Genomic DNA, 56671 nt, shown 5'->3' on the forward strand with positions numbered 1-56671 from the left:
AGCGCGAAGAAGATCACCCCGGAGAGGAACACGGCGCCCAGGGCCACCTGCCAGGTGTGGCCCATGGTCAGCACCACGGTGTAGGTGAAGAAGGCGTTGAGGCCCATGCCCGGCGCCAGGGCGATCGGGTAATTGGCCACCAGGCCCATGACCGCCGAACCGATGGCCGCCGCCAGGCAGGTGGCGACGAACACCGCGCCATGGTCCATGCCGGTTTCGGCGAGGATGCTCGGGTTGACGAAGAGGATGTAGGCCATGGTCAGAAAGGTGGTGAGACCGGCGAGAACCTCGGTGCGGACCGTGGTCTGGTGCGCGTTGAGTTGGAACAGCTTTTCCAGCATGCGAAGCTCCCTGTGACGTCTGATGCGCCGTTAAAAGTGCAGAACGAAAGCAAAGCACAACCACTGGCGCGTGGATGATTTTGCTGGCGGTCTGGAAAAAGGCGCGCATCATATCAGCTAGGGTATGTTGCCGTTTCATTGCGAGCCGCGTTGCCGCGAGAAATGGCCCCCGATTAGGCGCAGGACGCAGGTAATGGTCATTCCCTTGCCAAGTCCTGCAACAACAGCGGGGGCCATTTCCCGCGCAACNCGTGCCTTGCCTCGCGCAAAAGCAGGCTACGGCGCGGCCGCGAATGAAACGGCAACAGACCCTAGGCCGTAACCGGTGAATTTATGACCGAACGGATCGTTTTCGTTCTGTAGTGTCGAGGAGGTCAGCATGACTACGCGCGCTGTTATTACCGTTGCCGATGGCGTCGAGGACATCGAATGCGTGACCCTGATCGATGTGCTGCGGCGCGCCGAAGTCGAGGTGGTAGTCGCCAGCATCGAAGGTCGGCGGATGATCACCTGCGCCCGCGGCACCCGCCTGACCGCCGATACCATGCTGGTCGACGTGCTGGCCCAGGACTTCGACCTGGTCGTGCTGCCCGGCGGCATGCCCGGCGCACAACGCCTGGCCGAGCATGAACCGCTGGCCGCGCGGGTACGCCAGCAGGCCAAGGCCGGCAAACTGTTCGCCGGCATCTGTGCGGCGCCGGCGGTGGCCTTGCAGCCATTCGGCGTGCTCAAGCAGCGGCGGATGACCTGTTACCCGAGCTTCAGCGAGCGTCTCAGCGGCTGCACCTTCGTCGATCAGCCGGTGGTGGTCGACGGCAACTGCATCACCAGCCAGGGCCCAGGCACCGCCCTGGAGTTTGCCCTGACCCTGGTCGAACACCTGCGCGGCAAGGGCACGCGCAAGCAGGTGGCCGAGGCCATGCTGGTCGGTTGAGCCGCGCCTGGTCTGCAGCCGCGCTGTGACCCTAAGCGCGCAGCGGGGCCGGGGTGCTGGTGAACTGTGCGGGCGAACTCTGCTTGAGCAGGGTCGCCAGATGGCTGTCGCGACGGGCAATGAACTGCCACAGGCGTTCGCGGTAATCCGCTGGCGCGGCGTTGCGCACCGAGGGACGCGTGGCCAGCGCCTGACGCCAGCGCTGCACCTTGCTCAAACCGGCAAAGATGCCGAAGTCGGCGATCCGTTCGAATACCTGCCAGTAGCGAAACACCGGGGCAAAGGCCGCATCCACCAGGCAGAAGTCCGCGTCGGCGAACCAGGGGCCGCTGTTGAGTTCGGCCTCCACCTGCTCGAAGCGGCGGCGTAAGGTCTGGCGCTGAGCCTCGAACGCGTCGGCGTCGGCGGCATTGTAGAAACGCGCGATATTGTTCAGGACGGCCGAGGCGAACTCGACCCAGGCCCGATGGCGGGCACGCTCGAAGGCATCCAGTGGGTGCAGGGGTGGGGCCAGGGTCTCGTCGAGGTACTCGGCGATCACCGCCGACTCGAACAGCACGCCACGCTCGCTGCGCAGCAGCGGCACCTTGCCGAGCGGTGAGAGGGCGAGGAACCATGCCGGTTTGTCGGCCAGGTCGATGTCGCGGCGGCTGAAGTCAACGCCCTTTTCCGCCAGGACGATGGCCGCGCGTTGCACATAGGGGCACAACGGATGGCTGATCAGTTCGAGGGCAGTGTTCATGAGGTGGCTCCTGCGGCCTTCAGGGCCAGCGGACCGTCGCCGAGCAGCGCGTGCACCAGTGTCATCACGGCGAGGAACAGGGGGTATTCCCAGCCACCGTCGGGATTGGAGAACACCCAGCCGTTGGGTGCATGGATCAGCAGCGCGCCGAGCAGGATCGGCAACAGGGCCAGCGACACCCAGCGGCCGTAGATGCCCAGCAGGATCAGCAGGCCGCCGACTGTTTCGGCGAGGATCAGCGGCAGGGCGAGGGCGGATGGCAGGCCGATAGCGGCCAGCCAGTTGCCGAGACCGACGACGCCGAAGGTGAGCAGTTTGAGAATCAGGCCGTGACTGATCCACATGCCGGCCAGGCCAATGCGCAGCAGCAGGCTGGCCGCGGCTGGGTTGCTGAGGAGGTTGAATGTACGCATGACAGAAGTCCTGTGTGCGGCGGGCAAGAGTGCCTGTGCTCAGAGTCTGGGCTTTGCAATTTGGCGGATAAATTAGCAATATCTGCGAAACGATTATGCGGATTTGCATAGATGGACTGGAGCGACCTGCAGTATTTCCTCGCCGTGGCCCAGGGCGGTTCGATCAGCCAGGCGGCGCGCGCCCTGCGGGTCAACCACAGCACCGTGCTGCGCCGCTTGCAGCGTCTGGAGGCGCAGCTCGGCGTGGCCCTGTTTCAGCGCCACGCCGCGGGCTATGTGCTGACCCAGGCGGGCGAGGAGCTGGCCGGTAGGCTCGGCGGAGTAGGTGAGCAGATCGACGGCGCCGGGCGGCAACTGCTGGGCCAGGACCAGCAGGTTCGTGGCAGCATCCGCCTGACGTCCACCGACACCCTGTTCAACAGCCTGCTGACGCCGTTGCTGGCCGAGTTCCAGCGTTTGCATCCGCAGGTGTCCCTGCAACTGGTGATCAACAACAGCTTCCTCAGCCTGACCCAGCGCGAGGCCGATATGGCCGTGCGTGGCAGCAATCGGCCGCCGGATAACCTGATCGGCCGCTGCGTCGGGCGGATCCAGACGGCGGTGTATGCCTCGCGTGCCTACCTGGCCGACAAACCGGCGCAGCTGCCGTGGGCGGAGCACCTGTGGGTGGGCGCGGATGAGTCCTTGGCACATCTCGAACAGAGTGCCTGGCTGGCCGCCCAGGTACCCGATGAGCGGGTGCTGACGCGCAGCGACAGCCTGGTCGGGATGCTCGAGTGCGTGCGCCAGGGCATGGGCGCCGGCCTGCTACTTTGCCCGCTGGCGCAGGCGCATGCCGAACTGGTGCGCCTGGCCGACGCCGAGCCGGCGCTGGACACCCAGGTCTGGCTGCTCAGTCATCCGGACCTGCGCAAGGTGGCGCGGATTCGTGCGCTGAGTGATTTTCTCTACCAGCGCCTGAGTGCCGACCCGCGCCTGGTGCACTGAGAGAGCGGCGCTAGCGCGGCGCCTCGGCGATCTCCTCGGGTTCCTGCAGCTGGTCGCGCCGGGCCAGGCTGGGAAACAGCTTGATCCAGGCACCGGTGACCAGCAGGGTGCCGACGCCGCCGAGCACCACCGCCGGGACCGTACCGAACCAGTGCGCGGTGAGGCCGGATTCGAATTCGCCGAGCTGGTTGGAGGCGCCGATGAACAGGCCGTTGACCGCGCTGACCCGGCCGCGCATCTCGTCCGGGGTGTGCAACTGCACGAAGGCGCCGCGAATCACCATGCTGATCATGTCCGCCGCGCCGAGAATCACCAGCACCGCCAGGCTGAACCAGAATGAGGTGGACAGGCCGAAGGCGATGGTCGCCACGCCGAACACCGCCACCGCAGTGAACATGATCCGCCCGACCTGACGATCGATGGGAAAGCGCGCCAGCCAGAACGACATCAGCAAGGCGCCGACCGCCGGCGCCGAACGCAGCAGACCGAGGCCCCAGGGCCCGGTGAGCAGGATGTCCTTGGCGAACACCGGCAGCAGGGCAGTGGCGCCGCCGAGTAACACGGCGAACAGGTCGAGGGAGATGGCGCCGAAGATATCCCGGCGGCTGCGGATATAGCGGATGCCGGCGAGCAGCGAGTGCAACGAGGCGCGCTCCTTGCGCAGCGCCGTTTGCCGCGCTGGCAGGCTGAGCATCAGGCTGCAGGCCAGCACATACAGCAGCGCGGTCGGCGCATACACCCACAAACTGCCGAAGGCATACAGGAAACCACCGAGCGCCGGCGCGGCGATAGTTGCGGTCTGCATGGCCGAAGCCGAGGCGGCTACCGCGGCGGGAAACAGCGCCTTGGGCACCAGACTGGGCAGCAGCGCCTGGGTCGCCGGCATCTCGAAGGCGCGGGCGCTGCCGAGCAGGAAGGCCAGGACGAATATCAGCTCGCGGGTCACCTCGCCGCTGCTGCTGCCCAGCACCAGGGCGATGGCGATCAGCGCCTGGCCGGCCTGGCACAGGGCGGCGATCTTGCGCCGGTCGTAGCGGTCGGCGACATGCCCGGTGTGCAGCATGAACAGCACGCGCGGGAGGAACTCGGCCAGGCCGACCAGGCCCAGGTCGAGCACGTTGCCGGTCAGCTGATACATGTGCCAGCCGATCGCCACGGTGAGCATCTGAAAGCCGCTGGCGGTGCACACGCGGGCCAGCCAGAAGGCGATAAAGGGGCGCTGATGACGCAGCAGCAGTTTGCCGTGGACGGACATGGTAAGTACTTAGCAGGCTAACTAACGGTGCGCTAGCTTAGCATGGCGGCCGGCCAGGCCAGCTGCCTCGCGCGACAAATAACCACAGCTTCAAGTGTGTGCAATGGCGTTACTCTTTTAGCATTGATTGATCCAGGTCAAGGCCCGTTTGCCTTGGCCTGGGGGCTGTTTGGCCCACCCGCCGTTTGCCTGCATGACAAGAACGATTGCGCCATATTGCGCTCCAACGTCTGGAGCTCGCACAAGGCTGTGCCCCGAATAACCTGACTGAGGAAGTTCTATGTTCGGCTTAGAGGCTCTAGATCTCGCCCGAATCCAGTTTGCCTTCACCATCTCCTTTCACATCATCTTCCCGGCCATCACCATTGGCCTGGCCAGTTACCTGGCGGTGCTGGAAGGGTTGTGGTTGAAGAGCGGACAAGAGGTGTACCGCGATCTGTACCACTTCTGGTCGAAGATCTTCGCCGTCAACTTCGGCATGGGCGTGGTCTCCGGGCTGGTCATGGCCTATCAGTTCGGCACCAACTGGAGCGCCTTCTCGGACTTCGCCGGCGCGGTCACCGGGCCGCTGCTGACTTATGAAGTACTCACCGCATTCTTCCTCGAGGCGGGCTTTCTCGGCGTCATGCTGTTCGGCTGGAACCGGGTGGGTCCGGGGCTGCACTTCTTTTCCACGGTGATGGTGGCGATTGGCACGCTGATCTCGACCTTCTGGATTCTTGCCTCCAACAGTTGGATGCACACCCCGCAGGGCTTCGAGATCATCGACGGGCGGGTGATTCCGGTGGACTGGCTGGCGGTGATATTCAACCCGTCCTTCCCCTATCGTCTGGCGCACATGGCCACGGCGGCCTTTCTCTCCACCGCGTTCTTCGTCGGCGCCTCGGCGGCCTGGCACTTGCTGCGCGGTCGGGACAACCCGGCGCTGCGCAAGATGCTCTCGATGGCCCTGTGGATGGCCCTGCTGGTGGCGCCGATCCAGGCAATGATTGGCGACTTGCACGGCCTCAATACCCTGAAGTACCAGCCAGCGAAAATCGCCGCGATCGAGGGCCACTGGGAAAATCACGGCGATGAGCCGACCCCGCTGATCCTCTTCGGCTGGCCGGACATGCAGCGCGAGGAGACCCGCTTCAAGCTGGAGATTCCCGCCCTCGGCAGTCTGATTCTGACTCACAGCCTGGACCAGCAGGTGCCGGCACTGAAGGAGTTCGCCCCCGAGGATCGCGCCAACTCGACGATAGTGTTCTGGACCTTCCGGGTGATGGTTGCCCTGGGCCTGCTGATGATTTTCACCGGCCTCTGGGGTTTGTGGCTGCGCAGTCGCGGCAAGTTGTTCGAGAACCGCGCGTTCCTGCATCTGGCGGTATGGATGGGGCCCTCGGGGATCATCGCCATGCTCGCCGGTTGGTACACCACCGAGATCGGTCGTCAGCCCTGGGTGATCCAGGGGTTGATGCGCACCGCCGATGCGTCTTCCGGGCACGGCCTGGTGCAGATGAGTGTGACCCTGACGTTGTTCGTGGTGGTGTATTTCGCCCTGTTCGGCGTGGGCCTAGGCTACATGATGCGCCTGGTGCGCAAGGGGCCGATCACCGGCGAAGGTCAGGAAGTCGTCGAGGGTGGTCCAGGGCAGCAACATACGCCATCGCGTCCGTTGTCCGCGGCCGAGGAAGATCTGCACGAGAATGGCAGCGATACACGGTCTGAGAGGAGCTGAATATGGGCATCGATCTTTCGTTGATCTGGGCCGTGATCATCGCCTTCGGGGTGATGATGTATGTAGTGATGGACGGTTTCGATCTGGGCATCGGTATCCTCTTTCCCTTCGTCAAGAGCGAGGGCGAGCGCGATGTGATGATGAACACCGTGGCGCCGGTGTGGGACGGCAACGAGACCTGGCTGGTGCTCGGCGGTGCGGCGCTGTTCGGCGCCTTTCCTCTGGCCTACGCGGTGGTCTTGAGTGCGCTGTACCTGCCGTTGATCTTCATGCTGCTGGGGCTGATCTTTCGCGGCGTGGCGTTCGAGTTCCGCTTCAAGGCCAAGGCTGCCAAACGCCACATCTGGGACAAGGCGTTTATCGGCGGTTCGCTGACCGCGACCTTCTTTCAGGGGGTGGCGCTGGGCGCCTATATCGACGGCTTCGAGGTGGTGGATCGGGCCTATGCCGGTGGTGCGCTTGACTGGCTGACGCCGTTCTCGTTGTTTTGCGGCCTGGCGCTGATCGCCGCCTACGCCTTGCTCGGCTGCACCTGGCTGATCATGAAGACCGAAGGCCGCCTGCAGCAGCAGATGCATGACCTGGCGCGACCGCTGGTGTTCGTCCTGTTGGTGGTCACCGGTATGGTTAGCCTGTGGACGCCGCTGGCGCATGCCGAGATTGCCGAGCGCTGGTTCAGTCTGCCTAACCTGTTCTGGTTCATGCCGGTGCCGCTGCTGGTGCTGCTGTGTACCTGGGCGCTTTTGCGTGCGGTGGCGCGCAACGCCAACTACGCACCGTTCCTGCTGACCCTGACGCTGATCTTCCTCGGCTACAGCGGCCTGGGCATAAGTCTTTGGCCGAATATCATCCCGCCGTCGGTGTCGATCTGGGACGCTGCCTCGCCGCCGCAAAGCCAGGGCTTCATCCTGGTCGGCGCGCTGTTCATCATTCCCTTCATCCTGATGTACACGGCCTGGAGCTATTACGTGTTCCGCGGCAAGGTGCGGGAAGAGGATGGCTACCATTGAGGCGCGGGGCGATGACTGAGCCGGGCGAGAAGAAGCCGCTGTGGCAGCGGTTGGGTTGGCTGGTGCTGATCTGGGCTGCCAGCGTGCTGGCCCTGGGCGTGGTGGCCGGGCTGCTGCGGCTGTTTATGACGGCGGCGGGACTGGGCACGCCCGGATAGCCCGTCGCTGCGCCTATTGTTCGCGGCCAAGGCCGCTCCCACAGTCGTTATTGCCCGTGGGAGCGGCCTTGGCCACGAATAGACTCAGCGCTACTTGATCGCCTTGAGCACCACGAACTTGGGTGTGGCCGCGACCTGCTCGACGCCGCGAAACAGCTTCTTGAGCTTGGCGTGGTAGCCCAGGTGGCGGTTACCGACTATCCACAGCTCGCCGCCTTTGACCAGGGCTGCGCGGGCTTGCTGGAACATGCGCCAGGCGAGAAAGTCGCCGACCACCTGCTGCTGGTGGAACGGCGGGTTGCACAGCACCAGGTCCAGTGAATCCGCCTCCTGCTCGGCCAGGCCATCGCCGGCGCGAATGGTCAGCGGGCGTTCGCCGAGTGCTGCGCGCCAGTTCTGCGCAGCCGACTGCACGGCCATATAGGACTCGTCGACCAGGGTCAGTTCCGCCTGTGGGCTGGCGAGGGCATAGGCGATGCCCAGCACGCCATTGCCGCAACCGAGATCGGCCACGCGGGTGCGCCTCTGGTGCTTGGGCAGGTGCGGTAGGAAGGCGCGGGTGCCGATGTCCAGACCTTCGCGGCAGAACACATTGGCATGGTTGAGCAGTTCCAGCTTCGGCTGCTCGAGGTGGTAACGGGTTGGGTAAGGCGATGTCGGCGCGGCTTTTGTCTCCGGCGTGGCCACCAGCAGGCGCGCCTTCTTCACCGCCAGCGAGGCCTGCACCGGGCCTATGTACTGCTCAAGCAGGTCGCCGGCGGCGCGCGGCAGGTGCTTGACCATGGCCGCGGCGATCACCTGGGCGCCCGGAGCCAGTTGACCGTGCAGGCGAATCAGTTGTTCTTCCAGCAGGGCCAGGGTCTTCGGCACGCGAATCAGCACCCGGTCGAACGGCCCCTGCGCAGTGGCACTGGCCGGCACGAAGGTCACCGCGTCAGCCGGCAGCTGGTTACGCCCCAGGTTGATCTGCAATCCCTGCTGGCCCAGGTAGGAGTCACCGCTGCTGGTCACCTGGGCATGACCGGCCAGGCTGGCTGCCAGGGCGCCGAAGTTGTCGTTGAGCACCAGCACCCGGGCTGTTGCCGGCAGGCCTTGCTCATGCACATGCTTGAGCAGGTACTCGTCGGCGGCATCGAAGGCCTGCAACGGCTCAGCCTGTTGCTCGGGTTGGCGGATCAGGTCGAGCTGGGCAAAAGGCGTAACGAATATAGGCATATAGACTGCTGGTGTTTGTGGGCGGCGCTTTGCGGGACACTATGGGTGTCTCGATAGACGATGGGAGCGAAGTATGACCGTCAGCGAAGAGAAGTTCACCCGGCAAACCCTGAGCGAGGTGCGGGTCTGGTCGCCGAGTCTGTTCAGCCTGCGCTGTTCGCGTGATCCCGGGTTTCGTTTTCGCGCCGGGCAATTCGCCCGCCTGGGCGTGCGCAAGGCGGATGGCTCGGTGGTCTGGCGCGCCTACTCGATGGTCTCGGCGCCGCACGACGAGTTTCTCGAGTTTTTTTCCATTGTCGTGCCCGGCGGCGAATTCACTTCCGAGCTGAGCCGGCTCAAGGTCGGCGATACCCTGCTGGTAGATAAACAGGCGTTTGGTTTCCTCACCCTCGAGCGTTTCGCCACGGGGCGTGACCTCTGGCTCTTGGCCAGCGGTACCGGTCTGGCGCCGTTCCTCTCGTTGTTGCAAGACTTCGAGGCCTGGCAGCGATTCGAGCGCATCGTCCTGATCTACAGCGCACGCACGGCCAGTGAGCTGGCCTATCAGTCGCTGATCCATGGGCTCAGCCAGTTGGAGCACCTGGCCGACTACGCCGACAAACTGACCTACTTGCCCTTGGTCACCCGTGAGCACGCGCCCGGCTGCCTGCATGGGCGCATCACCACCTTGCTGCAAAGTGGCGAACTGGAGCGCGCGGCCGGCCTGGCGCTGGAGCCCGAGCACTCGCGGCTGATGCTGTGCGGCAACCCGCAGATGATCGAAGACACCCGCATGCTGCTGAAACAGCGGGACTTGCAGTTGAGCCTGACTCGACGGCCAGGCCAGGTGGCGGTAGAGAATTACTGGTAGTTCGCTGTGCTGCGCACATAGAAACGGCGCCGATGTAGTGGCAGGGGCGACGCCTATTTCTCCTGCTGAGCCTTGAGCAGATCGCGGATTTCACTGAGTAGCTGCTGATCCTTGGTCGGTGCCGCTGGTTTGGCTGGGGCGGCGGCTTCTTCGCGCTTGAGTCTGTTGATCACCTTGACCCCCATGAAGATGGCGAAGGCGACGATGAGGAAGTCGAGGATGCTCTGCAGGAACTGTCCGTAATTCAGCGTCACCGCCTCAAGATCGCCCTCGGCGGCCTTGAGGACGACCACCAGATCGGCGAAGTCCACGCCACCGATCAGCAGGCCAATGGGCGGCATGATCATGTCCGCGACGAAGGAACTGACGATCTTGCCGAAGGCCGCACCGATGATGATGCCCACGGCCATGTCGACCACGTTACCTTTGACCGCGAAGGTTTTGAACTCACTCAAGACACTCATGGTTGGATATCCCCGATAAATGGTTGTCGGTGAGTGTAAACCACTCGCGCAGGCTCGCCAGTTGGGGCCTGCAAGGGCGTGGGTAGCCTTGGCCCGAGGCGAAACCCGCCCACCGAGTAGTGGTTTCAACCAGGGAGACCGGCGGGCCGCTGGGGCGGCGCTTTCGCCATTCGATGGGCTAGTCTGATAGAAGAAACCCTCAGGAGTCTCCGTCATGCCGCTCGAATATCACCCACTGTCCCGTGAGTTTCCCGATCAGCAAAACGCTCTGCGCAGCCTGATGCAGAGTAATGCGCATTTCTCCCGGCTGGCCGAGGAGTACCAGACGTTGGATAAGCGCATTTATGAGGCCGAGGATGGTCTGGCCAATATGGACGATTTGCAATTACAAGGTTTGAAATTGCAGCGCGTGGTGCTCAAAGACGAAATCGCCGGGCTGCTCAAAACTGCTGACAGCTGATCTGGTTGACCCGGATCAAGGGCTGGCCGATTAGGAGGGGGGTAAGCTGCGGGTATTCTTACTCTGGAGTGTCAGCATGCATATCGAACATCACCCCCTGGTCCATGAGTTCCCCGAACTGCGTGCCGAGTTGCATGCTTTGCGTCAATCCGATCCGGCTTTCGCCCGCCTGGCCGATGAATATGAGGTACTCGACCAGCGCATCTGCGGGATGGAGGACGGCGTCGAGGTGTTGGCCGACGACGCCCTGAATGCCTTGAAGCACCAGCGAGGCGTGCTCAAGGATCAGGTCGCCAGTCGGCTCAAGCCTGCGGCCAGTTGCTGCGGTTGCTGCCAGGGCTGATCCACTCCCGTTGCACTGTTTGGAAAGGCTATGATGCGGGCTTTCGTCTGACGGAGTCCGCTCGATGGCCAAGGCCAAGCGATTGTATGGCTGCACCGAGTGTGGTGCGACGTTTCCCAAGTGGGCCGGCCAGTGCGCTGAGTGCGGTGCCTGGAACACCCTGGTGGAAACGCTGCTGGAGGCCAATACGGCGACGCCGAGTGGCCGCACCGGTTGGACCGGCCAGCAAGCGCAGGTCAAGACCCTGGCAGAAGTCAGTGTCGAGCAAGTGCCGCGCTTTTCCACCGCCTCCGGCGAGCTGGACCGGGTGCTGGGTGGTGGCCTGGTGGACGGCTCGGTGGTGCTGATTGGTGGCGATCCGGGCATCGGCAAGTCGACCATCCTGCTGCAGACCCTGTGCAATATTGCCACGCGCATGCCGGCGCTGTACGTCACCGGCGAGGAGTCGCAACAGCAGGTTGCGATGCGCGCCCGACGCCTGGGGCTGCCGGAAGACCAGCTGAAGGTGATGACCGAGACCAACATCGAAACCATCATCGCCACGGCGCGCCTGGAAAAACCCAAGGTGATGGTGATCGATTCGATCCAGACGATCTTTACCGAACAGTTGCAGTCGGCTCCCGGTGGCGTGGCCCAGGTGCGCGAGAGCGCGGCACTGTTGGTGCGCTTCGCCAAGCAGAGTGGCACGGCGATCTTCCTGGTCGGCCATGTCACCAAGGAAGGCGCCCTGGCGGGCCCGCGGGTGCTCGAACATATGGTCGACACCGTGCTGTATTTCGAGGGTGAGTCCGACGGCCGCCTGCGCCTGCTGCGCGCGGTGAAAAACCGCTTCGGTGCGATCAACGAGTTGGGCGTGTTCGGCATGACCGACAAAGGCCTCAAGGAGGTCACCAACCCCTCGGCGATCTTCCTCACTCGTGCCCAGGAAGAGGTGCCGGGCAGCGTGGTCATGGCCACCTGGGAAGGCACCCGGCCGATGCTGGTGGAAGTGCAAGCCCTGGTCGACACCAGCCACATGGGCAACCCGCGCCGGGTCACCCTGGGCTTGGACCAGAATCGGCTGGCCATGCTGCTGGCTGTGCTGCATCGCCACGGCGGCATTCCCACCTACGACCAGGATGTGTTCCTTAACGTGGTCGGTGGGGTCAAGGTACTGGAAACCGCCTCCGACCTGGCCTTGATGGCGGCTGTCATCTCCAGTCTGCGCAACCGGCCGCTGCCGCATGATCTACTGGTCTTTGGCGAGGTCGGCCTGTCCGGTGAGATTCGCCCGGTGCCGAGCGGCCAGGAGCGCCTAAAGGAAGCGGCCAAGCATGGTTTCAAGCGCGCCATCGTGCCCAAGGGCAATGCGCCCAAGGAGGCGCCGGCCGGGCTGCAAATCATTGCGGTGACGCGCCTGGAACAGGCGCTGGATGCGTTGTTCGAGTAGCTCCGCCCTGGGGTTTTGTTGGGCGCGCGCAGAGATCTCGTTCCTCGATCCAGTCGGCGGGCGCTGCCCGGCAGGCGGCTCAGCGATTGAGCTAAGGGCTGGCGGCACTCGGCGTGCCGGCCTGCCCAGGGGATGTTTCCAGGGGCTGAACTCAGCCTTCTTCGCTGAGCGCTGCCAGATCGCGCTCGAGCAGCTGTTCGTCACCGAGATTGAGCTCGACCAAACGACGCAAATGACTGATCGAATCGAGGTCGATATGCGTGCAGACGAAGCCCAGCAGTTGGTCCTGAATGCGCGTCAGCACCATTTCCATGCGCACCTGGGTCTCACCGCCCAGCGCGATGCAGGCCTGGAAAGGCTGGTGCGGCGCGCCGTCCCAGTCCTCCGGTCGTTTGATCAGCAAGCCCTTGAGTGACACGTCGAGCAGCTCGACGCTCCAGCTTTGCGTGTCCTGTACTATTTCGGTGGGAGCGTCGAAGGCGATGCGGTGAAAGCGTCGGCGCTCGTTAGATGGTTCACTCATGGGAAAACTCCTGGGCGATTCTACCCACTATAGCGGGGCTGGCGGTGGCGGCAAACACGCTGTCTGCAACCGACCATGATCGGGCACGTGATAACCAGCCGGCTGGTTCTCAGGTTGGCGCCTGCATGGTTGGCTAGGTCTGGCCCGGTTTACTCGTGGGGTGTAGCTGCCCTAAAAGAGCGGGGCGCCAAAATGCTGCATATAGGGCTGATGAGCAAGTCCTGCGCGCATGCGTGGCGTTGTTTCGGCGCCGTGCCGCTCGGCTCAGTAACATTGGGGTTGCGACTGACTTTCGCCGCTTACGAAAAAGCCCGCCGATTGGCGGGCTTCGCATTTCAGGTGTTAGATCAGACGCCGTAAACAGGGAATTTGGCGCACAGCGCCTTGACCTGTTCGCGCACGCTGTCGACCACCGACTCGTCACCCATGTTAGCCAGGACTTCGCAGATCCAGCCGGCCAGCTGGCGGCACTCGCTTTCCTTGAAGCCGCGGGTGGTCACGGCCGGGGTACCGATGCGCAGACCGGAGGTGACGAACGGCGAACGCGGGTCGTTGGGCACCGAGTTTTTGTTCACGGTGATAAAGGCACGACCCAGGGCGGCGTCGGCGTCTTTACCGGTGATTTCCTGCTTGATCAGGCTGAGCAGGAACAGGTGGTTCTCGGTGCCGCCGGAAACCACGTCGTAGCCGTTCTCGATGAACACCTTGGCCATGGTCTGGGCGTTCTTCACCACCTGCTGCTGGTAAGCCTTGAATTCGGGCTGCAGGGCTTCCTTGAAGCACACCGCCTTGGCCGCGATCACATGCTCCAGCGGACCACCCTGGCCACCTGGGAACACGGCGGAGTTGAATTTCTTCTCCAACTCTTCGTTCTTGCGCGCGATGATCAGACCGCCGCGTGGGCCGCGCAGGGTCTTGTGGGTGGTGGTGGTGACCACGTCGGCAAACGGCACCGGGTTCGGGTACACGCCAGCGGCAACCAGGCCGGCGACGTGGGCCATGTCGACGAACAGGTAGGCGCCAACCCTGTCGGCGATTTCGCGGAAGCGCGGGAAGTCGAGGATCTGGGAGTAGGCCGAGAAGCCGGCGATGATCATCTTCGGCTTGTGCTCGATCGCCAGGCGCTCGACTTCGGCGTAGTCGATCAGGCCATTGCCGTCGATGCCGTACTGTACGGCGTTATACAGCTTGCCGGAGAAGCTCACGCTGGCGCCGTGGGTCAGGTGGCCACCGTGGGCCAGGCTCATGCCCAGTACGGTGTCGCCAGCGTTGAGCAGGGCCATGTACACGGCGGCGTTGGCCTGGCTGCCAGAGTGCGGCTGAACGTTGGCGTAATCGGCGCCGAACAGCTGCTTGGCTCTGTCTATTGCAAGCTGCTCGACCACGTCGACGTACTCGCAGCCGCCGTAGTAACGCTTGCCCGGATAGCCTTCGGCGTACTTGTTGGTCAGCACCGAACCCTGGGCTTCCATGACCGCCGGGCTGGTGTAGTTTTCCGAGGCGATCAGCTCGATGTGTTCTTCCTGGCGCTGGGCTTCCTGCTCCATCACGGCAGACAATTCGGCGTCGAAACGGGCAAGGTTCAAATCACGGCTGAACATAGGTAATCCCCTGAGGAAAGTCAGTTGGGCGGTTGAAAGAGGGAGCGAATTCTAACGCATCCGCCGTCAGTGGGCATATGAAGCTTGGTCATGTGGCGGGTAAGCGCAACTCATTCTGTCGGGTTGAGCCTGCGACAATGGTGATGGCAGGGTGGCTGCTCAGCCAAGGCCGTTGGCCCTAGCTGAGCATGAACAACGCAGCACCACTGAACTGGGCGGCGAACCGACGGGCGGACATGGGGTGGCCGAGCAGGTAACCCTGCACTTCGTCGCAACCGTGTATGCGGAGGAAATCCAGCTGCGCCTGGGTCTCCACGCCTTCGGCGATCACTGTCAGGTTCAGGCTGTGAGCCATGGCGATGATGGCGCAGGCGATCTGCCCGTCCTGTTCGCCCTGCGGCAGACCGTCGACGAAGCTGCGGTCGATCTTCAGTACGTCGATGGGGAACTGCTTGAGGTAGTTCAGCGACGAATAGCCGGTGCCGAAATCGTCGATGGCGATGCACAGCCCCAGGCGCTTGAGGTCGGCGAGGGTTTGCATGGCGCTGGCCACGTCCTGCATCAGCGTGCTCTCGGTCAACTCCAGTTCCAGACAGGCAGGCGGAATACCGCTGTGTTCGAGAATCGCGGCGATACGCGAGTCCAGATCACCTTCGGTGAACTGCCGGGCTGAGAGGTTGACCGAGATCTTCGGCACACGGACCTTGGCCGCGTGCCAGCTTTTCAGTTGGCGACAGGCTTCGGCCAATACCCAGTCACCGACCTGCACCACCAGCCCCAATTCTTCCAGCACCGGAATGAAGTCGTCTGGCGGCACCAGTCCGCGTCTCGGGTGCTGCCAGCGCAGCAGGGCCTCGACGCCGGTCAGGCGTTTGCCGTCGCCGGAAAACTGCGGCTGGTAATGCAGGATGAATTCGTCTTGTTCCAGGGCATGGCGCAGGTCGCTTTCCAGTTCCAGGCGCTCCAGGGCGCTGGCGTTCATGTCCGCCTGATAGAACTGGAAGTTGTTCTTGCCGCGCTCCTTGGCGTGGTACATCGCCGTGTCGGCATTTTTCATCAGGTGACTGAGCTCATTGCCATCCTGTGGGCTCAAGGCGATGCCGATACTGGCCGTGACGAAAAATTCGCGGCCCTCGAGGATGAACGGCTGAGCCAGGCTGGCGAGTATCTGTTCGGCGACATGAATGGCCCGGTTCAGTGCGCCCTCGCGGGTGGAATGCGACTGCAGCAGCACGGTGAACTCATCGCCACCCATGCGCGCGACGGTGTCGTCATCGTCGACTCCGGCGGCGAGGCGAATGGCCACATCCTTGAGCATGCGGTCGCCGGCAGCGTGGCCGAGTGAGTCATTGATCGGCTTGAAGCGGTCGAGATCGAGGAACATCAGTACCACCCACTCCTGATGCCGCTCGGCGTGCAGCAGGGCAGTGTGCAGGCGATCCTGAAACAGCGTGCGGTTGGGCAGCAGGGTCAGGGCATCGTAGTAGGCCAGGCGGTGAATCCGCTGTTCGCTGGCTTTGCGCTCGCTCATGTCGCTGAAGAAGCACACGTAACTGACCAGGTCGCCTTCCTCGTCCTGTACCGCGGTAATACCGACCCAGGCCGGGAAGCTCTCGCCGTTGCGCCGCTTCAGCCACACTTCGCCCTCCCAGCTACCGCGCTGGTTGAGCTGGCCGAGGATGTAGTGCAGGTGGCTGGCCTGTTGGTGGTCGGCGGTGAGCATGCCGGGCAACTGGTCGAGCACCTGCGCCGAGGAGTAGCCGCAGACCCGGCTGAAGGCTTTGTTGACCTGGACGATATAGCCAGCCGGGTCGGTGACCAGGATCGCCGCGGTGGAGTGTTCGAACACCGTGGCCGCCATACGCAGGTCTTTGTCTGCGCGGCGTTGCTGGCTGATGTCGCGGCCGACCCCGAGCAAGCCCTCGAAGCGGCCATGAGCGTCCCACATGGGCACCACGCGCAGTTCCACGGGAATCTTGTGGCCGTCGGCGCGCAGGCAGTCGAAGACCAGTAGCTGCGGCTGGAACTGCTGGCGCAGTTCGAACATCCGTTGCGGGTCGCCGAGGGCGCAGCGTAAGCGTTCCAGTAGCCGAAAGAGGCCGGTCAGTTGCTGCGGATTGGTGGTCATGCCCTGGAAGTTGTTGGCGAGCACCCATTCGGTCGTATAGCCGAGCACCGACTCGACCGATGGGCTGACGTAGCTGAGCTGCAGGCTATCGTCGGTGGAGAAGATCACATCGCTGATGCTCTCCGCCAACAGCCGGGAACGCTGCTCGCTGTCACGCAGCGACTCGCTGCTTTCGATCTGTTCGGTGATGTCCTTGACCACGCCGAGCAGACGGCTGACGCGACCTGAGGCGTCCCGGGCGAGGGCCTGCTCGCGCACGCTGAACCAGCGCCAACTACCGTTTCTATGGCGCCAGCGCAGCTGAGATTCGAGCAGTAAACCGTTGCCTACTACCTGCTGCATGCTGCGGATGCGCCAGTAGTAGTCGCTATCGTCCGGGTGCAGGATGTGCTCCCAGAAGCGCTCGCCAAGGTCCTTCAGTTCGCCTGTGCTGTAACCCAGCTGGAGGCCCAGGTGGTGATTGCTGAACAGTACGCGTTTGTTCGACATGTCATGCACGTACAGGGTATCCGGCACGGCGCGAACCACATCCGACCAGAAACGCTCGCGCTCGACCAGGGACAGCTCGATGCGTTTACGACTGGTGATATCGCTGATGCTCAGGGTCACCGCCTGCAGATCTTGTGGATTCTCCGGGAGACGTAGCACCAGCCACAGGTGGCGCTCCAGGCCCTGGGGGGTAGTGATTTTTCTTTCCAGCTCGAGCTGGCCGGCACGCTCGAGCAGGGCTCTGATCAATTGCACGCGGAAACCGTCGGGGCGCAGCGGGCCGCTGTCGATCAGGTATTCCCAGGCCTGCTCAGCTGAGCCGACTCCGAGCAGGCGCTGGGCCAGCTGATTGGTTTCGGTAAAGCGCAGGTGCTTGAGCAATTCGCCATGTCGTTGCGGGTGTTTGTGCAGCCAGCGAGTCAGGCCGCAGCTGTCCCGTAACTGCTGATCCTGCAGGTAAACCTGCAGCCCTGCCAGGTCGAGTACGCAGAGTGCGGTGCCGACGCCTTCGAAGATGTCCTGGTAGCGACGTTGGGCTTCCTGCACCACGCGCATGGCGTGTCGTTCTTCGGTGACGTCGCGCAGTACCCAGACGAACCCCAGGCGCTGTGCCGCGTCCCCGAGATCGCTGCGGGAAATGTCGAAGAGTCGGGGCACGCCTTCCTCGGATATCTCCACCAGGTCTGGGCCACGGTCGCTGTGAAAGGCGGTGTCGTGCAGTAGCAGGGGGTCCAGGTTGGGTAGCAGCTCGAGCAGGTGCCGGTTCTGAGCGTCATGGCTGCTGAGGCCGAGCAGGGTTTCAGCCTGGGGGTTGAGGTAGCTGAGCAGGCCGTTGCTGTCAGTCACCAGCACCCGCTCCTCGATGGCGCTCAGTGCGCTGGCGGCCTGTTTCAGCGAGCGCCGAGAGGCGACGTTGAGCGCATGCAGGCCACGCTGTTCACGTAGCAGTTGATACAGCGCGAGCAGGGTCAGCAGGGAGCACAGGGTAAACAGCAGGAATTTTTCGGCCAGCTTCGGCAATAGCTGAGCGCGCACCTTACGTTCGTTGAATAGGGCGCGAAGTTGCCAGTCGCTGCCGTGCAGAGGGGCGAGCAGAATGCTCTGCGCCAGGTTCTCGGCGGTCACCAGTGGAAATACTGCGGGGTTCGAGGGTGGCTGGTCATGTTGGCGGGTGATCACCCGTTGCGCCAGGCGGTCTTCCAGCAGCCACTGGTGTGTGCTTTGGTGGTGCTCGTTGAGCCAATTGCGCAGGGTCAAGGCACTCAAGCGTAGAACCCAGTACCCGCTCGTGGCGTTGGCCTCTGTTTGACGTAACAACAGGTGAATTCGCCCGCCGTTACTGGTGCTGAACGCATAGTGATAAGGCTCACCGCTGTTGCGCTGAAACAGGTTGGCCAGGTAGCGCGCATCACCCGTCTGAGGGCTGCTGTCGGCGAGGATACCGCCGCGCGGCCCAAGCCAGGCCAGGCTGTGCAGGCTGGGGAAGACGGCCCGGATATTTTTTAGTAAAGCCTCACGCTGCTCGGTCGAGTCGGCTGGCCAGGTGTTTTGGCGCAATATTGCCAAGCCAGCGCGGGCTTTCAGCTCCATGCTCAGGCTCAGGTGGTTGGCCAGCTGTGCGCTGAACTCGTGGCTGAGTTGCCGCTGGTTGTCCTGCAGCTGGCGTGACTCCAACTGCAGTTGCCACAACAGCAGAGCCAGCATGCCCAGCACCAACGCCACCAAGCCGGTCCTGAATGCGCCGTGCATGGGCGCCGCCAGCAGCTCGCCTGGTGCGCGGGGTAACCTAGGTGGTGAGGCTGTTGACACTGACAAAAATCCTGCGGCTACGACTTGGTGAAGCAGGCGGTGTATGGTGCTTAACAATTCGTTAAAAAAACTAACGAGCTCAGGCTAAAACTGCCCGCTGTGAAAAATGCTCAGCGCATTTTGCTGATCTTTCCCTGCCTTGGGATCGCCTGCGGGTAACGGTATTTTTTATGTTCATGTCGGCCCTAAGGCAAAATCAACCAACATAGCGACGCGCATTGTACGGGTTGCACGCGAGCTTGTTAGGCGGATTTCAACGTGACATGACCTGGCGCAGTGGTTTTTCAGCGGCCGGTTAAACGAGTACGGGGCCATTAGGGGCGGCTAGAATGCCACAACTGTGGCGAAGTGCCAGCGCAGCCGACGAGCGTGGTTTGCCCTGCACCGCGCATTCCGGTAATTTTGCCGCACGCGCGCGGGAGCTGTTTGTCCGTTCTTGCGGCAGGCGGGCGTCTGCTGTTGCGAGCGAAGCGCCGGTCTGGTGCCGCCGGGCGAAGTCACTCGCCCCAACCAGGCCAGGCTGCGCAACAACCTCTGGCCCGTCTCCATTCTCCTGTCATAGAACCAAGGTTATCCATGGCCCAATACGTTTACACCATGCATCGGCTGAGCAAGGTAGTGCCGCCGAAGCGGGAAATCCTCAAGAACATCTCTCTGTCCTTCTTCCCCGGCGCCAAGATCGGCGTGCTCGGCCTCAACGGCTCGGGCAAATCCACCCTGTTGAAGATCATGGCTGGCGTCGACACCGAGTTCGACGGCGAAGCACGGCCGATGCCCGAGCTGAATGTCGGTTACCTGCCGCAGGAGCCGCAGCTCGATCCTAGCAAGACCGTACGCGAAGTGGTGGAAGAGGCCGTCAGCCAGATCAAGGACGCCCAGGCGCGTCTGGATCAGGTCTACGCCGCCTATGCCGAACCGGATGCCGACTTCGACAAGCTGGCCGCCGAGCAGGCCAAGCTGGAGGCCATCTTGCAGACCTCCGATGGCCACAACCTTGAGCGCCAACTGGAAGTCGCCGCCGATGCCCTGCGTCTGCCGCCTTGGGATGCCAAGGTCGCGGTGTTGTCTGGCGGCGAAAAGCGCCGGGTAGCGCTGTGCCGCCTGTTGCTGTCCGCCCCGGACATGCTGCTGTTGGACGAACCGACCAACCACCTGGACGCCGACTCGGTCGCCTGGCTGGAGCACTTCCTGCACGACTTCCCCGGTACCGTGGTGGCGATCACCCACGACCGTTACTTCCTGGATAACGTCGCCGGCTGGATTCTCGAACTCGACCGTGGCGCCGGTATTCCCTACGAGGGCAATTACTCCGGCTGGCTGGAAACCAAGTCCGATCGTCTGGCCCAGGAGTCCAAGCAGCAGTCGGCCCATGAGAAGGCCATGAAGGACGAGCTGGAGTGGGTGCGCAAGGGCGCCAAGGCGCGGCAGTCGAAGTCCAAGGCGCGCCTGCAGCGCTTCGAGGAAATGCAGTCGCAGGAGTTCCAGAAGCGCAGCGAAACCAACGAGATCTACATTCCGGTTGGCCCGCGCCTGGGCGACAAGGTTATCGACTTCGTCAACGTCAGCAAGGGCTATGGCGACCGCGCGCTGATCGACAACCTGTCGTTCAGTATGCCGAAGGGCGCCATAGTCGGGGTCATCGGCGGTAACGGCGCCGGTAAGTCGACCCTGTTCCGCATGCTGATGGGCAAGGAACAGCCGGACTCGGGCAGCATCGAGCTCGGTGAAACCGTGCAGTTGGCCTGCGTCGACCAGAGCCGCGACGACCTCGACGGCAGCAAGAGTGTGTGGGAAGCGGTATCCGGCGGCTCCGACATGATCCGCATCGGCAATTACGAGGTGCCGTCGCGTACCTACGTGGGGCGCTTCAACTTCAAGGGCGGCGACCAGCAGAAGTTCGTCAAGGACCTCTCCGGTGGTGAACGTGGCCGCCTGCATCTGGCCCTGACCCTCAAGGAAGGTGCCAACGTACTGCTGCTCGACGAACCGTCCAACGACCTTGACGTGGAAACCCTGCGTTCGCTGGAGGAAGCGCTGCTCGACTTCCCTGGCGCGGCCATCGTCATCTCCCACGATCGCTGGTTCCTCGACCGCGTCGCCACGCACATCCTGGCGTACGAGGACGACTCGCACATCGAGTTCTTCGAAGGCAACTACACCGAGTACGAAGCCGACCGCAAGAAACGCCTCGGCGAGGCGGCGGCGCAGCCGCACCGCGTACGCTACAAGAAGCTGGCGCAGTAAGCATTCGCTAGACCCGTCAAAACGGAGCCCCTGGGCTCCGTTTTTTTATCCTGGGTTCAGGGCGTGTGCATGGCCTTGCCCCAGGCCCGGTCCTTTTCACGCTGCCAGGCCTCCTCGTGTTCGTCTTGCCGCTCTTCGTGCCATGCCTGGCGCTCGCTGCTTTCCTGCATGGCCTGGCATTGACGAAAACCATCGTCCCAGCCGGTGGCGTACTGGGTTTCGCGCAAGTAGCGTGGCACGTCTTTGTGGAAGTTGCCGCTGATCGCTCCAGCCGCCTGATGGCCACTGTTGCAGCCGTGCTGGTAGCCATCGGCAAAGGCCGGCGGATAGCCTTGGGCGATCAGGTAGTCGTGGGTGCTGGCGCAGCCGGCGATTGCGCCAGCCGCCAGCGCGACGGCAACCAGGGTGGCATAAGGCAACGCCATAGAGGATTCCTCCTGCGCCTGGACGCGGGCGCGTGCATCGATGAAGTAGTCCTGTGCTGCCAGGAACCTGTCGTGGGTGAAGTCTAGGCCTGGTGATGTGATGAATTCGTCAAGGCGCCGTGACGGCACTGTTAGGCGCTCGCCTTCAGCCCTTGACGCAGACCACCTGGCGCAGGGTATGCAACACTTCGACCAGCTCGCGCTGGGCCTGCATCACCGCGTCGATGTCCTTGTAGGCCATGGGGATTTCGTCGATCACCTCTTTGTCTTTGCGGCACTCGACGTGGGCGGTGGCGCGGATCTGGTCTGCCACGCCGAACAGTTTCTTCGCCTGCGTGCGGCTCATGCTGCGACCGGCGCCGTGGCTGCAGGAACAGAATGCCTCCTGGTTGCCCAGGCCGCGGACGATAAAACTCTTCGCACCCATCGAACCGGGGATGATGCCCAGCTCGCCGCGCTGCGCGGATAACGCGCCCTTGCGGGTGACCAGCACGTCCTGGCCGAAATGGCGCTCCTGCTGCACGTAGTTGTGGTGGCAGTTTACCGCCTCCAGGTGGGCCTCGAAGGGCTTGCCGATCACTCGGCGCGCCGTTGCGATCACCGCCTGCATCATCAGCGCGCGGTTCTGCTGGGCATAGTCCTGCGCCCAGCCCACCGCCTCGAGGTAGTCGGCGAAGTGCCGGCCGCCCTCCTCGAAGTAAGCCAGATCCCTGTCCGGCAGGTTGGCCAAGTGTTGGCGCATGTCGGTCTTGGCCAACTCGATGAACAGGCTGCCGATGGCGTTGCCGACCCCGCGTGAGCCGCTGTGTAGCATGAACCAAACACGATTCGTCTCGTCCAGGCAGACCTCGATGAAGTGGTTGCCGCCGCCCAGCGTACCCAGGTGCTGGCGGTTGTTGGTCTTTTCCAGCCGCGGGTATTTGTTGGTGATCGCCTCGAAGCGCCCGGCCAGTGCACGCCAGGCCTGATCCGCGGCTTTTGGCACGTCCGCCCAAGCGCCCTGGTCGTGCTTGCCGAAGGTCTTGCCGTGGGGTACGGCCTGCTCGATGGCGCTGCGCAGACCGTGCAGGTTGTCCGGCAGGTCGCCGGCCAGCAATGAGGTGCGTACGGCAATCATGCCGCAGCCAATGTCCACGCCCACCGCGGCTGGAATAACGGCGCCGACTGTAGGTATGACGCTGCCGATGGTCGAACCTTTGCCCAGGTGTACGTCCGGCATCACCGCCAGGTGCTTGAAGATGAACGGCATCTGCGCCGTGTTGAGCAGTTGCTGGCGCGCCTCTGGTTCGACCGGCACGCCCTGGGTCCAGAGCTTGATCGGTTTGCCCGTGGCGATTTGGAGAATCTGTGGTGTGGTGCGTTTCATGGGCTTTAAACGGGTTTTGAGGACAGCCGTCAGGTAACTCGGCGCTGCCCCAGCTGCATAGAGGCTGCTGCCCCGATCAGGGACTTGCCAGTGTGAACAAAGTACTGCGTTGAGGGAAAGCGTACACCTAGTCGAGTCGCCGTGGGCCTGTGCGGGCTTAATAGCTATCCATCTTCAGCTCCAGCAACAGGGGTGTCCTTGGGCCGGCCACCTGGTTGAGTTCACGCGCGCGCCCGCGCGCAGCGCTACGGTGTTCGGGCCTGCTAAAGGCAAAACCCATTTGGGGTGTTGTTCTGGTTACGGCACCGCTGGGAGGTGACGAGGGCATCGGTCAGGTCTGCTCGGGCCGCATCGGCGCACAAGTTTGCGCCAGCGATTATGCAGACTCTGTGGCAGCGTCCACACTTAGTAGAGCGTTGGAAAACTACTTTGGTGCGACGCTGAAGCGTTCAGTGTGGCACTTTTGTGTGGCTGCTTTTGACGCTGCGTAGCCTCGCGCCGTAGTTTGCTTTCCCCACTTTAGCGATGTGATCACCGAGGAGTATTTCCATGCCTGCCTTCGATCCTCATGCGGCCCTGGATGCGCTGCTCGCCGAGTACAGCGCGCGGGCTAATGCGATTCGCCGGGATCTGGCGCGTAGCCATTCGCCAGACTTTGCCGAGCAAGCGCTGCAGCGACAAAACGATGAGGTGCTGGAGGCCTTGCAGGCCGAGGCCGAAGCAGGCATGCGCAAAGTAGGCTTGGCCAAACTGCGCCTGGCCGAAGGCACCTACGGCGACTGCCTGCGTTGCGGCGAGCCGATCGAGCCGGCACGCCTGCAGGTGCTGCCGGCCTGTGAATATTGTTTGCGCTGTGCCGAACAGGCCAGTGAAGCCGGCCACTAGCGGGCGGACATGTCCCCGAGTAGGCGTCGGGCGGCAGATTCCGCAGCATCGGTATAGGGGCGTAGCACGCTGGCGGCACCAGCGTGATGGAAGGCTTCGGCATCGCCTTCATGGAAGGCGCTGAGGGTGATCTGCCCCCGGAACGACAAGCCACGCACGGCCCTAAGTAGCAGCGCATTGGTCTCGCGCTGGGGAATGGTGCTGACCAGGGCGCGTGCCTGGTGCAGGGGCAAGTGGGCGAGGAAGTCGGCGTCTTCGGCGTCGCCATAGCAGACGCTGATCCCGTCCTTGCGCGCCAGGGCGAGGGCCTCTGGGTCGAAGTCCACGCCCAGCACGCGCATGCCGCCTTGCTCCAGCTGTTCGGCCAATTGCCGGCCATAACGGCCCATGCCATACAGGATGACGTCTGGAAGGCTGTCGTAGGGCGGGTTGTCCGCCACGTTCTCGCGGTGGGGGATCCGTCGCTCGAGCGCACCTAGCCACGGCGCGAGGCGTGCAAACAGCGGCTGGGCATAGAGAATCAGGTAGGTGGACAGGGTGATGGTAATCAGCCCAACCAGGGTGGTCAGGCCTAGGGCGGACTGACTCACCTGCTGCAGGCCCACGCCCACGGCGACGAAGATGATGGAAAATTCGCTGATCTGCGCCAGGGTCAGCCCGGTGACGAAGCTGGTGCGTTTGCGAAAACCCAATCCGCCCATGATCAGCATGACGATCAGCGGTTTTACCAGCAGCACGAACAGCGATAGCGCGGCGGCTTGCCAGAGCTGGCCCTGAATGTGGGTGAAGTCCAGTTGGATGCCCAAGTAGATGAAGAAGAACAGCAGGAGAAAGTCGCGCAGGCTGGTCAGGCGGCTGGCGATGGCTTCGCGCAATGGTGTGGAGGCCAGGGAGAAACCGGCGAGGAATGCCCCGAGTTCTTTGGACAGGCCCAGCGCTTCGGCGCCGCCGGCCAGCAGGGTGCCCCAGGCTACGGCGAAGAGCATGAGCAGTTCGGGGGAGCGCGACATTCCACGTAGCAGCCGCGGCAGGGCATAGCGCATCAACAGATACAGGCCCAGGCTACCTCCGGTCAGGAGGCTCACCAGGCCGAGCAGATTTGCCGTGTGGTGAGGGGCTGCGACGGGGTTGAGCAGGTTGAGCAGGAGCATCGCCAGCACCACGGCGATGTCCTGCACGATCAGGATGCCCATGGCCATACGCCCTTGCAGTGAGTCGATTTCGCCTTTGTCGGACAGCAGCTTGACGATGATGATAGTGCTGGAAAAGGCCAGGGCCACTGCCACGAAGACCGCCTCCACCACACTCAACCCGAGCAGCAGGCATAGTCCATAGCCGAGTATGACCGTGAACAGCAGTTGCCCCAGGCCAGCCACCAATGCCACGCGTCCGAGGGTCCGCACCAGGCGCATGTCGAGCTTCAGGCCGACCACGAAGAGCAGCACGGTAATGCCGATTTCCGCGAGCAAGGCAAGCAGTTCAATATCGCTGCTAAGGCCCAGTACGGTCGGGCCGGCGAGAATTCCCACGAAAATGTAGGCGATGAGCAATGGTTGGCGCAGTTTTACCGCCAAACCACCGAACAGGGCAGAAAGCGCGAGCAGTGCGGCCACTTCCTGAAAAAGACTCATGCGTTTGCTTCCGTATGGGCACGTTGTACTTTAGGCGCATCCGTTAATCACATGGCTGCGTTGTATCAAGCTTATGGCTTGTCGCCGACGTCTGATACGGCCATGATTTCTCTAGCCTGTGCCCTCCGTTCAAGGATTTCCAATGCCCGACTCCGTTGCTACCCATCTGCGGCTAGCGCCCGATGCACTAACCCGACCCTTTGCCCCGGAACAGTTCAACTTCGCCAATACCGATGATCTGGAGCCTTTTCGCGGCGTGCTGGGCCAGGAGCGCGCGGTAGAAGCCTTGCAGTTCGGTGTGGCGATGCCGCGTCCTGGATACAACGTGTTCGTTATGGGTGAGCCTGGCACCGGCCGGTTTTCCTTCGTTAAACGCTACCTCAAGGCCGAAGCCAAGCGCCTGGAAACCCCAGCCGATCAGGTTTATGTCAACCACTTCAATGAGCCGCGTGAGCCGCGAGCGCTAGAACTGCCTGCCGGCACGGCCAGTGATTTCATCGCCGACATCGGTCTGCTGATCGACAATCTGCTGGCAACCTTCCCGGCGGTGTTCGAGCACCCGTCCTACCAGCAGAAGAAGAGCGCGATCGACCGCGCCTTCAACAAACGCTACGACCAGGCGCTGGATGTGATCGAGCGTTTATCGTTGGAAAAAGGCGTCGCCCTGTACCGCGACAGCAGCAATATCGCCTTCACCCCGATGCTCGAGGGCAAGGCCCTGGATGAGGCAGAGTTCGCCCAGTTGCCGGAGGCCGAACGGGAGCGCTTCCATCTCGATATTGCCGCACTCGAGGAGCGCTTGAACGAGGAGCTGGCGAGCCTGCCGCAGTGGAAGCGTGAGTCGAGCAACCAGCTGCGTCAGTTGAATGAAGAAACCATCACCGTAGCCTTGCAGCCCTTGCTCGCACCCTTGTCGGAAAAATATGCCGAGAATGCCGGGGTCTGCGCCTATCTTCAGGCGGTCCAGGTCAACCTGCTGAAAACCGTGGTCGATCAACTGGTCGAGGTGGAGAAAGCCGACGCACAGACCCGCATGTTGCTGGAAGAGCAGTACTGCCCGAGTCTGGTGGTTGGCCACCATGCCGACGGCGGTGCGCCGGTGGTGTTCGAGTCGCACCCGACCTATGACAACCTGTTCGGTCGCATCGAATATAACGCTGACCAAGGGGCGCTCTACACCAGCTACCGCCAGCTTCGCCCCGGTGCGCTGCACCGGGCCAACGGCGGCTTCCTGATTCTCGAGGCCGAAAAGATGCTCGGCGAGCCCTTCGTCTGGGATGCGCTCAAGCGCGCCCTGCATTCGCGCCAGCTGAAGATGGAATCGCCGCTCGGCGACCTCGGCCGGATTGCCACCGTGACCCTCAATCCGCAGGTGATTCCGCTGCAGGTCAAGGTGATCATCATCGGCGCCCGCCAGCTGTATTACGCGTTGCAGGATCACGACCCGGATTTCCAGGAAATGTTTCGCGTGCTGGTCGACTTCGACGAGGACATTCCTCTGGCCAACGAGAGCCTGGAACAGTTCGCCCAGTTGATCAAAACCCGCACAACCGAAGAGGGCATGGCGCCACTGACCGCTGCCGCCGTGGCGCGGCTGGCAACCTACAGTGCACGCCTGGCCGAGCATCAGGGACGTCTGTCGGCGCGCATCGGTGATCTGTTTCAGTTGGTCAGCGAGGCAGACTTCATTCGCCAGTTGGCCAATGAAAAGGTCACCGAGGTTGGCCATATCGAGCGCGCGCTGAAAGCCAAGGCCACGCGTACCGGACGGGTCTCGGCGCGGATCATCGACGACATGCTGGCCGGTATCATCCTGATCGACACCGCCGGCGCCGCCGTCGGTAAATGCAATGGCCTGACCGTGCTGGAAGTCGGCGACTCGGCCTTCGGTGTGCCGGCGCGAATTTCCGCCACTGTCTATCCCGGCGGCTCGGGCATCGTCGACATCGAGCGTGAGGTCAACCTGGGACAGCCGATTCACTCCAAGGGGGTGATGATCCTCACCGGTTATCTTGGCAGTCGCTACGCCCAGGAGTTCCCGCTGGAAATCTCCGCGAGTATCGCCCTGGAGCAGTCCTACGGTTATGTCGACGGTGACAGCGCCTCGCTGGGCGAGGTGTGTACGTTGATCTCGGCTCTGTCGCGCAAACCCCTCAAGCAGTGCTTCGCCATCACCGGCTCGATCAATCAGTTTGGTGAGGTGCAAGCGGTCGGCGGAGTTAACGAAAAGATCGAAGGCTTCTTCCGGCTGTGCGAGGCACGTGGCCTGACGGGTGAGCAGGGCGCGATTATTCCGTACTCCAACGTCACCACGCTGATGCTCGATGAGCGAGTGTTACAGGCGGTGCGTGCCGGGCAGTTCCATGTCTATGCGGTGCGCCATGTGGACGAGGCCCTGAGCCTGCTGATCGGTGAGGAAGCGGGTAGCCCTAATGCCGAGGGCCAGTTCCCCGCAGGCAGTGTCAATGCGCGGGTGGTCGAGCGACTGCGCGAGATCGCCGAGATCGGCATGGGCGAGGATGACAAGGTCGAGGATAAAAAAGACGCGGACAAGACGACCGAGGGTAAGACGAGTGCGCCCGTTGCGGCCAAGGAGAAAAAATCGCGCCCGGAGAAGCCGGCAGGCTGAAGTGGCCGCCTGATGGTGGTGTGGCCTCGCCGAGTGATTGCCCCGTCACTCGGCGAGCGCTTTGCCGGGTAAGGCAGGCGAAGCGGGCAGATCTTTTTACGCTCATCCACAGAGTTATCCACAGCGATTCGAAATAACTGCCGACTTCCCTGAGTCGCCCGTACGGGTGTAGGCTGAAGACCTGATCTAGCGAGGGTCGCCGCCATGCCGCGTTGCCTCTGCCTCACTCGTCAATGTTTGGGCCTGGTCACCCGCATCGAATGCGTGGTGTTGCCACTGGCCGGTGAGAATGGACTCTGGACACTAATCTGCGCCGCCGGTATTTCTGGCGAGCAACCTTCCGCCATCAAGGCGCAAGGCCCGTTTTATGGGCCTGTTGTGGCAGAAGGAGTGCTGGCAGGGATCGCCGAAAGTCTGGCCACCCAAGGCTATGACGAATGCCGCGAATTGCCGATTTGGCGCTTGCACGTGCAAGCCGAACTGCGCCGCTTGAACGGCGAGCGCTGCCATCATATCGGTAATTATCAGTTCAACCCTGAAACCTGAGCGGCCGTTTGCTCAGCAGTTGTACCGTCGGCACCGGGGCTGGGGTAGGCGGGTGTGTGGGCGTTAATACTGGGGGGGCCAGATGATTGTCCACAGTTCGAGGGAGTCGTCCGAGCGGAGGGTTGTGCGTTTCCAGTCTTTGTCTGCTGGGTCGTGCTGGGTATACTCGCCGTCGGTTTTGAATCCCCCTGTGAGACCCCATGGAACGCTTTATCGAAAACACGATGTACGCCTCTCGTTGGCTGCTGGCGCCGATCTACTTCGGCTTGTCGCTCGGGTTGTTGGCATTGGCCGTGAAGTTCTTTCAAGAGATCTTTCATATCATCCCCAGCGTGTTCGCCATGGCCGAGGCGGATCTGATCCTGGTGATACTGTCGTTGATCGACATGGCGCTGGTCGGGGGGTTGCTGGTGATGGTGATGATTTCCGGCTACGAAAATTTCGTTTCACAATTGGACATCGACGAAGGCAAGGAAAAGCTCAACTGGCTGGGCAAGATGGATTCCGGCTCGCTGAAGATGAAAGTCGCCGCCTCCATTGTGGCGATCTCCTCGATCCACCTGCTCAAGGTGTTCATGGACGCGAAGAACATCCCCGATAACAAGTTGTTGTGGTACGTGATCATCCACATGACTTTCGTGGTCTCGGCCTTCGCCATGGGGTATCTGGACAAGTTGACCAAGCACGACCACAGCTGATCAACGCTATTTCCCTGATCTTGACCGCCCGCTCGTTGCGAAACGGACGGGCGGTCGGGTTTCTGCCTTGTGCTTCTGCGACCTACTGCAAACACTGTATCTGTATGGGGTTAGTACGAGTCGTTTGCGCGAGGTATTGCCATGAACCTGCACGACCTTTCCAGTCATGCCCGCGCAGGGCATGTCGACGAGTTGAATCTGATCTCCCTCGAGGGTGGTAACTACTACTTGTTGGAGGCGCGCGTGGGCGGCCGTCCCTTCACGCTTGAGGATGGGCGTGGGCATCTTCAGCACCTGCGCTCTTTGGAGCATGCCCGAGACCTGTTGCACTCGTTACCGCAGCTACCGCCGCTGCATTTGGTGCAGACGCAGGAGCACGATGAAATGTGCGGTATGCCTGAAGATCCGCGCATCAAGCACCCCGCCGGGTCGCACTGAGGCCCATTGTGGCAAAGGGCTAGACCGGGCGGCGGTAAACTTCGCTGCGAACAAATCAAGACCGCAGGTGTGGGCAATACAGGGCTTGGTACTGCGCCAGGCGCCGTCAGTGGGTAGGGCCGCTCAGGCAATTGTGCTAGTCTGGCCGGCCTTTTTTGCCCCTGCGGAGCAGTGTCATGTCCGAACTCAATCTCTCTACAGACGAAACCCGCGTCAGCTACGGCATTGGCCGTCAGCTGGGCGGTCAGCTGCGTGACAATCCACCGCCGGGCGTGAGCCTGGATGCAGTCCTGGCCGGCCTTTCCGATGCATTTTCTGGTCAGGCGAGCCGTGTCGACGAGGCTGAGCTATCGGCCAGTTTCAAGGTCATTCGTGACGTCATGCAGGCTGCCGCAGAGGCCAAGGCTGCAGAAGCTGCCAGCGCTGGTGTGGCTTTCCTGGGTGAAAACGCCACGCGTGAAGGCATTACCGTGCTGGCCTCTGGCCTGCAATACGAAGTGCTGACCGCTGGCGAAGGCGCCAAGCCATCGGCAGAAGACACCATCCGTGCGCATTATCACGGTACCCTGGTCGACGGCACTGTGTTCGACAGCTCCTACGAGCGTGGTCAGCCGGCAGAGTTTCCGGTTGGCGGGGTGATCGCTGGTTGGGTCGAGGCCCTGCAATTGATGAACACCGGTAGCAAGTGGCGCCTGTATGTGCCGAGCGAGCTGGCCTATGGCGCCCAGGGCGTCGGTAGCATCCCGCCACACAGTGTGCTGGTGTTTGATGTAGAGCTGCTGGAAATTCTCTAAGCGCTCACGGAAGGTCGGCCGGCTGGCGCAAAGCGCTATTCGGCCAGGCGCAACCTTGCGGCATCGCGGACATTGCTCGCGATGCCGTATTGGTAGCGGAAAGCCGCATCAAGGGCGCAATGCCCGGGCGTAGCAGTACAGAAACAGGTTGCGCACCAGCTCTTTGAGTACCAAGGGTTCGTTGGAACTCAGCTCATGCAAGTCCAGGTCGCCCTGACCGCGTAGCTCATCCAGAGCTGCTTCTTCCAGAACCGCACACACTTCACCTGTTTCGCGATCCAGAATGCGCAGGTAAGGCTGTGGCCGGTCCAGCCAGGCGTCGATCAGATAGGTCATGACTCATCTCCCTTTAAGTGGTTTGATGAGAATAATTCCTATTCAATTAATAGCAAGCCTCAATTACTGCCTTTCGTCGTGCAATAAAAAGCCCGTCATCGAGACGGGCTTTTTATTGCACGCGTCCTGTCAGTGAGTACGGGCGACGGCGAAGTGGCTTAACTCGATCAGTGCGTCGCGGTATTCGCTGGCGGGCAAGGTATCCAGGCAGGCGATGGCACGCTCGGCGAAGTCGCGGGCGAGTTGTGCGGTGTAATCCAGGGCGCCCGCCGCTTCCACTGCGTTGCGGATGCTTTCCAGGTTCTCGATGCCGCCTTTCTGGATCGCTTGGCGTACCAGCGCCGCTTGCTCGGCCGTGCCTTCGCGCATGGTGTAGATCAATGGCAGGGTCGGTTTGCCTTCGGCCAGATCGTCGCCGACATTCTTGCCGAGGGCCGCTGCGTCACCGCGGTAGTCGAGCAGGTCATCAACCAGCTGGAAGGCCACGCCCAGATGGTCGCCGAAGTTGCGCAGCGCTTCGGTCTGGTCGGCCGAGGCGCCGGCCAGGGCTGCGGCGCTATGGGTCGAGGCTTCGAAGAGCATCGCAGTCTTGCCGCGGATGACCTCCATATAGGTCTCTTCGCTGGTGCTGGCGTCGCGGATCTTCGACAGCTGCAGGACTTCGCCTTCGGCGATGACTCGAGTGGCCTTGGAGAGGATTTTCATCACTGGCATGGAGTCGAGTTCGACCATCATTTCGAAGGAGCGCGAATAGAGGAAGTCGCCGACCAGTACGCTGGGCGCGTTGCCCCACTGGGCGTTGGCAGTCGAGCGGCCGCGACGCATGTCGGACATGTCGACCACGTCATCATGCAGCAGGGTAGCGGTGTGCAGGAACTCGATGGTGGCAGCGAGCAGGCGTAGTTGCTCGTCGTCCCGGCCCAGCGCCTTGCCGCAGAGCAGAACCAGCAACGGCCGCAGGCGTTTGCCGCCAGCAGAGATAATGTAGTCGCCGATTTTTTCCACCAAGGGCACGCGCGACACTAGTTGCTGGCGGATGATGCCGTCGACAGCGGTGAAATCGTCCGCCACCACGCGGTAGAAAGCCTGGGGTTGCATCAGCGACAAGTGCTCCTGAATGATTGCGCGGCATGCTAGGGGGCAGGGTAGGGGCTGTCAAGGTGAGTGCCCTGGGTGCTTGCGCGCAGCGGGTGGCTTGCGTACAATCGCGCACCCTGAACTTCCCCCTGGGTATTTCCCTGCCTTACGCAATTGCAAGGGTGTCCTTCCGGCCCCAAGCAGCCATGCCAGCCGATTACTATCCCTATAAAGCGCTGGGTGAGCAGGATTAACGGAGATTTACCATGTACGCAGTAATTGTTACTGGTGGCAAGCAATACAAAGTCACCGAAGGCGAATTCCTCAAGGTCGAAAAACTCGAGCTGGGCACTGGCGAAGCCGTGACCTTTGATCGCGTTTTGTTGGTCGGCAATGGTGACGACGTAAAAATCGGCGCTCCGGTTGTTGACGGTGCCAAGGTTGTGGCTGAAGTGGTAGCTCAAGGCCGTCACGACAAGGTTACTATCATCAAGTTCCGTCGTCGTAAGCACCACATGAAGCGCCAGGGCCACCGTCAGTGGTACACCGAGATCAAAATCACCGGTATTCAGGCCTGATTCGTTTCGGCCTGATCCCTTTATAGGAGTATTGAACTCATGGCACACAAAAAAGCTGGCGGTAGTACCCGCAACGGTCGCGACTCAGAAGCCAAACGCCTTGGCGTGAAGATGTATGGCGGCCAGGTTATCAAGGCAGGCAACATCATCGTGCGTCAGCGCGGTACCCAGTTCCACGCCGGTTACGGCGTTGGCATGGGTAAAGATCACACTCTCTTCGCTAAAATCGAAGGCGTGATCAAGTTTGAAGTAAAGGGCGCGTTCAACCGCCGTTACGTGAGCGTCGTCGCGGCTTAATCGCGAGGCTGCTGGAGAAGCCCCGTCCTTGCGACGGGGCTTTTTTGTTTCTGTATTCTTGGGGTTCTTGCCAAACTGTCCTGGGTGTAGCGTTCTGTTAGGGCGCAGGTCAATTTTGCAAGAACCTGGTGTTTTACGTTTTAGATAACCCGTACTCGTTGCGGGAGGCGTACTCAATGAAATTCGTCGATGAAGTATCGATATTTGTAAAAGCGGGCGATGGCGGCAACGGCATGATGAGCTTCCGACGTGAGAAGTTCATCGAGAAGGGTGGGCCCAACGGTGGTGATGGGGGTGATGGTGGCTCGGTGTATATCGAGGCGGCCGAGAACTTCAATACTCTGGTGGACTATCGCTATACCCGCCGTTTTCAGGCTCAGAATGGCGAGAAGGGCGGCAGCACTGATTGCACCGGGAGTAAGGGTGAGGATTTGATCCTGCCGGTGCCGATTGGTACGACGGTGATCGATTCGGCAACCCAGGAGGTGATCGGCGATCTGACCAAGGCTGGTCAGCGTTTGCTGGTCGCGCAGGGTGGCTGGCATGGCCTGGGTAATACCCGCTTCAAGTCCAGTACCAATCGTGCGCCGCGGCAGACCACGCCAGGCAAGCCGGGCGACTCGCGTGACCTCAAGTTGGAGCTGAAGGTGTTGGCGGATGTCGGTCTGCTGGGCTTGCCCAATGCCGGCAAGAGCACCTTTATCCGCTCGGTCTCGGCTGCCAAGCCGAAAGTCGCCGACTATCCGTTTACCACGCTGATCCCGAATCTGGGTGTGGTGAGTGTCGAGCGCTACAAGAGTTTTGTGGTGGCCGATATTCCAGGTCTGATCGAGGGTGCTTCGGAAGGTGCGGGGCTGGGTATCCGCTTCCTCAAGCACTTGTCGCGAACTCGCTTGCTCCTGCATCTGGTGGATATGGCGCCGCTGGATCTGACTGACCCGATAGAGGCGGCGGCGGTGATCGTTGATGAGCTGACCAAGTTCAGTCCGGCGTTGGCTGAGCGTGATCGTTGGTTGGTGCTGAACAAGGCCGATCAGCTGCTCGAAGAAGAGCACGAGGCGCGGGTCGCAGAGATCGTCGCGCGGCTCGAGTGGAAGGGGCCGGTGTATGTTATCTCCGCCCTGGCTCGCGAGGGTACCGAGCGCTTGTGTCATGACATCATGCGTTATCTCGAAGAGCGTGCCATGAAGGTGGCCGAGAATCCGCAATTTGCCGCGGAGTTGGCTGAGTTGGATCAGCGTATCGAAGATGAGGCGCGTGCTCGCTTGCAGGAGCTGGACGATCAGCGTGCGTTGCGTCGGGCAGGGGTCAAGAGTGTTGATGATGTCGACGAAGATGACTTCGATGACGAAGATGACGATGACGGCCCGGAAATCATTTATGTCCGGGATTAAGTAGAATTTCAACGCCGCTTAATAGCGGCGTTGTTGTAATGGGTGCACAAGCGCTTTCTGGCTAAGGTTGGAAGATCATGCGTGACAAGGTAACCGGTGCGCGGCGCTGGGTAGTGAAGATTGGCAGTGCGTTGCTGACGGCTGATGGGCGAGGGCTGGATCGCGCGGCAATGGCGGTTTGGGTCAAGCAGATGGTGGCGCTGCGCGAGCAGGGGGTCGAGCTGGTGCTGGTGTCCTCTGGGGCGGTGGCGGCCGGGATGAGTCGGCTGGGCTGGGTGGCTCGGCCCAGTGCGATGCACGAGCTGCAGGCCGCGGCGGCCATTGGCCAGATGGTTCTGGTGCAGGCGTGGGAGTCGAGCTTTGCCGAGCATGGTCGGCACACGGCGCAGGTCCTGCTGACCCATGATGATCTGTCGGACCGCAAGCGCTACCTGAATGCGCGTAGCACGTTGCGCACCCTGGTCGAGCTGGATGTGATTCCGGTGATCAACGAGAACGACACGGTGGTCACCGATGAGATTCGCTTTGGGGACAACGATACCCTGGCGGCGCTGGTGGCTAATCTGGTCGAGGCCGATCTGTTGGTGATCCTGACTGATCGCGATGGGATGTATAACGCTGATCCGCGGCATAACCCCAATGCCCAGCTAATTTATGAGGCGCGCGCCGATGACTCGGCGCTCGATGCGGTGGCCGGGAGTGTGGGTGGCGCGCTGGGGCGTGGGGGTATGCAGACCAAGCTGCGTGCGGCGCGTCTGGCGGCGCGTTCAGGGGCGCACACGGTGATTGTTGGCGGGGCTATCGAGCAGGTCTTGGCGCGCCTCAAGAGTGGCGAGCGCTTGGGTACCTTGCTGGCACCGGAGCGCGGGTTGCTGGCGGCGCGTAAGCAATGGCTGGCAGGGCATCTGCAGACCCGTGGCACCTTGGTATTGGATGCTGGGGCGGTCAAGGCCCTGGAGACAGGTCGCAAGAGTCTGCTGCCGGTGGGTGTCAAGGCGCTGCAGGGCAGTTTCCGCCGTGGCGAGATGGTGGTCTGCGTGGCGGCGGATGGTCGTGAAGTTGCGCGAGGTCTGGTCAATTACAGCGCGATCGAGGCGCAGAAGATCATCGGCCGGTCGTCGGATGCCATTGAGAAGTGTCTGGGGTATGTCGACGAGCCAGAGCTGGTGCATCGCGATAACCTGATTCTGGTTTAGTCTGCCTCAGGTCTAAGAGGAACTCATGATGCGAAAAGCCAAAGGATTGCTGAATGCTTTACTGGTGTTACCGTTTCTGTTGCCTTCTGTAGTGGTTGCAGAGGAAATCGGTGAGGTGTCCACGGTATTCAAGTGGTTGGGGTCGAATGACAAGATCGTCGTCGAGGCCTTTGATGACCCTAAGGTGGAGGGGGTGACCTGTTATTTGTCGCGCGCCAAGACGGGTGGGGTGAAGGGTAGTCTGGGTTTGGCCGAGGATCGCGCCGAGGCGTCGATTGCCTGTCGCCAGGTAGGGCCGGTGCGCTTCAGGGATGAGCTGGAAGAGGGGGAGGAGGTATTTCGCGAGCGAACTTCGCTGGTGTTCAAAACCATGCAGGTGGTGCGGTTCTTCGATGAGAAACGCAACACCTTGGTGTACCTGGTGTACAGCGACCGGATAATCGAGGGCAGTCCGCAGAATGCGGTAACTGCGATCCCGATTCTGCCCTGGCCGGACCAGCGTTGAATAAAAAGCCCGAATCAGGTTCGGGCTTTTTAACGGCAATAAAAAAACCGGCCATCAGGCCGGTTTTTTAAGAACTAACAGCGAATAACTGGCAGCTTAGGCAGCTGCAGCTTCACTGAGGGCCTTGATGTGGCCATTCAGGCGGCTTTTATGGCGCGCTGCTTTGTTCTTGTGGATGATGCCTTTGTCGGCCATACGGTCGATTACCGGCACAGCCAGGGTGTAAGCGGTTTGCGCCTGCTCAAGTTCTTTGGCGTCGATAGCCTTGACTACGTTCTTGATGTAGGTGCGGACCATGGAGCGCAGGCTGGCGTTATGGCTACGACGCTTCTCAGCCTGTTTGGCGCGTTTTTTGGCAGAAGGTGTATTGGCCACCGTCAAACTCCTCGAAAACTGGGGGGGTTACAACAAATAAGGCCGCGAATCATGCCGACGCGCTTGATGGATGTCAAGCCTGTCGGCTAAGCGGTGATTGTTGTATGTGCTGTGCCGACCGGAAATCGGCGTGGTCTTACTTGCTCTACCCAGTATTCATGGCGGCCGGTAAACTCGGCGGCCTTTTCTAAGGGGTAGTGCATGTCCGAGCGAACCGGTAAGGGCGGCTTGTTGCGTTCCAGTGCGGTGGTCAGTGTGATGACCCTGCTGTCGCGCGTGCTGGGCATGGTACGCGATATGGTAGTGGCTGCCTATTTCGGTTCCAGCCCGGCAGCCGATGCGTTTTTTATTGCCTTCAAAATCCCCAACTTCTTGCGCCGCTTGTTTGCCGAGGGGGCGTTCGCCCAGGCTTTTGTTCCGGTGCTCTCGGAGTATCGTGCGCAGCGCAGTCTGGCCGAGGTCAAGCAGTTGGTCGACCGCACGGCGGGCTACCTCGGTTTGACCCTGACGGCGTTGACCGCTCTCGGTGTGGTTGCCTCGCCGTACCTGATCATGCTGTTTGCGCCAGGCTTTCGCGATGAGCCGGCCAAGCTCGCGCTGGCGGGCGAGTTGCTGCAAATCACCTTCCCTTATTTACTGCTGATCTCGCTAACGGCCTTCAGTGGCGGAATACTCAACACCTATGGGCGTTTTGCCGTGCCGTCGTTTACCCCGGTGCTGCTCAACGTCTGCATGATCGGTGCGGCGATCTACCTGACGCCGTATTTCCAGCAGCCGATCATGGCCCTGGCCTGGGGCGTGCTGATTGCGGGCTTTGCCCAACTGTTGTTTCAGTTGCCGTTTCTGGCGCGGATCAAGCTGCTGCCAACGCCCAGGGTGCATCGCGACGAGGGCGTCAGGCGCATCATGTTGCTGATGGTGCCGGCGCTGTTCGGTGTGTCGGTCAGCCAGATCAACCTGTTGTTGGACACCGTGCTGGCGTCCTTCCTGCAGACGGGCAGTATCTCCTGGCTGTATTACGCCGACCGTTTGTCCGAACTGCCGTTGGGAGCCTTTGGTATCGCAATAGGTACGGTGATTCTGCCGAGTCTGTCGCGGCTGCATGCCACCGATGATCCCAAGGCCTTTTCGGCGACTATCGACTGGGCGCTGCGCATGGTCTTGTTGGTCGGGGTGCCTGCGGCGCTTGCGCTGGCGATTCTTTCCGAGCCGCTGATCGCCAGCCTGTTCTACTACGGGGCAATGACCGAGCGTGACGTGCTGCAGTCGGCCAATGCGCTGGAGGCCTACTCACTAGGTGTGCTGGCGTTCATGCTGATCAAGGTGCTGGCGCCGGCGTTTTTCGCCCGTCAGGACCTGAAAACACCGGTGCGGATTGCGATCATCTGCATGGTGGCGAACATGGTGTTCAATCTGATCCTGATCTGGCCGTTGCAGCATGTTGGCTTGGCCTTGGCGACATCGTTGTCGTCGTTACTGAACACCGGGCTGCTGTTTTGGGGGCTGTACAAGATCGGCGTGTATCGCCCCGCGCCGGGCTGGTGGCTGTTCGCTCTGCGTTTGCTGGGCGCCTGCGCGGCGATGATCGCCCTGGTCTGGTGGCTGAACGTACCGTCGGCTGAATGGTTCGTCTGGGGTTGGCAGCAGCGTGTGCTGTGGCTGAGCCTGTTGGTCGGTGGCGGACTGCTGGCCTATGCGGGTGCGCTGCTGGCACTCGGTTTGCGCCTGCGTCATTTGCGTCATTGACGCCAGCGTTGTGAACCTTTGCGTCGGTCGCGCGCTTATGGCCTGTCGCCCGTCGCCGTTGTCTAGGTATAATCGGCCACTTTATGAGCAAGAAGCGCACTATGCAGCTGGTTCGAGGCCTACATAATCTGCGGCCCCAGCATCGGGGCTGCGTCGCCACCATCGGCAATTTCGACGGCGTCCATCGTGGCCATCAGGCCATCATGGCGCGTTTGCGTGAGCGTGCGGGCGAGTTGGGCGTGCCCAGCTGTGTGGTGATCTTCGAGCCGCAGCCACGTGAGTTTTTCTCACCGCAGACGGCGCCGGCACGCCTGACCCGTCTGCGTGACAAGCTCGCGTTATTGAGCGCCGAAGGGGTTGATCGAGTGCTTTGCCTGGCCTTCACTCGCCGCTTTCGCGAGTTGAGTGCCGCCGAGTTCGTGCAGAAAGTGCTGGTCGACGGCCTGGCTGTGCGTCATCTGGAGGTCGGCGATGACTTCCGTTTCGGTTGCGACCGGGCGGGGGATTTCGCGTTTTTGTCGCAAGCTGGCGCACGTGAAGGCTTCTCGGTCGAGGCGGCGAAGACGGTCGTGCTCGATGGGGTGCGCGTCAGTAGTACACGAGTACGTGAGGCGCTTGCCAGTGGCGACTTTGCCTTGGCAGAGCATTTGCTCGGGAGGCCTTTTCAGATTGCCGGGCGGGTGCTGCATGGGCAGAAGCTGGGGCGTCAGTTGGATGCGCCGACGGCCAATGTCCAGCTCAAGCGTTGCCATGTGCCGTTGACTGGGGTGTATCTGGTCAGTACCGAGATAGATGGCCGGGCCTGGCCCGGCGTCGCCAATATAGGTGTACGGCCGACGGTGGCCGGTGACGGTAGCGCCCATCTCGAGGTGCACCTGTTGGATTTTGCCGGTGATTTGTATGGCCGGCGTTTGACGGTGGCGTTCCACCACAAGCTGCGTGATGAGCAGCGTTTCGCCTCACTCGAGGCACTGAAGACGGCAATTGCTGCCGATATTGCCGCCGCCCGTGCCCATTGGCGCACTTAAAACACATAGTGCCAACCGCTTAGAAGAGCCTGAGATGACCGATTATAAAGCCACGCTAAACCTGCCTGATACCCAGTTTCCGATGAAGGCTGGTCTGCCGACCCGCGAGCCGCAAACGCTGCAGCGCTGGAACGAAATTGGCCTGTATCAGAAGCTGCGCGCGCAGGGCGAAGGCCGGCCGAAGTTCGTGCTGCACGATGGCCCGCCCTACGCCAACGGCAGTATTCACATCGGTCACGCGGTCAACAAGATCCTCAAGGACATCATCACCCGCTCGAAGACCCTGGCCGGCTTCGATGCACCGTACGTGCCGGGCTGGGATTGCCACGGTCTGCCGATCGAGCACAAGGTGGAAACTACCTTTGGCAAGAATCAGCCGGCCGATCAGACCCGCGAACGCTGCCGCACCTATGCCGCCGAGCAGATCGAAGGGCAGAAGACCGACTTCATCCGCCTCGGTGTGCTGGGTGACTGGGACAACCCGTACAAGACCATGGACTTTGCCAACGAGGCCGGCGAGATCCGCGCCCTGGCCGAGATGGTCAAGCAGGGCTATGTGTTCAAGGGCTTGAAGCCGGTCAACTGGTGTTTCGACTGCGGCTCGGCCCTGGCTGAGGCCGAGGTCGAGTATCAGGACAAGAAGTCCGAGGCGATCGATGTCGCGTTTGTCTGCGAAGACAGCGAAAAACTGGCCGCCGCCTTCGGCCTGAGTGAGCTGGCCAAGCCGGCCAGTATCGTGATCTGGACCACAACGCCTTGGACCATTCCGGCTAACCAGGCGCTCAACGTGCACCCGGAGTTCGATTACGTCCTGGTCGATACCGGCGACAAGCTGTTGCTGCTGGCCGACGAATTGGTGGAGAGCTGCCTGCAGCGTTACGGCCTGCAAGGCGAGGTGGTCGCTCGCGCCAAGGGCGAGGCGCTGGAGCTGATTCGTTTCCGCCACCCGTTCTACGAGCGTTTCGCACCGGTTTATCTGGCGGACTATGTCGCGCTGGATGCCGGTACCGGTATCGTTCACTCGGCCCCGGCCTATGGCGAGGACGACTTCCATTCATGCAAACGCTACGGCATGAGCAATGACGACATCCTCAGCCCGGTGCAGAGCCATGGCGTCTACGTCGAATCGTTGCCGTTCTTCGGTGGCCAGTTCATCTGGAAGGCCAACCCGGCCATCGTTGCCAAACTGGATGAAGTGGGCAGCCTGCTTAAGCATGAAACCATCAGCCACAGCTACATGCACTGCTGGCGCCACAAGACCCCGCTGATCTACCGCGCCACTGCGCAGTGGTTCGTCGGCATGGACAAACAACCGAATCAAGGCGACACCCTGCGTGAGCGGGCGATTGCCGGCATCGAGCAGACCGCGTTCGTCCCAGCCTGGGGCCAGGCGCGCCTGCACAGCATGATCGCCGGTCGCCCGGACTGGTGCATCTCGCGTCAGCGTAACTGGGGCGTGCCGATCCCGTTCTTCCTGCACAAGGAAAGTGGCGAGCTGCATCCACGCACCACCGAGCTGATGGAGCAGGTCGCCCAGCGCGTCGAGCAGCAGGGCATCGAGGCCTGGTTCAAGCTGGACGCCGCCGAACTGCTCGGCGACGAAGCTGCGCAGTACGACAAGATCAGCGATACCCTGGACGTCTGGTTCGACTCCGGCACCACCCACTGGCACGTGCTGCGCGGTTCCCATGCGCTGGGACACACTAGCGGTCCGCGTGCCGATCTCTATCTGGAAGGCTCCGATCAGCATCGCGGCTGGTTCCATTCCTCCTTGTTGACCGGCTGTGCCATCGACGGTCACGCTCCCTACCGTGAGCTGCTGACTCACGGTTTCGTGGTGGACGAGAACGGCCGCAAGATGTCCAAGTCCCTGGGCAACGTGGTGGCGCCGCAGGAAGTCAATGACAGCCTGGGCGCCGACATTCTGCGTCTGTGGGTGTCGTCGACCGATTACTCCGGCGAGATGGCGGTCTCCAAGGTCATTCTGCAGCGTAGCGCCGATGCCTATCGGCGCATCCGCAACACCGCGCGCTTCCTGCTTTCCAACCTCAGCGGCTTCGATCCGGCGCAACACCTGCTGCCTGAGACCGAGATGCTGGCACTGGACCGCTGGGCGGTGGATCGCGCCCTGCTGCTGCAGCGCGAGGTCGAGGAAGCCTACGACAGTTATCGTTTCTGGAACGTGTACCAGAAGGTGCATAACTTCTGCGTGCAGGAGTTGGGCGGCTTCTACCTCGACATCATCAAGGACCGCCAGTACACCACCGCCGCCGACAGCGTGGCGCGACGCTCCTGCCAGACCGCGCTGTTCCATATCTCCGAGGCTCTGGTGCGCTGGATCGCGCCAATCCTGGCCTTCACCGCCGATGAGCTGTGGCAGTACCTGCCGGGCGAGCGCAACGAGTCGGTGATGCTCAATGGCTGGTACCAGGGCCTGAGCGAGCTGCCGCAAGGCCTCGAGCTGAACCGTGAGTTCTGGGAGCGGGTCATGGCGGTCAAGGTTGCGGTGAACAAGGAGCTGGAAAACCTGCGTAAAGACAAGGCCATTGGCGGCAACCTGCAAGCCGAAGTGACCGTCTACGCCGAAGACAGTCTGATTGCCGACCTGAACAAGCTGGGTAACGAGCTACGCTTCGTGCTGATTACCTCGACCGCCAGCCTCGCCCCGCTGAGCAGTGCGCCAGCTGACGCTGTGACAACCGAAGTGGCCGGCCTCAAACTGAAAGTGGTCAAGTCCACGCACGCCAAGTGCGCCCGCTGCTGGCACCACCGCGAAGACGTCGGTGTGAATCCAGCGCACGCGGAAATCTGCGGTCGCTGTGTGGATAACATCGAAGGTGCTGGCGAGGTGCGTCACTATGCCTAAGGCCAGCCGTTACGGGCGTCTGGCCTGGCTGTGGCTGAGTCTGCTGGTGTTTGTGGTCGATCAGGCGAGCAAGTTCTATTTCGACAGCAGTTTGAGCATGTACCAGCAGATAGTGATCATTCCCGATTACTTCAGCTGGACCCTGGCTTACAACACCGGCGCGGCCTTCAGCTTTCTGGCGGGCGCCTCCGGCTGGCAGCGTTGGCTGTTCGCCGCGATCGCGATTGCCGTCAGCGCTGTGCTGGTGGTGTGGCTGAAGCGCCTGAAGCCGGAGGAGACCTGGCTGGCTGTGGCCTTGGCCCTGGTGCTCGGCGGGGCTTTGGGCAATCTGGTCGACCGGGTGTTGCTCGGTCATGTGGTCGATTTTATTCTGCTGCACTGGCAGAACCGCTGGTACTTCCCCGCGTTCAACTTTGCGGATGCCGCCATTACCCTCGGTGCCATCTTGCTGGCACTGGATATGTTCAAAAGCAACAAGTCCGGAGAAGTCGCACCATGACTGATGTACGTATCGGCCCGGACAAGGAAGTCACCCTGCACTTTGCCATCAAGCTGGAAAACGGCGATGTGGTGGATAGCACCTTCGACAAGCAGCCCGCCACTTTCAAAGTGGGTGATGGCAACCTGCTTCCAGGCTTCGAAGCCGCGCTGTTCGGTTTCAAAGCTGGCGATAAACGCACGGTGCAGGTACTGCCCGAGCAGGGTTTCGGTCAGCCCAATCCGCAGAACGTGCAGCATATGCCGCGGACCCAGTTCAAGGACATGGAGCTCTCCGAAGGCTTGTTGGTGATCTTCAATGACGCCGCCAATACCGAGCTGCCGGGTGTGGTCAAAGCCTTCGACGACTCCCAGGTGACCATCGATTTCAACCATCCATTGGCTGGCAAAGCGCTGAGCTTCGAGGTGGAGATCATCGGGGTCAAGCCACTCTGATGCTGTTGTTGCCTGTAGCCCGGATGAAATCCGGGAGCCCTTAGGCACTCCCCGGATTTTATCCGGTCTACGACCACAGAGCCGGGCGCAGTAGTTTTTCAAAGGCCCGCTAAAGGTCTCGCGTTACACTGCCCGTTCAAGCTTCGCGTACGAGAGTCACCATGCATATCAAACTCGCCAATCCCCGCGGCTTCTGCGCCGGCGTCGACCGCGCTATCGAGATCGTCAACCGCGCCCTGGAGGTCTTCGGCCCGCCGATCTACGTGCGCCATGAAGTGGTGCACAACAAGTTCGTGGTCGAGGATTTGCGCGCACGCGGCGCCGTATTCGTCGAGGAGCTGGACCAGGTGCCGGATGACGTCATCGTCATCTTCAGCGCTCATGGGGTGTCCCAGGCGGTGCGCAACGAGGCCGAGCAGCGTGGCTTGAAAGTCTTCGACGCCACCTGTCCGCTGGTGACCAAGGTGCATATGGAGGTGGTGCGTTACAGTCGCGAAAGTCGCGAGTGCATCCTGATCGGCCATGCCGGCCACCCGGAAGTCGAGGGCACCATGGGCCAGTACGATGCTGGCAACGGTGGTGCCATCTACCTGGTCGAAGACGAAGCCGATGTCGAGCGTCTCCAGGTGCGCAACCCCGAAGCCCTGGCGTTCGTCACCCAGACCACTCTGTCGATGGATGACACCAGCAAGGTCATCGATGCATTGCGCAGCAAGTACCCCGCTATCGGCGGCCCACGCAAAGACGACATCTGCTACGCCACACAGAACCGCCAGGATGCGGTCAAGCTGCTGGCGGGCGAGTGCGACGTGCTGCTGGTGGTCGGCAGCCCGAATAGCTCAAACTCCAATCGCCTGCGCGAGCTGGCCGAGCGCATGGGCACCCCGGCCTACCTGATCGACGGCGCCGAAGACCTCAAGCGTGAATGGTTCGATGGTGTTGCCGGAGTCGGCATCACTGCTGGTGCCTCGGCCCCGGAAGTGCTGGTGCGTGGAGTTGTAACCCAGCTGCAGACGTGGGGTGCGACGGGGGAGAGCGAGTTGGCCGGACGACCGGAGAATGTCACCTTTTCCATGCCCAAAGAGCTGCGGGTTAAAACGCTTTAAGTTGTGATCGCAGCTCAGTATGGGCACTGGCCGCTGCTTTGCCTCAGTCGTCCGCCAGCACTAAGCACCAGTTGGTATGCCTTAATCTGTCTTTGTTGATGGCACACCCAGAGGGTGCCTGCTTGGAAGCCGCCATTATTTAGGTATCCGCGTCCGTCGGGAAGGTAGCGAATATATTTGGCTACAGGGCTGTTGGCATAGAGTTCAACTTGAATATCCAGCTCCCCCTGAGCCTGAATAGTTGGCTCGTCATCGTCCTGACTACCATTGCTGTTAGTGTCGGCGAATATGCTCCAGCCGTTACTCCAGGCTCCGTCTCGATTGGCCAGCGTGATGGCTTGACCTCTCAGAATAGCCAGCTGGCGTGCTGCGGCGACGCTGCGGAGTAGTTTGTCTGAGGTGGCTTGCACTGCCGAGCTATTTCTCAAGCTGGATAGGCTAGGTGTAGCAAGTGTGAAGAGAATGCTGCATATACAGAGCGTAGTAAGCAGCTCCAAGAGACTATATCCCTGAGAATTGTTCATGGCGTCCTGCCGTGTCGAGTGGAACAAACAACCCTAGTTCAGCTGCCCAAGTCCTGCGTACTGCCGCTCGTCGCCAGTTTGCCCTCAGTAGTCTTCTGGAGCGTGACAGGGCGGCCACGAGTCCATAGTTTTGAAAACGTTAATCAAGGATGTTGATCAATGCGCGAGATTAAAGGCTTCACGTTGATAGAGCTAATGGTGACCTTGGCTGTGCTTGCCGTGTTGTTGAGCATTGCAGTACCCAGCTTTGCTGATTTTCTCAGGTCGAATCGCGCCGAGTCGCAGAGGACCGCCTTGGTAAACTCATTTGCTCTCGCGCGGAGTGAGGCGATCCGTCGCGGTACGCAGGTGCGCGTAAGTCCGATCAGCGGAACTAACTGGTCAAATGGATGGCGTGCCTGGGTTGATAGCAATTCCAATGGTATTTACGACAGTGGTGAGGCAATCAAGGAGTTCCCCGCGTTTACCGGTGGTAATACCTTGTCCTCATCCGTATCGCCGATCATTTTCAGTAGCCAGGGCTACCAGAGCAGCGTGGCTTTCGGGGCGGCGACGACTCTGCAATTTCGCGTTGGCGCCAGTTACTGCAGCTTGGAGCGCGACATCACAATTAACCACTTGGGTCGTGTATCTTCAAACCGGAGGACCTGCTCATGATTAATGCGCGTCAATCAGCAGGTTTTAGTCTGATAGAGGTGTTGGTGTCGTTTCTCGTGCTGAGCATTGGAGTGTTGGGGATGGCAGGCCTGCAACTCAATGCGTTGAAGTTCAATCAGACTGCCGCAGTGCGGTCACAGGCGACGTTTCTTGCCTACGACATCGCCGAGCGCATGCGTGCCAATCGCGTCAAAGCTCGCTCCGGTAATTACGATATCGCTCTTACGGCTGGCGCGCCTAGCGGCACCAGTATTGAAGCAACCGATCTGCAACAGTGGCGGGCCGCGTTGACCAGCCAGCTACCAGATGGCAAGGGGGCTGTTGCTCGTAATGCGTCGAAGGTAATTGTAACGGTGCAGTGGGATGAGTCTCGCGTCGGTGGGCAATCCAGTCAGCAGTTCGTCTACGAGACCCAGCTATGAATAGATATTCATTCAATCGGCGTCGTAACCATGGGCTCAGCCTTGTTGAGTTGATGATCGCTCTGTTGGTTGGGTTGTTGCTTAGTGCGGCAGTCTTGCAGATTTTCATATCCTCGAAAAATACTTACCGCATGCAGGAGTCTATGGCCCGCCTGCAGGAGAACGGCCGATTCGCCGTTAGCTATATGGCTAATGATATTCGTATGGCCGGCTATATGGGTTGCGGCAATATAGATCGTATCCCTGTAAATAACATTGGCCAAGCCGATGATGGCGGCCTTGCCGTGGCGAGCTTTGACAGCAACACGATTATTGTGGGTAGTGATAATGTAGTGAGTGGTAATGTTTGGGGGGCGGCGCCGGGTACTGATACGCTGGTCGTGCGTAAAGTGAACGGCGGTGGACTACGCTTGACCGGTAATTTGGCCACAAACAATGCGAATATTCAAATTGTCGATAACAGTCTGAATGTGCAGGCAGGGGATATTCTATTTATTACCGACTGTATTAATGCCGATATATTTCGCGCCACTAACGTCTCCACTGGCTCGGATGGGAAGGTGACTATTGCACACTCTGCTGCGAAAAATACCTCGGTCAATCTGAGCAAAATGTATGGTTCGGATGCTGAGGTAATGGTATTCGAGTCAGCGGCGTATTTTGTCAAGGAAACTGGCCGAACAACGCCAAATGGAGATGCCATTCGCGCGCTCTACGTGCAGCGCCAAGCTGGTAAAACTGCCGAGACGGCAACAGCTTATGAGTTGGTGGAAGGGGTGCAGGATATACAGTTGGAGTTTGGTGTGGATACGGGCAATGACTCTTTGGCCGACGTGTACCGCACCGCCAATAACGTAACGGACTGGGCTAAGGTTGTTAGCGCACGTTTCAGTCTGTTGATGCAGGGTGTCGAGGGCAAGGTCCTCAGCAGTTCCGGCAGTATGGCACAGAGTATTAATTACAATGGTGGCGCTGTTGCTGCTGACGGTCGAGTACGCCAAGTGTTCGGAAGCGTGGTTGCAGTACGTAACCGAGTACCTTGAGGAGACACTAATGCAATTGCAATTTTGGCGTCGACAGCAGGGATCAACGTTAATCATCTGTCTGGTGTTTCTGCTTATCCTTACCATGATAGGCATCAGTTCAATTCAGAGTTCCACTTTGCAAGAGCAAATGGCCGGTAGTGCGCGTGATTATAATTCGGCGTTCCAGGCGGCGGAGTATGCCTTGCGTGAGGGGGAGGTTTATCTTCAGCAAGCAACGTTAGGCAGTTTCACTGGCAGTGGGGGGCGCTATACCATCTGTGGCGATCCTGCCAGTACAGCAGCGGGGTGTGTGCCGCCTAGCTGGCGTAATAAATCCTCCACCGGTTGGGTGACCCAGTCAGGTGTGGGAAATGTCAACAGTCAGCCGCAGTATATTCTTGAAAAATATCCGCTTATTGTCGATGTGAATGCCCCCTTGGATGCCGATACCGTGCCACCAAAAATAGAGATGTACCGCATTACTGCTCGTGGTTATGGCGTTTCGGAAAACTCGATGATTGTGTTGCAAAGCGCGTTTCGCCGAGATTGATTGTGCGCCCCGGCTCGTTTGTATGCGAGCAGATGCTCACTGAGTGGACAGGCATGAGGATGTCAGGCTGATGAGATCTAAGTCAAAAGGCTTTACGCTGATCGAGTTGATGATAGTGGTCGCCATTATTGGAATACTAGCGGCTATTGCCTACCCTAGTTACACGGAGTATGTACAACGTGGCAAGCGATCTGAGGCGAAGGTGGCGCTACTTGAAGCAGTGCAGAATCTGGAGCGTTACTACTCGGCTAATGGCACTTATCTAAATGCAGGGGGCACGGCGCTGGCCTCAGTGTTTGGCACTGTCGTGCCGGCTAGTGGTGCTGCCAATTACAATATTGCAGTAAGTGGAACGCCAACTCGTAGTGCTTTCACTTTGCAGGCCAGTCGCACAGGTAGTATGGCCAGTGATGCGTGCGGCGAGTACCAAATTAATCAGGCTGGCAGTCGTACGCTTGCGAGTAATAGCAGAAGCTTAGCGGACTGTTGGTAGACTTACTTGATGCGCTAGCATATTTTCGCATGCGAACACTCGTTTCCGGCGGATGAAGGTTGTGTCCTGATAGTAGTGTTCCTCTCAGCAGTATAACCGCTTGTCCTGAAATTTTACCGCATTGATCGGTGACCGCTTTACCGATCGGTAACTGGCCTCTATACAGAAGTTGGAAGCGCTTGAGTCGACTGCGTCAAATGATTTTTGAAGTGGTCAGGTTGGCTTGCTGTCATTAACAGGCTTTAACTGAAGTGCCCGAAAGTATCCGCTGGCAAAGAAGGATCTTTGACTCGTGCTTGCACTGTCATGCAACCTGTTCACAAAAAATGTATTGATGCTTATGAGGTCGCTGAATCATGTTTGGTTTAACTAAGACTGCAAACACCATGCGTTATGCGCTAGCGACCTTGTCCTTTGTGCACACCATGGGTATCTCGCTGACAGCATCGGCGCTGACAATTGATCAGGCACCACTGTTTCTGAGTACCCAAGTAACGCCTAATGTAATCATGGCGATTGACGACTCGGGAAGTATGGACGCCGAATTATTACTGCCGACTAATGATGGTGCGGCATGGTGGCGTGTCAATTCCGATGCAACAAAAACTGGATTTTTCGGTTGGGGTACCAATGCCGACTATTCAGCCGATGCCTGGGTTGGTGGAGCTCAGATGAATTTCAACCAGGCGGGTGGCGCCGATGCTACTTGGAAGAAGTTTATCTACATATTCCCCAATGGCAGTGACTCTAGTAAAGGTGGGCGTGTCTATGGCGACTCTACAAACGATCACTTCGCCGTTCCACCGCTTCCAACTCTCGCGTATGTAAGGTCTGTAGCCTACAACAAAGCCTATTTTGATCCTCTGCAGACTTATGCGCCATGGCCTTCTTTAGGAGGGCAAAGCTTCAGTAACATGCCGGCAACAGCTGCGAAAGCCGATCCGGGGCGGAGTTCATCACTGACCCTCGACCTGACGGCTAATGTTGAACTGAAGGATAGTAACCAGACATTTCGGCTATTCAGTGGCATGCGTATCCCCTCAGGGACGAAGATTTATCTCAATAGCGCTTGGCAAACGCTGACTACCGCAGGCACCGTACCCTATACGCCGGTCTCGGGCGGTGGGCAGCTCAGTAATGATACGAGCTACGGCATTAGTTATTTTCCAGCCACTTTCTACGCTGAATCAGCGTCCGCGCTTCCTGTCGGCTATGGCTATACCGCTTCTCCTATGTTGTCAGGGTATTCGCCGGGTGCATCCTCACCAGATCTTTATCTTTATGAGATAAAGCCGGCAAATTTTAGTACGACTGCCCAGTACCAAATGGCGATTCAGAACTTCGCTAACTGGTTTAGTTATTATCGTAAGCGTCAACTGGCAACTCGAGGTGGGGTGGCAGCGTCCTTCAAGGACATGACAACGATTCGTGCTGCGACATACCGAATTAATAACCGCTCTACGTTGACCATGCGTAATCTATCTCTCGCAGCAGATCGGGATAGTTTCTTTCAGGATGTGATGGCGCCTACGGGTAGTGGTGGTACGCCGAATCGCGAGGCGCTTCTGCACGCAGGGGAGCAGTTGATGCGTACCGATGTCAATGCCCCGGTGCAGTATTCCTGTCAGAGTAACGCAGCCATTCTTTTTACCGATGGATTTAGTAATGCTTCTAGTGTTAGCCCGGCACCAGGTAATGCCGATGGCGATCAGGGCTCACCTTATGCAGACTCTGTGAGTGACACCATCGCAGATATTGCTATGAAGTATTACAAGACCCCGTTGCGCACGGGAACTGGTTTCCCTAGTGGGCGTGTGCCGGTAGTTGCCGCATGTAATACGGCCAACCCGCCGGCGGGAACGGACTGCAATCGTAACCTGCATATGCTGACCTATGGGGTGACTCTCGGCAGCAAGGGTATTTTGTTTGATCCGGATGTTGTTACCGATCCCTATGCTAACCCGCCAGCCTGGTGGAACAGCTTTTCAAATCGCAGCCCACGAGCCGTAGATGATCTGTGGCATGCAACCCTGAATGGTCGCGGTCAGATGCTTAATGCCAAGACCCCCACAGAAGTGGCCAAGGCGATAAAAATAGCATTGAGCAGCATCATCGCGCGGACGGGATCGGCTTCGGCTGTGGCAAGTAACTCCACTCGTCTGGATACCGATACCTTTGTGTATCAGGCCAAGTTCAACAGTGCCGACTGGTCAGGTGAATTGCTCGCTTATAGCATTGCAGCTAATGGCCAGATTTCCTCTCAAGCCTGGACTACAGATAACGGGATTCCATCTGCATCGGCCCGCAACATCGTCACTTGGAATGGTGCTCAAGGTATTGACTTTGTAGCCACAAACTGGCTCTCGTTAAGTCAGAGTCAGCGAGACGCATTGAATAATGGTGATGCACTCGGACTGGCGCGTTTGGAGTGGATTCGAGGCTCCAATACGTTGGAGCAGAATCAGGGAGGCGGGTTTCGCAATCGCACCAAGAAGCTTGGCGATATTGTGAATTCGGACCCTCTGTTCGTTAAAAGTCAGGATTATGGCTTCTCCGTGCTGGCTACCGAGGGCGCTAGTTATGCTAGCTATGTAGCAGGTAAGCAGAGCAGGACACCGATGTTATTTGTCGGAGCCAACGATGGAATGATGCATGGATTCAATGCAAGCACTGGGATGGAGTTGTTTGCGTTTATCCCCTCAGGGGTCTTTGGCAGTGTTGCGCAACCTAAGATTGCTGCTCTGACTGACCCAGGTTATACGCACCGCTACTTGGTTGATGGCCCTGCACGTTCTTCCGATGCCTATATCAACGGTGTGTGGAAAACCATGTTAGTTGGTTCTACTGGGGCAGGCGGCAAGTCGGTATTTGCCCTTGATATCAGTAATCCGAGTGGCTTAGGGGCTGGGAGTGTGACCTGGGAGAACAGTACTACGGGTACCGCCATGAGCCATCCGGTTATCGCTCGATTAGCTTCCGGGGACTGGGTGGCTATTTATGGCAATGGGTATGACAGTGGCGAGAACGTCAAGCTCAATATCGTCAGGTTGTCTGATGGTGTTCTGTTGAAATCAATCGATACAGGGGTTTCGGGTACAGGTAATGGCTTGGCCACACCTCTTCCGGTCGATACCAATAATGACCGAATTACCGATGCGGTCTATGCCGGGGATTTGCTTGGCAATATGTGGAAGTTTGATCTAAGCAGCGCTAATGCAAATCAATGGGGTGTAGCCTACAAACAGGGCTCTACGCCTAAGCCACTATTCACCGCCGTGAGTGGTTCAGGCCAGGCGATTACCGCGCGAGCAACAGCAGGACGGAATCCTGATGGCAATGGCGTCATGATCTATTTTGGTACCGGTAAGTATTTTGAATCCGGCGACAATGTAGTGGGAAGCTCTCCGCAGTTGCAACGATTTTATGGTGTCTATGACGACGGTTCGCAAGTAACCGCGTTGTCAAGCTTGGTGCAGCAGACTATTACCAATGAAGGTGCGATTTCCGGCTTTGGTGGTTATCGCGTTACATCGACCAATACTGTTGACTATGTGAGCAAGAAAGGCTGGTACTTGGACCTTAAGTCGCCCGGGGCGTCCAATGGTGCGGGTGAACGTGTGGTTAGTCAGGCTTTGCTCCGTGATGGACGGATTATCTTCACTACCCTTATTCCGTCCAGTGATGCTTGTGCCTATGGGGGGAAGAGTTGGCTTATGGAGTTGGATGCCATTAATGGGGGACGTTTAGCCTATTCAGTCTACGATGTTAATGGTGATGGTCAGGTTGATGAGAACGACTACGTGACTCTTTCCGATGGCAGTAAAGTCCCGGTTGGCGGCAAGGGATTTGATGAGATCATCAAGACTCCCGGCATCATTGGCGCAGGCGACTTGGAGTACAAATATACCTCCGGTTCGAGTGGGACTCTCAGTTCGACGGTCGAAGTCGGGAGCGGCAATATCAAGGGGCGCCAGTCTTGGCGTCAACTGCAGTAGGTATAAAAGACCGCGTGGTGGGCGAGCTTGTCTCGGAGACCGGACGAAAGTAAGGTTGGTTGCGGGTTGAATTGCCGAAAGTCAGTCTGTTGGCAAGTCGCTCAATTCACGTAATGAAATAATTCCGGTCGCAGGTGCCGGAATTTTTTTATTTATGAGTTTCTGAAGTAAGTATTGTTCTTACTACGCTACTAGTTTGAATTGGCACGGTATTTACACTAGGTTGTTCCAATCCAAAGTCTGGGGTCAACATATATGCGGCGTGACGGCGAATGTCGGCTTGCCGCGTTTAATGGCGGGCGAATCCCAATCACGAACCAACCCACGCATCACCACGTCGATCAACGCTGCCGTATCGCACAGCGGGTCGAACAGTTCCGGGTCGCGGGTCCAGTCGGTGAACAGGCCGACGACCTGGGCGTGCAGAGCGCGTGCGGCGAGGCGCGGGGTTACCTCGGGGTGCAGGCGGGCGTGACACTCGGGGCGATTGAGCAAGTCTTCCACCAGTTCGATGAACTGGTTGATGAAGTCGTTGTGCTGGCGTTCCGCTTCGCGCAGCTCGTCGGTGAACTCACAGCGGTGCAGGAGGATGGTGAAAATCCGCCGCTTCTGCGGGTCGCGGGCGAGGTTTTCGATGGCCTCGATGCAGAGGTTACGCAGCGACAATAAAGGGTCGATGCCATCGCAGCCGGACAAGCGTTCGGCCATCTGCTCGGGAGGCAGGCGCACCTGGCTGAGCATGGTGTGAAACAAGTGAGCCTTGTTCTCGAAGTGCCAGTACACCGCACCCCGGGTCACTCCAGCCTGCCGGGCGATGTGCTCCAGGCTGGTATGCGCCACGCCTTTTTCCAGGAACAGCACTTCGGCTGCTGCCAGGATGGTGTCGCGGGTGTGTTCGGCTTGTTCTTTGGTTCGGCGCATGGCGGCGGCTGTATTTCTGACTAGGCTCAGGTTTGGTGGAACAGAGTGTAATGATTTTGCGCACTATGTTCTATTTACAAACAGTGCTGTATGTAACTAGCATCGTCGCCCTCGTTTATGCGCCTCGCGTTGTCCCGGAGACACCTATGTCCTTTGTCCACCAACTCCCTCGTGTTCTTGGGGTTCTCGCCTTTGCTTCCCTGATGTCTGTGGCTCAGGCGGCTGATGCGCCTCCTGCGCCTGAGGTGCTGGTGGAGACAGCAAAGGTCGCGCCGTTGCCACTGGAGCTGGAGTACTCGGCACGCACCGCGGGCTTTCGCGAGGTGCAGGTGCGTGCCCAGGTCAGCGGTATTCTGCAGGAGCGCACTTACCTGGAGGGTAGTCAGGTCAAGCAGGGCCAGGTGATGTTCCGCATCGATCCGCGCACCTATCAGGCCGCCTTGGCTCGGGCCAAAGGTGCCCTGGCTCAGGAGCAGGCGCGTTACCGGCAGACCGAGCGCGACTTGCGGCGTATTCGCGAGTTGCAGAAGAAGGGGTTCGCCAGCGAGAGCGAGCTGGACAATGCCATCTCCAACTTCGAGCAGAGCAAGGCCAATATCCAGGCCGCCGAGGCCGAGGTGCAATCCAAACAGATCGATCTCGACTACACCACGGTGAAGGCGCCAATCTCCGGCATCACCAGCCGCGAAACCGTTTCCGAGGGCAGCCTCATGGTCGCGGGCGATCCGAACGCCAGCCTGCTGACCAACATCACCCAGCTCGACCCGATTTTCGTCAACTTCGCCGCCCCGGACACCGATGTGGCCGTGGTCCGCAGCGGCCTGAACAGTGGTGCGCTGACCTTGCCTGAAGACCAGCAGATGAGTGTCGAAATCAAGTTCGGCGATGGTTCGGTCTATCCATTGGCGGGCAAGGTGGACTTCACCGGTAGCCTGATCGACCGCAGCACCAGCACCGTCAGTGCCCGCGCCGTGGTGCCCAATCCGGAGCAGAAGCTGCTCCCCGGTCAGTTCGTGCGAGTCGTGGTCAAGGGCATTACCTTGCCCAGCGCCATTACCGTGCCGGAACGTGCGGTTGCACAAGGTCCGCGCGGCACCTTCGTGTATGTGGTCGACGAGGAGAGCATCGCGCGCATGCGCCAGGTCAGCACCGGACGCACCGCCCAAGGCCGCTGGGTGATCGAGTCCGGCATCAGCGCCGGTGACCGGGTGATCGTCGAGGGGCTGCCCAAGGTGCGCCCGGATACGCCGGTGAGGGTCGCCGAGCCCAGCGCCCCATCCGCCAAGCAATCCTAAGGAGCGTCCCCCGTGTTTTCACGCTTCTTTATCGACCGCCCGGTCTTTGCCGCAGTTATCTCCATTGTCATCGTCCTCGCCGGCTTGATGGCCATGCGCGCGCTGCCGATTGCCCAGTACCCGCAAATCCTGCCGCCGCAAGTGTCGGTCAGCGCCGGCTATTCCGGCGCCAGCGCACAGGTGATCGCCGAAACCGTGGCGGCGCCGCTGGAGCAGTCGATCAACGGTGTCGAGGGGATGATCTACCAGCAGTCCAACTCCGGCGGCAACGCCATGAGCCTGTCGGTGTACTTCCAGGTCGGCACCGATCCCGATCAGGCCACCATCGACGTCAACAACCGGGTACAGGCCGCCCTGGCCAAACTGCCGGAAGAGGTGCGCCGGCAAGGGGTCAAGGTGGAGAAGAAGTCCTCGGACATTCTCCAGGTGGTCACCCTGTTTTCCCCGGATGGCTCGCGCGATCCGGTGTATATCAGCAACTATGCGCTGATCAACGTGATCGACGAACTCAAGCGTTTGCCGGGGATCGGTGACGCCCGTCAGTTCGGCTCGAAAGACTACTCGATGCGCATCTGGCTGCGCCCGGACAAGCTGGCGCAGTACAACCTGACGCCGGCCGATGTGGTCAGCGCCATTCGCGAGCAGAACTCGCAGTTCGCCGCCGGCAGCTTCGGCCAGCAGCCGCTGCAACAGGAACAGGACTTCACCTATACGGTGACCACCCAGGGGCGTTTCACCGACCCGCAAGAGTTCGAGAGCGTAATCCTGCGCAGCGACGAGACCGGCGCCAGCCTGCTGTTGAAGGATGTTGCGCGGATCGAGTTGGGCGCCCAGGACTACTCGCTGATGACCTCGCTCAACGGTCAGCAGAACGCCGCCTTCGGTATCTACCTGCAACCGGGGGCCAACGCCCTGGACACTGCCCAGGCGGTGCGCGACACGCTGCAGCGCCTGTCGAAGAACTTCCCCGAGGGCATCACCTACAAGATTCCCTACGACACCACCAAGTTCGTCAAGGTGTCCATCGAGGAAGTGATCCACACCTTCTTCGAGGCCTTGGTGCTGGTGGTGCTGGTGGTGTTCATCTTCCTGCAGAACTGGCGTGCCACGCTGATCCCGCTGTTGGCCATCCCGGTGTCGCTGATCGGCACCTTCGCCGGCATGTATCTGCTCGGTTTCTCGATCAACTTGTTGACCCTGTTCGGCATGGTGCTGGCCATCGGCATCGTGGTGGATGACGCCATCGTGGTGATCGAGAACGTCGAACGGGTGATGAACGAAGACAAGATTGGCCCGCGCGAGGCGACCATCAAGGCCATGCAGGAGGTCACCGGCCCCATCGTTGCCATCGTCCTGGTGCTCTGTGCGGTGTTCGTGCCAGTGGGCTTTCTCGGCGGCCTGGCGGGTGAGATGTACAAGCAGTTCGCGATCACCATCGCCGTGTCGGTGGTGATCTCCGGCATCGTCGCGCTGACCCTGAGCCCGGCGTTGTGCGCGGTATTGCTCAAGCCAGGCCATCAGGAACCGGCCGCACCGTTCCGCGCCTTCAATCGCGTGTTCGACCGCCTCACCAACGGTTACACCGCTGGCGTGCGCTTCTTCCTCAAACGTTCGGCGATCGGCCTGCTGCTGTTCGGTGTGATGATCGCACTGATGCTGGTGCTGTTCAGCCGGGTGCCCAGCTCACTGGTGCCGGATGAGGATCAGGGTTATGTGATCAACGCCTACTTCCTGCCACCGGCGGCCTCGCTGACCCGCACCGAGAAGCTGACCAGCGCGGTCACCCAGCAGTTGATGGACCACCCGGCGGTTGCGGATGTGGTGACCTTCGCCGGTTTCGACATCCTCACCTTCGGTACGCGGAGTAACGCCGGGGTGTCGTTCGTGCCGCTGAAGGACTGGAGCGAGCGCACCACGCCGGAGCTGGACGCGCGCAACCTGACGAAAACCTTCATGGGCATGGGCGCGGCGCAGAAGGATGGCCTGGTGATGACCTTCAACCCGCCGCCGATTACCGGGATGAGCACTACCGGCGGTTTCGAGGGTTATATTCAGGACCGCAGTGGCGGCAGCACCGCGCAGCTGGCCAGCAAGGTCACGACTTTCCTCGAGGCCACGGCCAAGCGGCCGGAACTGGCCGGTGTGCGCACCACCTTCAGCGCCAACGTGCCGCAGTACTACATTGACCTCGATCGCACCAAGGCCCGCGCCCTGGGTGTGTCGATCAGCGATGTGTTCACCGCCATGCAGGCGACCTTCGGCAGTTACTACGTCAACGACTTCAGCCTGTATGGCCGCACCTTTCAGGTCAGCCTGCAATCGGAGTCGGAGTTCCGCCGCAAGCCGGAAGACCTGTCCCAGGTCTATGTGCGCTCGGCAAGCGCCGAACTGGTGCCACTGTCCAGTCTGGTCACGGTCGAGCGCATCCTTGGCCCGGACAGCTATGCGCGCTTCAACGTCTACCCGGCGGCGAAGATTCTCGGTGGTCCGGCGCCGGGTTACAGCTCCGGCCAGGCCCTGGCGGCGATTCAACAAGTGGCCGATGAGACGCTGGGCAGCGACTACAGCATCGGCTGGACCGGCTCGGCCTTTCAGGAGCAGGCCACCCAGGGTTCCGGCAGCACCGCGTTCGTTTTCGGCCTGATCATGGTGTTTCTGATTCTCGCCGCGCAGTACGAACGCTGGACCCTGCCTTTGGCGGTGGTTACTGCCGTACCGTTCGCGGTGTTCGGGGCGATTCTGGCGGTGTGGCTGCGTGGTATCGAGAACGACGTGTACTTCCAGGTCGGCCTGTTGACCCTGATCGGCCTGGCGTCGAAGAACGC

The 56671-nt window shown here is 60.5% G+C and carries 52 protein-coding genes (2 of these 52 cut by a window edge); 35 read left to right on the forward strand and 17 right to left on the reverse strand.

Features of this window, described 5'->3' with window-relative positions:
* Positions 1-341: the 5' portion of an NCS2 family permease gene (locus tag TMS3_RS06420; RefSeq protein WP_025164435.1), read on the reverse strand. Its footprint begins 952 nt before the window's first position; the window shows 341 of its 1293 coding nt (coding positions 1-341); it begins with the start codon at positions 339-341; its stop codon lies beyond the left edge, outside the window.
* Positions 342-720: 379 nt separating this feature from the next.
* On the opposite strand from TMS3_RS06420, the gene TMS3_RS06425 reads away from it, so the two are divergent.
* On the forward strand, positions 721-1275 hold the full coding sequence (locus TMS3_RS06425) for a DJ-1 family glyoxalase III (RefSeq protein WP_025164436.1): 555 nt from the start codon (positions 721-723) through the stop codon (positions 1273-1275).
* Positions 1276-1306: 31 nt separating this feature from the next.
* Here the strand turns inward: TMS3_RS06425 and TMS3_RS06430 are convergent, their stop codons facing one another.
* Complete coding sequence (locus TMS3_RS06430; RefSeq protein WP_025164437.1) at positions 1307-2017, reverse strand: glutathione S-transferase family protein; 711 nt, start codon at positions 2015-2017, stop codon at positions 1307-1309.
* Positions 2014-2430: a DoxX family protein gene (locus TMS3_RS06435; RefSeq protein ID WP_025164438.1), complete on the reverse strand. Its 417-nt coding sequence runs from the start codon at positions 2428-2430 to the stop codon at positions 2014-2016. Before TMS3_RS06435 ends, TMS3_RS06430 begins: the two co-directional genes overlap by 4 nt.
* Before the next feature lie 111 nt (positions 2431-2541).
* On the opposite strand from TMS3_RS06435, the gene TMS3_RS06440 reads away from it, so the two are divergent.
* On the forward strand, positions 2542-3417 hold the full coding sequence (locus tag TMS3_RS06440; RefSeq protein WP_025164439.1) for a LysR family transcriptional regulator: 876 nt from the start codon (positions 2542-2544) through the stop codon (positions 3415-3417).
* A 10-nt stretch (positions 3418-3427) separates the two neighbouring features.
* On the opposite strand, the gene TMS3_RS06445 is transcribed toward TMS3_RS06440, so the two are convergent.
* A complete protein-coding gene (locus TMS3_RS06445; RefSeq protein ID WP_025164440.1) occupies positions 3428-4672 on the reverse strand; it encodes an MFS transporter in 1245 nt (414 codons plus the stop codon).
* A 280-nt stretch (positions 4673-4952) separates the two neighbouring features.
* Here TMS3_RS06445 and TMS3_RS06450 point away from each other — a divergent pair, with 280 nt between their 5' ends.
* From TMS3_RS06450 to TMS3_RS06460, 3 genes are read left to right on the forward strand one after another with little or no spacing between them, the layout of a single operon-like run.
* Positions 4953-6392 (forward strand): cytochrome ubiquinol oxidase subunit I, encoded by a 1440-nt coding sequence (locus TMS3_RS06450; protein ID WP_025164441.1) that lies wholly within the window; start codon positions 4953-4955, stop codon positions 6390-6392.
* Between the two features lie 2 nt (positions 6393-6394).
* The gene (gene cydB, locus TMS3_RS06455; protein ID WP_025164442.1) at positions 6395-7402 is read left to right on the forward strand and encodes a cytochrome d ubiquinol oxidase subunit II; all 1008 of its coding nucleotides are present in this window, start codon (positions 6395-6397) and stop codon (positions 7400-7402) included.
* A gap of 11 nt (positions 7403-7413) precedes the next feature.
* Positions 7414-7560, forward strand: a complete 147-nt coding sequence (locus TMS3_RS06460; protein ID WP_043301776.1) for a DUF2474 domain-containing protein — start codon at positions 7414-7416, stop codon at positions 7558-7560.
* A gap of 90 nt (positions 7561-7650) precedes the next feature.
* Here TMS3_RS06460 and TMS3_RS06465 read toward each other — a convergent pair whose 3' ends face one another.
* Complete coding sequence (locus tag TMS3_RS06465; protein ID WP_025164443.1) at positions 7651-8775, reverse strand: methyltransferase; 1125 nt, start codon at positions 8773-8775, stop codon at positions 7651-7653.
* Positions 8776-8848: 73 nt separating this feature from the next.
* On the opposite strand from TMS3_RS06465, the gene TMS3_RS06470 reads away from it, so the two are divergent.
* A complete protein-coding gene (locus tag TMS3_RS06470) occupies positions 8849-9625 on the forward strand; it encodes a ferredoxin--NADP reductase (RefSeq protein WP_025164444.1) in 777 nt (258 codons plus the stop codon).
* Between the two features lie 53 nt (positions 9626-9678).
* Here the strand turns inward: TMS3_RS06470 and mscL are convergent, their stop codons facing one another.
* A complete protein-coding gene (mscL, locus tag TMS3_RS06475) occupies positions 9679-10089 on the reverse strand; it encodes a large-conductance mechanosensitive channel protein MscL (protein ID WP_025164445.1) in 411 nt (136 codons plus the stop codon).
* A 214-nt stretch (positions 10090-10303) separates the two neighbouring features.
* Here mscL and TMS3_RS06480 point away from each other — a divergent pair, with 214 nt between their 5' ends.
* From TMS3_RS06480 to radA, 3 genes are all read left to right on the forward strand, one after another.
* Positions 10304-10549 carry a YdcH family protein gene (locus tag TMS3_RS06480; RefSeq protein ID WP_025164446.1) on the forward strand — a complete coding sequence of 82 codons (246 nt, stop codon included), beginning with the start codon at positions 10304-10306 and terminating at the stop codon, positions 10547-10549.
* Positions 10550-10625: 76 nt separating this feature from the next.
* Positions 10626-10892 (forward strand): YdcH family protein, encoded by a 267-nt coding sequence (locus tag TMS3_RS06485; RefSeq protein ID WP_025164447.1) that lies wholly within the window; start codon positions 10626-10628, stop codon positions 10890-10892.
* 64 nt (positions 10893-10956) lie between these two features.
* Positions 10957-12321, forward strand: coding sequence for a DNA repair protein RadA (gene radA, locus TMS3_RS06490; RefSeq protein WP_025164448.1), 1365 nt, complete (start codon positions 10957-10959; stop codon positions 12319-12321).
* 151 nt (positions 12322-12472) lie between these two features.
* On the opposite strand, the gene TMS3_RS06495 is transcribed toward radA, so the two are convergent.
* The 3 genes from TMS3_RS06495 to TMS3_RS06510 form a co-directional block, all read right to left on the reverse strand.
* Positions 12473-12844 carry a PilZ domain-containing protein gene (locus TMS3_RS06495; protein ID WP_025164449.1) on the reverse strand — a complete coding sequence of 124 codons (372 nt, stop codon included), beginning with the start codon at positions 12842-12844 and terminating at the stop codon, positions 12473-12475.
* 347 nt (positions 12845-13191) lie between these two features.
* Positions 13192-14445, reverse strand: coding sequence for a serine hydroxymethyltransferase (glyA, locus tag TMS3_RS06505; protein ID WP_025164451.1), 1254 nt, complete (start codon positions 14443-14445; stop codon positions 13192-13194).
* 178 nt (positions 14446-14623) lie between these two features.
* A complete protein-coding gene (locus tag TMS3_RS06510; RefSeq protein WP_029866158.1) occupies positions 14624-18811 on the reverse strand; it encodes a sensor domain-containing protein in 4188 nt (1395 codons plus the stop codon).
* A gap of 636 nt (positions 18812-19447) precedes the next feature.
* Between TMS3_RS06510 and ettA the strand changes: the two genes are divergently transcribed.
* The gene (ettA, locus tag TMS3_RS06515; RefSeq protein WP_025164453.1) at positions 19448-21115 is read left to right on the forward strand and encodes an energy-dependent translational throttle protein EttA; all 1668 of its coding nucleotides are present in this window, start codon (positions 19448-19450) and stop codon (positions 21113-21115) included.
* A 56-nt stretch (positions 21116-21171) separates the two neighbouring features.
* Here the strand turns inward: ettA and TMS3_RS06520 are convergent, their stop codons facing one another.
* Entirely contained in the window at positions 21172-21540 is a 369-nt protein-coding gene (locus TMS3_RS06520) for a hypothetical protein (protein WP_025164454.1), read from the reverse strand.
* A gap of 145 nt (positions 21541-21685) precedes the next feature.
* Positions 21686-22906: an RtcB family protein gene (locus TMS3_RS06525; protein ID WP_025164455.1), complete on the reverse strand. Its 1221-nt coding sequence runs from the start codon at positions 22904-22906 to the stop codon at positions 21686-21688.
* Between the two features lie 549 nt (positions 22907-23455).
* Between TMS3_RS06525 and TMS3_RS06530 the strand changes: the two genes are divergently transcribed.
* Positions 23456-23791 (forward strand): TraR/DksA family transcriptional regulator, encoded by a 336-nt coding sequence (locus tag TMS3_RS06530; protein WP_029866159.1) that lies wholly within the window; start codon positions 23456-23458, stop codon positions 23789-23791.
* Here TMS3_RS06530 and TMS3_RS06535 read toward each other — a convergent pair.
* Complete coding sequence (locus TMS3_RS06535; RefSeq protein WP_029866160.1) at positions 23788-25422, reverse strand: cation:proton antiporter; 1635 nt, start codon at positions 25420-25422, stop codon at positions 23788-23790. The genes TMS3_RS06530 and TMS3_RS06535 overlap by 4 nt on opposite strands.
* Positions 25423-25564: 142 nt before the next feature.
* On the opposite strand from TMS3_RS06535, the gene TMS3_RS06540 reads away from it, so the two are divergent.
* From TMS3_RS06540 to TMS3_RS06560, 5 genes are all read left to right on the forward strand, one after another.
* Complete coding sequence (locus TMS3_RS06540) at positions 25565-28051, forward strand: Lon protease family protein (protein ID WP_025164456.1); 2487 nt, start codon at positions 25565-25567, stop codon at positions 28049-28051.
* A gap of 204 nt (positions 28052-28255) precedes the next feature.
* A complete protein-coding gene (locus TMS3_RS06545; protein WP_025164457.1) occupies positions 28256-28597 on the forward strand; it encodes a PA4575 family protein in 342 nt (113 codons plus the stop codon).
* Between the two features lie 200 nt (positions 28598-28797).
* Positions 28798-29295, forward strand: a complete 498-nt coding sequence (locus TMS3_RS06550; protein ID WP_025164458.1) for a TIGR00645 family protein — start codon at positions 28798-28800, stop codon at positions 29293-29295.
* Between the two features lie 141 nt (positions 29296-29436).
* Positions 29437-29733, forward strand: a complete 297-nt coding sequence (locus TMS3_RS06555; protein ID WP_025164459.1) for a DUF6482 family protein — start codon at positions 29437-29439, stop codon at positions 29731-29733.
* 176 nt (positions 29734-29909) lie between these two features.
* Complete coding sequence (locus TMS3_RS06560) at positions 29910-30527, forward strand: FKBP-type peptidyl-prolyl cis-trans isomerase (RefSeq protein WP_025164460.1); 618 nt, start codon at positions 29910-29912, stop codon at positions 30525-30527.
* A gap of 108 nt (positions 30528-30635) precedes the next feature.
* Here the strand turns inward: TMS3_RS06560 and TMS3_RS06565 are convergent, their stop codons facing one another.
* A complete protein-coding gene (locus TMS3_RS06565) occupies positions 30636-30863 on the reverse strand; it encodes a PA4570 family protein (protein WP_025164461.1) in 228 nt (75 codons plus the stop codon).
* Positions 30864-30992: 129 nt separating this feature from the next.
* Positions 30993-31961 (reverse strand): polyprenyl synthetase family protein, encoded by a 969-nt coding sequence (locus tag TMS3_RS06570; protein ID WP_025164462.1) that lies wholly within the window; start codon positions 31959-31961, stop codon positions 30993-30995.
* Between the two features lie 245 nt (positions 31962-32206).
* Here TMS3_RS06570 and rplU point away from each other — a divergent pair, with 245 nt between their 5' ends.
* The 5 genes from rplU to TMS3_RS06600 all read left to right on the forward strand — a co-directional run bounded on the left by rplU (position 32207) and on the right by TMS3_RS06600 (position 35910).
* Positions 32207-32518 carry a 50S ribosomal protein L21 gene (gene rplU, locus TMS3_RS06580; RefSeq protein ID WP_025164464.1) on the forward strand — a complete coding sequence of 104 codons (312 nt, stop codon included), beginning with the start codon at positions 32207-32209 and terminating at the stop codon, positions 32516-32518.
* A gap of 39 nt (positions 32519-32557) precedes the next feature.
* On the forward strand, positions 32558-32815 hold the full coding sequence (rpmA, locus tag TMS3_RS06585) for a 50S ribosomal protein L27 (protein ID WP_007950960.1): 258 nt from the start codon (positions 32558-32560) through the stop codon (positions 32813-32815).
* Between the two features lie 176 nt (positions 32816-32991).
* Positions 32992-34209, forward strand: a complete 1218-nt coding sequence (gene cgtA / locus TMS3_RS06590; RefSeq protein ID WP_025164465.1) for an Obg family GTPase CgtA — start codon at positions 32992-32994, stop codon at positions 34207-34209.
* Between the two features lie 77 nt (positions 34210-34286).
* The gene (gene proB / locus TMS3_RS06595; protein ID WP_025164466.1) at positions 34287-35405 is read left to right on the forward strand and encodes a glutamate 5-kinase; all 1119 of its coding nucleotides are present in this window, start codon (positions 34287-34289) and stop codon (positions 35403-35405) included.
* Between the two features lie 28 nt (positions 35406-35433).
* Positions 35434-35910: a CreA family protein gene (locus tag TMS3_RS06600; RefSeq protein ID WP_025164467.1), complete on the forward strand. Its 477-nt coding sequence runs from the start codon at positions 35434-35436 to the stop codon at positions 35908-35910.
* 96 nt (positions 35911-36006) lie between these two features.
* Here TMS3_RS06600 and rpsT read toward each other — a convergent pair whose 3' ends face one another.
* Entirely contained in the window at positions 36007-36285 is a 279-nt protein-coding gene (gene rpsT / locus TMS3_RS06605; RefSeq protein ID WP_025164468.1) for a 30S ribosomal protein S20, read from the reverse strand.
* Positions 36286-36486: 201 nt separating this feature from the next.
* Here rpsT and murJ point away from each other — a divergent pair, with 201 nt between their 5' ends.
* The 6 genes from murJ (at position 36487) to ispH (ending at position 43964) form a co-directional block, all read left to right on the forward strand.
* The gene (murJ, locus tag TMS3_RS06610) at positions 36487-38031 is read left to right on the forward strand and encodes a murein biosynthesis integral membrane protein MurJ (protein WP_025164469.1); all 1545 of its coding nucleotides are present in this window, start codon (positions 36487-36489) and stop codon (positions 38029-38031) included.
* 101 nt (positions 38032-38132) lie between these two features.
* A complete protein-coding gene (gene ribF, locus TMS3_RS06615) occupies positions 38133-39059 on the forward strand; it encodes a bifunctional riboflavin kinase/FAD synthetase (RefSeq protein WP_025164470.1) in 927 nt (308 codons plus the stop codon).
* A gap of 34 nt (positions 39060-39093) precedes the next feature.
* Positions 39094-41925 carry an isoleucine--tRNA ligase gene (ileS, locus tag TMS3_RS06620; RefSeq protein ID WP_025164471.1) on the forward strand — a complete coding sequence of 944 codons (2832 nt, stop codon included), beginning with the start codon at positions 39094-39096 and terminating at the stop codon, positions 41923-41925.
* Positions 41918-42424 (forward strand): signal peptidase II, encoded by a 507-nt coding sequence (lspA, locus tag TMS3_RS06625; RefSeq protein ID WP_025164472.1) that lies wholly within the window; start codon positions 41918-41920, stop codon positions 42422-42424. The genes ileS and lspA overlap by 8 nt, the downstream gene beginning before the upstream one ends.
* Positions 42421-42858: an FKBP-type peptidyl-prolyl cis-trans isomerase gene (locus TMS3_RS06630; protein WP_025164473.1), complete on the forward strand. Its 438-nt coding sequence runs from the start codon at positions 42421-42423 to the stop codon at positions 42856-42858. Before lspA ends, TMS3_RS06630 begins: the two co-directional genes overlap by 4 nt.
* A gap of 161 nt (positions 42859-43019) precedes the next feature.
* Positions 43020-43964, forward strand: coding sequence for a 4-hydroxy-3-methylbut-2-enyl diphosphate reductase (gene ispH, locus TMS3_RS06635; protein ID WP_025164474.1), 945 nt, complete (start codon positions 43020-43022; stop codon positions 43962-43964).
* 14 nt (positions 43965-43978) lie between these two features.
* Here the strand turns inward: ispH and TMS3_RS06640 are convergent, their stop codons facing one another.
* On the reverse strand, positions 43979-44488 hold the full coding sequence (locus TMS3_RS06640; RefSeq protein ID WP_083491706.1) for a GspH/FimT family pseudopilin: 510 nt from the start codon (positions 44486-44488) through the stop codon (positions 43979-43981).
* A 159-nt stretch (positions 44489-44647) separates the two neighbouring features.
* On the opposite strand from TMS3_RS06640, the gene TMS3_RS06645 reads away from it, so the two are divergent.
* The 6 genes from TMS3_RS06645 to TMS3_RS24535 all read left to right on the forward strand — a co-directional run bounded on the left by TMS3_RS06645 (position 44648) and on the right by TMS3_RS24535 (position 51630).
* A complete protein-coding gene (locus tag TMS3_RS06645; RefSeq protein ID WP_025164476.1) occupies positions 44648-45145 on the forward strand; it encodes a GspH/FimT family pseudopilin in 498 nt (165 codons plus the stop codon).
* On the forward strand, positions 45142-45567 hold the full coding sequence (pilV, locus tag TMS3_RS06650) for a type IV pilus modification protein PilV (protein ID WP_025164477.1): 426 nt from the start codon (positions 45142-45144) through the stop codon (positions 45565-45567). Before TMS3_RS06645 ends, pilV begins: the two co-directional genes overlap by 4 nt.
* Positions 45564-46610 (forward strand): PilW family protein, encoded by a 1047-nt coding sequence (locus TMS3_RS06655; RefSeq protein ID WP_025164478.1) that lies wholly within the window; start codon positions 45564-45566, stop codon positions 46608-46610. The genes pilV and TMS3_RS06655 overlap by 4 nt, the downstream gene beginning before the upstream one ends.
* 10 nt (positions 46611-46620) lie before the next feature.
* Positions 46621-47142, forward strand: coding sequence for a pilus assembly PilX family protein (locus TMS3_RS06660; RefSeq protein WP_025164479.1), 522 nt, complete (start codon positions 46621-46623; stop codon positions 47140-47142).
* Positions 47143-47212: 70 nt separating this feature from the next.
* Entirely contained in the window at positions 47213-47635 is a 423-nt protein-coding gene (locus tag TMS3_RS24530) for a type IV pilin protein (RefSeq protein WP_043301778.1), read from the forward strand.
* A gap of 356 nt (positions 47636-47991) precedes the next feature.
* On the forward strand, positions 47992-51630 hold the full coding sequence (locus tag TMS3_RS24535; protein WP_083491708.1) for a pilus assembly protein: 3639 nt from the start codon (positions 47992-47994) through the stop codon (positions 51628-51630).
* A 246-nt stretch (positions 51631-51876) separates the two neighbouring features.
* On the opposite strand, the gene TMS3_RS06670 is transcribed toward TMS3_RS24535, so the two are convergent.
* A complete protein-coding gene (locus TMS3_RS06670; RefSeq protein ID WP_025164481.1) occupies positions 51877-52551 on the reverse strand; it encodes a TetR family transcriptional regulator in 675 nt (224 codons plus the stop codon).
* Between the two features lie 146 nt (positions 52552-52697).
* Here TMS3_RS06670 and TMS3_RS06675 point away from each other — a divergent pair, with 146 nt between their 5' ends.
* The gene (locus TMS3_RS06675) at positions 52698-53846 is read left to right on the forward strand and encodes an efflux RND transporter periplasmic adaptor subunit (RefSeq protein ID WP_025164482.1); all 1149 of its coding nucleotides are present in this window, start codon (positions 52698-52700) and stop codon (positions 53844-53846) included.
* Between the two features lie 12 nt (positions 53847-53858).
* Positions 53859-56671 carry the 5' portion of an efflux RND transporter permease subunit gene (locus tag TMS3_RS06680; protein ID WP_025164483.1) on the forward strand. 319 nt of this gene lie beyond the right edge of the window, so only the first 2813 of its 3132 coding nucleotides appear in the window; the start codon lies at positions 53859-53861; the stop codon falls past the right edge of the window.

It is taken from the genome of Pseudomonas taeanensis MS-3 (assembly GCF_000498575.2).
Taxonomy (GTDB): Bacteria; Pseudomonadota; Gammaproteobacteria; order Pseudomonadales; family Pseudomonadaceae; genus Aquipseudomonas; species Aquipseudomonas taeanensis.

Coding starts and splice junctions, on each gene's coding strand:
- TMS3_RS06630 (WP_025164473.1), top strand. CDS start 42,421: ATGACTGATGTACGTATCGGCCCGGACAAGGAAGTCACCCTGCACTTT.
- TMS3_RS06530 (WP_029866159.1), top strand. CDS start 23,456: ATGCCTGCCTTCGATCCTCATGCGGCCCTGGATGCGCTGCTCGCCGAG.
- TMS3_RS06670 (WP_025164481.1), bottom strand. CDS start 52,551: ATGCGCCGAACCAAAGAACAAGCCGAACACACCCGCGACACCATCCTG.
- TMS3_RS06525 (WP_025164455.1), bottom strand. CDS start 22,906: ATGAAACGCACCACACCACAGATTCTCCAAATCGCCACGGGCAAACCG.
- mscL (WP_025164445.1), bottom strand. CDS start 10,089: ATGAGTGTCTTGAGTGAGTTCAAAACCTTCGCGGTCAAAGGTAACGTG.
- TMS3_RS06675 (WP_025164482.1), top strand. CDS start 52,698: ATGTCCTTTGTCCACCAACTCCCTCGTGTTCTTGGGGTTCTCGCCTTT.
- TMS3_RS06640 (WP_083491706.1), bottom strand. CDS start 44,488: ATGAACAATTCTCAGGGATATAGTCTCTTGGAGCTGCTTACTACGCTC.
- TMS3_RS06535 (WP_029866160.1), bottom strand. CDS start 25,422: ATGAGTCTTTTTCAGGAAGTGGCCGCACTGCTCGCGCTTTCTGCCCTG.
- murJ (WP_025164469.1), top strand. CDS start 36,487: ATGTCCGAGCGAACCGGTAAGGGCGGCTTGTTGCGTTCCAGTGCGGTG.
- TMS3_RS06435 (WP_025164438.1), bottom strand. CDS start 2,430: ATGCGTACATTCAACCTCCTCAGCAACCCAGCCGCGGCCAGCCTGCTG.
- TMS3_RS06460 (WP_043301776.1), top strand. CDS start 7,414: ATGACTGAGCCGGGCGAGAAGAAGCCGCTGTGGCAGCGGTTGGGTTGG.
- TMS3_RS06430 (WP_025164437.1), bottom strand. CDS start 2,017: ATGAACACTGCCCTCGAACTGATCAGCCATCCGTTGTGCCCCTATGTG.
- TMS3_RS06485 (WP_025164447.1), top strand. CDS start 10,626: ATGCATATCGAACATCACCCCCTGGTCCATGAGTTCCCCGAACTGCGT.
- radA (WP_025164448.1), top strand. CDS start 10,957: ATGGCCAAGGCCAAGCGATTGTATGGCTGCACCGAGTGTGGTGCGACG.
- TMS3_RS06445 (WP_025164440.1), bottom strand. CDS start 4,672: ATGTCCGTCCACGGCAAACTGCTGCTGCGTCATCAGCGCCCCTTTATC.
- lspA (WP_025164472.1), top strand. CDS start 41,918: ATGCCTAAGGCCAGCCGTTACGGGCGTCTGGCCTGGCTGTGGCTGAGT.
- pilV (WP_025164477.1), top strand. CDS start 45,142: ATGATTAATGCGCGTCAATCAGCAGGTTTTAGTCTGATAGAGGTGTTG.
- TMS3_RS06465 (WP_025164443.1), bottom strand. CDS start 8,775: ATGCCTATATTCGTTACGCCTTTTGCCCAGCTCGACCTGATCCGCCAA.
- TMS3_RS06570 (WP_025164462.1), bottom strand. CDS start 31,961: ATGCAACCCCAGGCTTTCTACCGCGTGGTGGCGGACGATTTCACCGCT.
- rplU (WP_025164464.1), top strand. CDS start 32,207: ATGTACGCAGTAATTGTTACTGGTGGCAAGCAATACAAAGTCACCGAA.
- proB (WP_025164466.1), top strand. CDS start 34,287: ATGCGTGACAAGGTAACCGGTGCGCGGCGCTGGGTAGTGAAGATTGGC.
- TMS3_RS06425 (WP_025164436.1), top strand. CDS start 721: ATGACTACGCGCGCTGTTATTACCGTTGCCGATGGCGTCGAGGACATC.
- ispH (WP_025164474.1), top strand. CDS start 43,020: ATGCATATCAAACTCGCCAATCCCCGCGGCTTCTGCGCCGGCGTCGAC.
- TMS3_RS06545 (WP_025164457.1), top strand. CDS start 28,256: ATGCCGCGTTGCCTCTGCCTCACTCGTCAATGTTTGGGCCTGGTCACC.
- ettA (WP_025164453.1), top strand. CDS start 19,448: ATGGCCCAATACGTTTACACCATGCATCGGCTGAGCAAGGTAGTGCCG.
- TMS3_RS06645 (WP_025164476.1), top strand. CDS start 44,648: ATGCGCGAGATTAAAGGCTTCACGTTGATAGAGCTAATGGTGACCTTG.
- TMS3_RS06440 (WP_025164439.1), top strand. CDS start 2,542: ATGGACTGGAGCGACCTGCAGTATTTCCTCGCCGTGGCCCAGGGCGGT.
- TMS3_RS06480 (WP_025164446.1), top strand. CDS start 10,304: ATGCCGCTCGAATATCACCCACTGTCCCGTGAGTTTCCCGATCAGCAA.
- TMS3_RS06470 (WP_025164444.1), top strand. CDS start 8,849: ATGACCGTCAGCGAAGAGAAGTTCACCCGGCAAACCCTGAGCGAGGTG.
- TMS3_RS06510 (WP_029866158.1), bottom strand. CDS start 18,811: ATGCACGGCGCATTCAGGACCGGCTTGGTGGCGTTGGTGCTGGGCATG.
- cgtA (WP_025164465.1), top strand. CDS start 32,992: ATGAAATTCGTCGATGAAGTATCGATATTTGTAAAAGCGGGCGATGGC.
- TMS3_RS06555 (WP_025164459.1), top strand. CDS start 29,437: ATGAACCTGCACGACCTTTCCAGTCATGCCCGCGCAGGGCATGTCGAC.
- TMS3_RS06660 (WP_025164479.1), top strand. CDS start 46,621: ATGCAATTGCAATTTTGGCGTCGACAGCAGGGATCAACGTTAATCATC.
- glyA (WP_025164451.1), bottom strand. CDS start 14,445: ATGTTCAGCCGTGATTTGAACCTTGCCCGTTTCGACGCCGAATTGTCT.
- ribF (WP_025164470.1), top strand. CDS start 38,133: ATGCAGCTGGTTCGAGGCCTACATAATCTGCGGCCCCAGCATCGGGGC.
- TMS3_RS06565 (WP_025164461.1), bottom strand. CDS start 30,863: ATGACCTATCTGATCGACGCCTGGCTGGACCGGCCACAGCCTTACCTG.
- cydB (WP_025164442.1), top strand. CDS start 6,395: ATGGGCATCGATCTTTCGTTGATCTGGGCCGTGATCATCGCCTTCGGG.
- TMS3_RS06655 (WP_025164478.1), top strand. CDS start 45,564: ATGAATAGATATTCATTCAATCGGCGTCGTAACCATGGGCTCAGCCTT.
- rpmA (WP_007950960.1), top strand. CDS start 32,558: ATGGCACACAAAAAAGCTGGCGGTAGTACCCGCAACGGTCGCGACTCA.
- TMS3_RS06450 (WP_025164441.1), top strand. CDS start 4,953: ATGTTCGGCTTAGAGGCTCTAGATCTCGCCCGAATCCAGTTTGCCTTC.
- TMS3_RS24530 (WP_043301778.1), top strand. CDS start 47,213: ATGAGATCTAAGTCAAAAGGCTTTACGCTGATCGAGTTGATGATAGTG.
- TMS3_RS06495 (WP_025164449.1), bottom strand. CDS start 12,844: ATGAGTGAACCATCTAACGAGCGCCGACGCTTTCACCGCATCGCCTTC.
- TMS3_RS06560 (WP_025164460.1), top strand. CDS start 29,910: ATGTCCGAACTCAATCTCTCTACAGACGAAACCCGCGTCAGCTACGGC.
- TMS3_RS24535 (WP_083491708.1), top strand. CDS start 47,992: ATGTTTGGTTTAACTAAGACTGCAAACACCATGCGTTATGCGCTAGCG.
- TMS3_RS06550 (WP_025164458.1), top strand. CDS start 28,798: ATGGAACGCTTTATCGAAAACACGATGTACGCCTCTCGTTGGCTGCTG.
- ileS (WP_025164471.1), top strand. CDS start 39,094: ATGACCGATTATAAAGCCACGCTAAACCTGCCTGATACCCAGTTTCCG.
- TMS3_RS06600 (WP_025164467.1), top strand. CDS start 35,434: ATGCGAAAAGCCAAAGGATTGCTGAATGCTTTACTGGTGTTACCGTTT.
- TMS3_RS06520 (WP_025164454.1), bottom strand. CDS start 21,540: ATGGCGTTGCCTTATGCCACCCTGGTTGCCGTCGCGCTGGCGGCTGGC.
- TMS3_RS06540 (WP_025164456.1), top strand. CDS start 25,565: ATGCCCGACTCCGTTGCTACCCATCTGCGGCTAGCGCCCGATGCACTA.